This window comes from Paenibacillus sp. D9, from assembly GCF_001188365.1.
Classification (GTDB): domain Bacteria; phylum Bacillota; class Bacilli; order Paenibacillales; family Paenibacillaceae; genus Paenibacillus_O; species Paenibacillus_O humicus.
The window spans coordinates 3,421,705-3,478,709 of the sequence record NZ_JZEJ01000001.1 but is presented as its reverse complement, the minus strand read 5'-3'; the positions used below and the strand labels follow the sequence as shown (position 1 = coordinate 3,478,709).

The 57,005-nt window shown below is 60.9% G+C and carries 53 protein-coding genes (1 of these 53 running past the window's edge); 28 read left to right on the top strand and 25 right to left on the bottom strand.

What is annotated here, in order from left to right:
- A protein-coding gene (locus tag VE23_RS15630; RefSeq protein ID WP_021879021.1) for a TetR/AcrR family transcriptional regulator crosses the window boundary here: on the top strand, positions 1-36 show its 3' end. It extends 552 nt beyond the left edge of the window; the window shows 36 of its 588 coding nt (coding positions 553-588); the start codon falls outside the window, past its left edge; the stop codon is at positions 34-36.
- 48 nt (positions 37-84) lie between these two features.
- Positions 85-744: a VC0807 family protein gene (locus tag VE23_RS15625; protein WP_049868483.1), complete on the top strand. Its 660-nt coding sequence runs from the start codon at positions 85-87 to the stop codon at positions 742-744.
- An 83-nt stretch (positions 745-827) separates the two neighbouring features.
- Here the strand turns inward: VE23_RS15625 and VE23_RS15620 are convergent, their stop codons facing one another.
- Positions 828-1,448, bottom strand: coding sequence for a DedA family protein (locus VE23_RS15620; RefSeq protein ID WP_049868482.1), 621 nt, complete (start codon positions 1,446-1,448; stop codon positions 828-830).
- A 394-nt stretch (positions 1,449-1,842) separates the two neighbouring features.
- Positions 1,843-3,303, bottom strand: coding sequence for a catalase (locus VE23_RS15615; protein ID WP_048745242.1), 1,461 nt, complete (start codon positions 3,301-3,303; stop codon positions 1,843-1,845).
- Between the two features lie 224 nt (positions 3,304-3,527).
- Here VE23_RS15615 and VE23_RS15610 point away from each other — a divergent pair, with 224 nt between their 5' ends.
- From VE23_RS15610 to VE23_RS15590, 5 genes are all read left to right on the top strand, one after another.
- The gene (locus VE23_RS15610; protein WP_049868481.1) at positions 3,528-4,835 is read left to right on the top strand and encodes an MFS transporter; all 1,308 of its coding nucleotides are present in this window, start codon (positions 3,528-3,530) and stop codon (positions 4,833-4,835) included.
- The gene (locus VE23_RS15605; protein WP_021879026.1) at positions 4,810-5,724 is read left to right on the top strand and encodes a polysaccharide deacetylase family protein; all 915 of its coding nucleotides are present in this window, start codon (positions 4,810-4,812) and stop codon (positions 5,722-5,724) included. The genes VE23_RS15610 and VE23_RS15605 overlap by 26 nt, the downstream gene beginning before the upstream one ends.
- Positions 5,725-5,891: 167 nt before the next feature.
- A complete protein-coding gene (locus VE23_RS15600) occupies positions 5,892-7,487 on the top strand; it encodes an HD domain-containing phosphohydrolase (protein ID WP_083436308.1) in 1,596 nt (531 codons plus the stop codon).
- Between the two features lie 197 nt (positions 7,488-7,684).
- Complete coding sequence (locus tag VE23_RS15595) at positions 7,685-8,800, top strand: hypothetical protein (RefSeq protein ID WP_049868480.1); 1,116 nt, start codon at positions 7,685-7,687, stop codon at positions 8,798-8,800.
- 9 nt (positions 8,801-8,809) lie between these two features.
- Entirely contained in the window at positions 8,810-9,919 is a 1,110-nt protein-coding gene (locus tag VE23_RS15590; RefSeq protein ID WP_048745228.1) for a DNA alkylation repair protein, read from the top strand.
- Positions 9,920-10,127: 208 nt separating this feature from the next.
- Here VE23_RS15590 and VE23_RS15585 read toward each other — a convergent pair whose 3' ends face one another.
- The 10 genes from VE23_RS15585 to VE23_RS15540 all read right to left on the bottom strand — a co-directional run bounded on the left by VE23_RS15585 (position 10,128) and on the right by VE23_RS15540 (position 20,464).
- Positions 10,128-11,402, bottom strand: coding sequence for an MFS transporter (locus tag VE23_RS15585; RefSeq protein WP_049868479.1), 1,275 nt, complete (start codon positions 11,400-11,402; stop codon positions 10,128-10,130).
- 95 nt (positions 11,403-11,497) lie between these two features.
- Positions 11,498-11,947 (bottom strand): MarR family winged helix-turn-helix transcriptional regulator, encoded by a 450-nt coding sequence (locus tag VE23_RS15580; protein ID WP_049868478.1) that lies wholly within the window; start codon positions 11,945-11,947, stop codon positions 11,498-11,500.
- Between the two features lie 154 nt (positions 11,948-12,101).
- Entirely contained in the window at positions 12,102-13,034 is a 933-nt protein-coding gene (locus VE23_RS15575) for a methylenetetrahydrofolate reductase (RefSeq protein WP_049868477.1), read from the bottom strand.
- A 161-nt stretch (positions 13,035-13,195) separates the two neighbouring features.
- Complete coding sequence (locus tag VE23_RS15570) at positions 13,196-14,560, bottom strand: lytic polysaccharide monooxygenase (protein WP_049868476.1); 1,365 nt, start codon at positions 14,558-14,560, stop codon at positions 13,196-13,198.
- Between the two features lie 365 nt (positions 14,561-14,925).
- Complete coding sequence (locus VE23_RS15565; protein WP_049868475.1) at positions 14,926-15,432, bottom strand: DinB family protein; 507 nt, start codon at positions 15,430-15,432, stop codon at positions 14,926-14,928.
- A gap of 120 nt (positions 15,433-15,552) precedes the next feature.
- Positions 15,553-17,034 (bottom strand): alpha-amylase, encoded by a 1,482-nt coding sequence (locus VE23_RS15560; protein WP_021879036.1) that lies wholly within the window; start codon positions 17,032-17,034, stop codon positions 15,553-15,555.
- Positions 17,035-17,246: 212 nt separating this feature from the next.
- On the bottom strand, positions 17,247-17,906 hold the full coding sequence (locus VE23_RS15555; RefSeq protein WP_232316971.1) for a TetR/AcrR family transcriptional regulator: 660 nt from the start codon (positions 17,904-17,906) through the stop codon (positions 17,247-17,249).
- Between the two features lie 46 nt (positions 17,907-17,952).
- Complete coding sequence (locus VE23_RS15550; RefSeq protein WP_048745225.1) at positions 17,953-18,999, bottom strand: ABC transporter permease; 1,047 nt, start codon at positions 18,997-18,999, stop codon at positions 17,953-17,955.
- Positions 18,996-19,733, bottom strand: a complete 738-nt coding sequence (locus VE23_RS15545; RefSeq protein WP_048745224.1) for an ABC transporter ATP-binding protein — start codon at positions 19,731-19,733, stop codon at positions 18,996-18,998. Before VE23_RS15545 ends, VE23_RS15550 begins: the two co-directional genes overlap by 4 nt.
- Before the next feature lie 200 nt (positions 19,734-19,933).
- A complete protein-coding gene (locus VE23_RS15540; RefSeq protein ID WP_048745223.1) occupies positions 19,934-20,464 on the bottom strand; it encodes a cupin domain-containing protein in 531 nt (176 codons plus the stop codon).
- Positions 20,465-20,639: 175 nt separating this feature from the next.
- Between VE23_RS15540 and VE23_RS27750 the strand changes: the two genes are divergently transcribed.
- A complete protein-coding gene (locus tag VE23_RS27750) occupies positions 20,640-22,103 on the top strand; it encodes a GTPase (RefSeq protein WP_332310173.1) in 1,464 nt (487 codons plus the stop codon).
- 258 nt (positions 22,104-22,361) lie between these two features.
- Positions 22,362-23,297 carry a methyl-accepting chemotaxis protein gene (locus VE23_RS15530; protein WP_021881799.1) on the top strand — a complete coding sequence of 312 codons (936 nt, stop codon included), beginning with the start codon at positions 22,362-22,364 and terminating at the stop codon, positions 23,295-23,297.
- Positions 23,298-23,476: 179 nt separating this feature from the next.
- Here VE23_RS15530 and VE23_RS25955 read toward each other — a convergent pair whose 3' ends face one another.
- Positions 23,477-23,647 (bottom strand): DUF1540 domain-containing protein, encoded by a 171-nt coding sequence (locus tag VE23_RS25955; protein WP_083436304.1) that lies wholly within the window; start codon positions 23,645-23,647, stop codon positions 23,477-23,479.
- A 191-nt stretch (positions 23,648-23,838) separates the two neighbouring features.
- Between VE23_RS25955 and VE23_RS25950 the strand changes: the two genes are divergently transcribed.
- Complete coding sequence (locus VE23_RS25950) at positions 23,839-24,801, top strand: hypothetical protein (RefSeq protein ID WP_157053974.1); 963 nt, start codon at positions 23,839-23,841, stop codon at positions 24,799-24,801.
- Between the two features lie 255 nt (positions 24,802-25,056).
- Entirely contained in the window at positions 25,057-25,224 is a 168-nt protein-coding gene (locus VE23_RS15520) for a hypothetical protein (protein WP_021881801.1), read from the top strand.
- A gap of 55 nt (positions 25,225-25,279) precedes the next feature.
- On the opposite strand, the gene VE23_RS15515 is transcribed toward VE23_RS15520, so the two are convergent.
- From VE23_RS15515 to VE23_RS15505, 3 genes are all read right to left on the bottom strand, one after another.
- A complete protein-coding gene (locus VE23_RS15515) occupies positions 25,280-25,648 on the bottom strand; it encodes a hypothetical protein (protein ID WP_021881802.1) in 369 nt (122 codons plus the stop codon).
- 149 nt (positions 25,649-25,797) lie between these two features.
- Positions 25,798-27,384, bottom strand: a complete 1,587-nt coding sequence (locus tag VE23_RS15510) for a histidine kinase N-terminal 7TM domain-containing diguanylate cyclase (protein WP_069202607.1) — start codon at positions 27,382-27,384, stop codon at positions 25,798-25,800.
- A 206-nt stretch (positions 27,385-27,590) separates the two neighbouring features.
- The gene (locus VE23_RS15505) at positions 27,591-28,430 is read right to left on the bottom strand and encodes an alpha/beta fold hydrolase (RefSeq protein ID WP_021880471.1); all 840 of its coding nucleotides are present in this window, start codon (positions 28,428-28,430) and stop codon (positions 27,591-27,593) included.
- A gap of 243 nt (positions 28,431-28,673) precedes the next feature.
- On the opposite strand from VE23_RS15505, the gene VE23_RS15500 reads away from it, so the two are divergent.
- The 9 genes from VE23_RS15500 to VE23_RS15460 all read left to right on the top strand — a co-directional run bounded on the left by VE23_RS15500 (position 28,674) and on the right by VE23_RS15460 (position 41,620).
- A complete protein-coding gene (locus VE23_RS15500) occupies positions 28,674-31,601 on the top strand; it encodes an ATP-dependent DNA helicase (RefSeq protein ID WP_232316970.1) in 2,928 nt (975 codons plus the stop codon).
- 616 nt (positions 31,602-32,217) lie between these two features.
- Positions 32,218-33,756 (top strand): phytoene desaturase family protein, encoded by a 1,539-nt coding sequence (locus VE23_RS15495; protein WP_069202482.1) that lies wholly within the window; start codon positions 32,218-32,220, stop codon positions 33,754-33,756.
- Entirely contained in the window at positions 33,753-35,210 is a 1,458-nt protein-coding gene (locus tag VE23_RS15490) for a phytoene desaturase family protein (protein WP_021880467.1), read from the top strand. Before VE23_RS15495 ends, VE23_RS15490 begins: the two co-directional genes overlap by 4 nt.
- A complete protein-coding gene (locus VE23_RS15485; RefSeq protein ID WP_069202481.1) occupies positions 35,204-36,133 on the top strand; it encodes a phytoene/squalene synthase family protein in 930 nt (309 codons plus the stop codon). The genes VE23_RS15490 and VE23_RS15485 overlap by 7 nt, the downstream gene beginning before the upstream one ends.
- A complete protein-coding gene (locus VE23_RS15480) occupies positions 36,130-37,095 on the top strand; it encodes a carotenoid biosynthesis protein (RefSeq protein ID WP_232316969.1) in 966 nt (321 codons plus the stop codon). The genes VE23_RS15485 and VE23_RS15480 overlap by 4 nt, the downstream gene beginning before the upstream one ends.
- The gene (locus tag VE23_RS15475; protein ID WP_049868470.1) at positions 37,079-37,849 is read left to right on the top strand and encodes a lysophospholipid acyltransferase family protein; all 771 of its coding nucleotides are present in this window, start codon (positions 37,079-37,081) and stop codon (positions 37,847-37,849) included. Before VE23_RS15480 ends, VE23_RS15475 begins: the two co-directional genes overlap by 17 nt.
- Positions 37,825-39,057 (top strand): glycosyltransferase, encoded by a 1,233-nt coding sequence (locus tag VE23_RS15470; RefSeq protein WP_049868469.1) that lies wholly within the window; start codon positions 37,825-37,827, stop codon positions 39,055-39,057. Before VE23_RS15475 ends, VE23_RS15470 begins: the two co-directional genes overlap by 25 nt.
- Entirely contained in the window at positions 39,054-40,577 is a 1,524-nt protein-coding gene (locus VE23_RS15465) for a phytoene desaturase family protein (RefSeq protein ID WP_048745234.1), read from the top strand. The genes VE23_RS15470 and VE23_RS15465 overlap by 4 nt, the downstream gene beginning before the upstream one ends.
- A 272-nt stretch (positions 40,578-40,849) precedes the next feature.
- A complete protein-coding gene (locus VE23_RS15460) occupies positions 40,850-41,620 on the top strand; it encodes a sporulation protein (protein ID WP_049868468.1) in 771 nt (256 codons plus the stop codon).
- A 186-nt stretch (positions 41,621-41,806) separates the two neighbouring features.
- Here VE23_RS15460 and dat read toward each other — a convergent pair whose 3' ends face one another.
- Positions 41,807-42,661: a D-amino-acid transaminase gene (gene dat, locus VE23_RS15455; protein ID WP_049868467.1), complete on the bottom strand. Its 855-nt coding sequence runs from the start codon at positions 42,659-42,661 to the stop codon at positions 41,807-41,809.
- The gene (locus VE23_RS15450) at positions 42,658-43,284 is read right to left on the bottom strand and encodes a nucleotidyltransferase family protein (protein ID WP_049868466.1); all 627 of its coding nucleotides are present in this window, start codon (positions 43,282-43,284) and stop codon (positions 42,658-42,660) included. The genes dat and VE23_RS15450 overlap by 4 nt, the downstream gene beginning before the upstream one ends.
- Before the next feature lie 226 nt (positions 43,285-43,510).
- On the opposite strand from VE23_RS15450, the gene VE23_RS15445 reads away from it, so the two are divergent.
- Positions 43,511-44,170, top strand: coding sequence for an AAA family ATPase (locus VE23_RS15445; RefSeq protein ID WP_232316968.1), 660 nt, complete (start codon positions 43,511-43,513; stop codon positions 44,168-44,170).
- Positions 44,171-44,263: 93 nt separating this feature from the next.
- On the opposite strand, the gene VE23_RS15440 is transcribed toward VE23_RS15445, so the two are convergent.
- A complete protein-coding gene (locus VE23_RS15440) occupies positions 44,264-45,547 on the bottom strand; it encodes an NAD(P)/FAD-dependent oxidoreductase (RefSeq protein WP_049868465.1) in 1,284 nt (427 codons plus the stop codon).
- 567 nt (positions 45,548-46,114) lie between these two features.
- Here VE23_RS15440 and VE23_RS15435 point away from each other — a divergent pair.
- The 6 genes from VE23_RS15435 to VE23_RS15415 all read left to right on the top strand — a co-directional run bounded on the left by VE23_RS15435 (position 46,115) and on the right by VE23_RS15415 (position 52,088).
- On the top strand, positions 46,115-47,317 hold the full coding sequence (locus VE23_RS15435; RefSeq protein ID WP_049868464.1) for a ParM/StbA family protein: 1,203 nt from the start codon (positions 46,115-46,117) through the stop codon (positions 47,315-47,317).
- A gap of 28 nt (positions 47,318-47,345) precedes the next feature.
- The gene (locus VE23_RS25945; protein ID WP_084781525.1) at positions 47,346-47,810 is read left to right on the top strand and encodes a hypothetical protein; all 465 of its coding nucleotides are present in this window, start codon (positions 47,346-47,348) and stop codon (positions 47,808-47,810) included.
- Positions 47,811-48,383: 573 nt separating this feature from the next.
- Entirely contained in the window at positions 48,384-48,824 is a 441-nt protein-coding gene (locus tag VE23_RS15425; RefSeq protein WP_048747568.1) for a DUF1641 domain-containing protein, read from the top strand.
- A 51-nt stretch (positions 48,825-48,875) separates the two neighbouring features.
- On the top strand, positions 48,876-50,054 hold the full coding sequence (locus VE23_RS15420; RefSeq protein WP_048747571.1) for an NAD(P)/FAD-dependent oxidoreductase: 1,179 nt from the start codon (positions 48,876-48,878) through the stop codon (positions 50,052-50,054).
- 235 nt (positions 50,055-50,289) lie between these two features.
- Entirely contained in the window at positions 50,290-50,463 is a 174-nt protein-coding gene (locus VE23_RS25480) for a CsbD family protein (protein WP_069202479.1), read from the top strand.
- Between the two features lie 338 nt (positions 50,464-50,801).
- Positions 50,802-52,088: an MFS transporter gene (locus tag VE23_RS15415; protein WP_049868463.1), complete on the top strand. Its 1,287-nt coding sequence runs from the start codon at positions 50,802-50,804 to the stop codon at positions 52,086-52,088.
- A 1,452-nt stretch (positions 52,089-53,540) separates the two neighbouring features.
- On the opposite strand, the gene VE23_RS26575 is transcribed toward VE23_RS15415, so the two are convergent.
- The 5 genes from VE23_RS26575 to VE23_RS27085 form a co-directional block, all read right to left on the bottom strand.
- Positions 53,541-53,672 (bottom strand): hypothetical protein, encoded by a 132-nt coding sequence (locus tag VE23_RS26575; RefSeq protein ID WP_021881005.1) that lies wholly within the window; start codon positions 53,670-53,672, stop codon positions 53,541-53,543.
- A 110-nt stretch (positions 53,673-53,782) separates the two neighbouring features.
- Positions 53,783-53,914, bottom strand: coding sequence for a YjcZ family sporulation protein (locus VE23_RS27400; RefSeq protein ID WP_217900070.1), 132 nt, complete (start codon positions 53,912-53,914; stop codon positions 53,783-53,785).
- A 179-nt stretch (positions 53,915-54,093) separates the two neighbouring features.
- A complete protein-coding gene (locus VE23_RS25940) occupies positions 54,094-54,219 on the bottom strand; it encodes a sporulation protein YjcZ (protein ID WP_021881004.1) in 126 nt (41 codons plus the stop codon).
- A gap of 182 nt (positions 54,220-54,401) precedes the next feature.
- Positions 54,402-54,533, bottom strand: a complete 132-nt coding sequence (locus tag VE23_RS27090; RefSeq protein WP_021881003.1) for a hypothetical protein — start codon at positions 54,531-54,533, stop codon at positions 54,402-54,404.
- A 197-nt stretch (positions 54,534-54,730) separates the two neighbouring features.
- A complete protein-coding gene (locus tag VE23_RS27085) occupies positions 54,731-54,871 on the bottom strand; it encodes a hypothetical protein (RefSeq protein WP_021881002.1) in 141 nt (46 codons plus the stop codon).
- A gap of 190 nt (positions 54,872-55,061) precedes the next feature.
- Here VE23_RS27085 and VE23_RS15410 point away from each other — a divergent pair, with 190 nt between their 5' ends.
- Positions 55,062-56,198 carry a Leu/Phe/Val dehydrogenase gene (locus tag VE23_RS15410; protein ID WP_049868462.1) on the top strand — a complete coding sequence of 379 codons (1,137 nt, stop codon included), beginning with the start codon at positions 55,062-55,064 and terminating at the stop codon, positions 56,196-56,198.
- Between the two features lie 62 nt (positions 56,199-56,260).
- On the opposite strand, the gene VE23_RS15405 is transcribed toward VE23_RS15410, so the two are convergent.
- On the bottom strand, positions 56,261-56,737 hold the full coding sequence (locus VE23_RS15405; protein ID WP_048747574.1) for an Lrp/AsnC family transcriptional regulator: 477 nt from the start codon (positions 56,735-56,737) through the stop codon (positions 56,261-56,263).
- Positions 56,738-57,005 lie beyond the last annotated feature (268 nt).

Sequence of the window (57,005 nt, the reverse complement as noted above, 5' to 3'; positions counted from 1 at the left end):
GACATCTTTTCGCTGATCTCAAAGGCGCTTCGCTGATTCATCATGCAGCTTAAGTTCATTCGACAACGGGAGTGGATGGATTGGATGGCGGGTTCGAGAGTCAGGGCTCTGCGCCGGATTCCTGCCGGAGCGGCGGCGACGATCTTAATGAATGCGGTTTTGCCTTTTATGGCGTATCGTATCCTGAGCGAGGGCATGACCGGGCTGCAGGCGCTGCTGATCGCGACCTGCCTCCCGCTGCTGGAGCAGCTGTGGCATTTGACGCGGCGCAGAAAGCCGGACGCATTCGGCCTGCTTATGGCCGGGCTCTTCGTGCTGGGAGCGGGAGCGGCGCTGGCCGGAGGCGGCGAGCGGGCCGTGCTGCTGCGCGAGTCGCTGGTCACGGGAGCTGCCGGAGCCGCTTTCCTGCTGTCTCTGGCAGGACGGCGTCCGCTCGTCTACCGGCTGGCGGCGAGGTTCGTGCCGGCGGAGGATGCCGCAGCGATGGAGCAGAGATGGGAGCTTGCGGAATACCGCCGGGCCTCGCGGGTGTCGACCGTGTTCTGGGGAGGGCTGCTGCTGTCGGAAAGCCTGCTGAGGACAGGGCTGGTTTTCGTTCTGAGCGTCGAGACTTTTTTGGCCGTATCCGGCCTGCTCCTATATGGCGGGCTTGGACTTGGAGCCTTATGGAGTATGGCATACCGCCGGCGTACGCTGAGACGAATCGGCGCGGAGAGAGCCGGGCTGAAGGCTTCGGAAGCATGATGGAGTTAGCAGGACGAGGACTTGACGGCAAAAAAGCAGGAGGGGGCGAGGCCCCTCCTGCTTTTTTTGGCGATGCAGCGTCGTCAGCGGCGGCTCCTGCTCCTGCTCCGGCTGCGGTAGAACAAATAGACGGCTGCGGCGGCGCCTGCGGCGAGCAGTCCATAAACGACGTTGGAGAAGACGTCCATGAACCCGACGACCGATTCCCAGGAAGCTCCGACGGATGCGCCGACGCTTACAAGCACGATATTCCAGATGAGCGAGCCGATCGTCGTATACAGCAGGAACAGGGGCAGATTCATGCCCGACATGCCGGCCGGAATCGAGATCAGGCTGCGCACGAGCGGCACGAGCCGGCAGAGCAGCACCGCCCATGGGCCATAGCGGTCGAACCAGCGGTCGGCCTTGCGCACATCCTCCGGCTTGAGGCGCAGCCAGCGGCCGTACCGTTCGACGATCCGCTCCAGCCGCTCGGCATGGAGCCAGGCGCCGATTCCGTATAGGATCAGCGCTCCGGAGACGGAGCCGATCGTGGCGGCGATGACCACCCCTGTCACGGTGAGGCTGGGCTGTGTCGTCATGAATCCTCCGAACGTAAGAATGACCTCGGAGGGAATCGGAGGGAACAGGTTCTCGAGGGCGATCAGCAGCGCGACGCCGGCGTAGCCGAACTTGTCCATGACCTCCGTAATCCAGGCTTCCAAAAAAGCGCACTTCCTTTCGGGAGTCCCGCCTCGGGCGGCGGACATTGGTTTCCCCTTATACGCTTGATGCCGCCGCTTGGATTCAGAAGATGCTTCCATGGCGGCCGCTCGTCTCAGCCCCGCTCGATCGATGAACAACATCGAATGTTGCTGGAGGATGCTTCAAGCTGTCGCAAGCAAGCCGGTTCCATACTGCATGAGGCTCAAATGTCGGGCTTCCATTCTGCACTCCAGAAGAACGGATTCCTCTTGTTCATCGAAAAAAAGGGCAGCCGCCAGTCCTGTTCAAGACTGGCGGCTGCCCTTTATACCGTTCCGAGGGGTTGGGGAAATAGGCTATCTATGTCCAAGGCGCTGTCTCCCGCCGGGTGGCGGAGGGAGACAGGAGGCCGAATCAGCCCAGATGCTGGAGATAAGGAGTGAGATCGACGCCCAGCTCCGCGGACAGCCGCTTGCCGAGCTCGGCATCGGCGCGGAAGAAGTTGCAGATCGCGCGCAGCTGTGTGGACGCCTCGACGGAGGCGAGATCGGCGGACAGGTTGCGGACAAGCGCATCCTGCTCGGCCGGGGAGTAGCGGCGGAACACTTGGCCGGCCTGGCCGAAGTCGTTGGTCTTGGCGATGCGCTGGCGTCCTGCGGCAGCTCCGGCTTCGAGAGGAGCGGCAGCTTCGGCATAGGCCGGATCCGGCTGAGGCGCGTCGAGGTGGCGGCTCGGCTCATAATTGACGGAGCCGCTGAACTTGCCGTGCTGCATGGCGCCGTCACGCTGGTTGTTGCTCACCTGGGCGAACGGGCAGTTGACCGGCAGCTGCAAGTAGTTCGGTCCGATCCGGTAACGCTGCGTATCGGAGTAGGAGAAGAGGCGTCCTTGGAGCAGTTTGTCCTCGGACGGCTCGATGCCCGGGACGACGACGCCGGGATTGAAGCCGACCTGCTCCGTTTCGGCAAAGACGTTGTCGGGATTGCGGTTCAGCTCCATCGTGCCGACATGCACGTAAGGGATATCCTCCTCGAACCAATCCTTGGTCGGATCGAGCGGATCGAAGTCGAAGGAATCGAGATCGGCCGGATCGAGGATCTGGACGAACAGATCCCATTCCGGGAAGTCGCCGCGGTTAATGGCGTCGATAAGGTCGCGCGTGGCGTGGTTGAAGTCGCGGCCCTGAATCTCCGACGCCTGCTCGGCGCTGAGGCTGCGCACGCCTTGCTTCGGCACCCACCGCAGCTTGGTGTACACGCGGTTGCCATGCTCGTTCACCCATTTGAACGCATGGACGCTGGAGCCGCGCATCTCGCGGTAGTTCGCGGGAATGCCTTCGTCGGAGAACAAATGCACCAGCATGTTGGTGGACTCGGGAGTCAGCGACATGAAATCCCAGTAGCGGTCGGCTGTCTGCAGGTTCGTGCTTGGATCCGGCTTCAGGGAGTGGACCATGTCCGGGAACTTCATCGCGTCGCGGATGAAGAAGACCGGCAGGTTGTTGCCGACAAAATCGTAGTTCCCCTCCGTCGTATAGAACTTGACGGCGAAGCCGCGAGGATCGCGCAGCGTCTCGGGGGAATGCTGGCCGTGGATGACGGTGGAGAAGCGGACGAAGACCGGCGTCTCGGTTCCGGCATCCTGCAGGAACGCCGCCTTGGTCCAGCGCTTCATGCTGGCCGCCGTGCGGAATACGCCATGCGCGCCTGCGCCGCGGGCATGGACGACGCGCTCAGGCACGCGTTCCCGGTCGAAATGGGCCAGCTTCTCCAGCAGCTGGTAATCCTCCAGCAGCGTCGGGCCGTTCTGTCCGGCAGTTCTGGAATTCTGGTTGTCTCCGATCGGGACACCCTGGTTCGTCGTAAGTCTGTTCATCGCAAGCTCCCCTTCCTTCGGCTCGAATTTTTCGGCATAAGCGCCCATGTATGAGTTCATTCTGTTGCCATAAACTTTATACGTTTCTAATTTGATAGTCAATACTTTTTTATAATGATTATAATAAACTTATGGAAGGATTTTTCTGGAAGACCGTGAAGTAATATAGAGCATCGGGAGCCGCTGCGGAGCTGCCGCAATTCCATCAGCCGGGAGTGTGAATCATGTCGTCCAAACGCGTGAATTCCACCTTTATGTACGCGCTAGGAATGTTCGCCATCATGGTGCCCAGCCAGGCTTTCACGTCGTTCTACAGTTATTACTACGTGGAGAAGCTGGGGCTCGGCATCGGTCTTGCGACGCTGGCCCGATCGGTCTATCTCGTATGGGATGCGGTCAACCAGCCGCTTCTCGGCTACTGGTCCGACCGGACCCGGTCTCCCCGAGGCCGGCGCAAGCCCTGGCTCTATGGAGGACTCCCCGCATTCGCCATCCTGTTCGTGCTGATGTTCTCCGTCCCGCCCGGGCTGTCCGGAGCCTCGGCTGCCGGAGAGCTGTTCTGGTGGTTTCTGATCGTGCTGATTTTGTTCGAGAGCGCTTCATCCGTCCTTTGGGTCAATTACGGCTCCCTCCTTCCCGAGCTGTTCGCCGGAGCCGCGCTCCGGGCCAAAGCCTCCGCCGTCCAGCAGAGCTTCCAGATGCTGGCCATCCTGATCGGCACGGCGGCCACGCCGCTGCTGTTCAAAGCGGTCGGCTTCAGCGGCATGTCTGTCGCATACGCCGCTCTCTTCCTTCTATGCATGCTCGTCTTTCTGAAGCATCTGCAGGAGAGCCCCGCAGCCCGCGTCCCGTCTCCGCTGCCGCTGCGGCAAGCTTTCCGCGAAACGCTGCGCAACCGCAATTTCTGGATTTTCCATCTGGCGAATTCGTTCGCCCAAACGGTGAACGGGCTGCTCAGCTCCATGATTCCGTTTTATGCCAAGTATGCCCTGCATATTCCGGAGAGCCAGGTTTCCATTCTGCTTGCCTCCGTATTCGTTTCCGTCATTCCGCTGGTCGCGGTCTGGTATCTCATTGCCCGGCGTCTCGGCGGCTTGCGCAGCTGGCGGCTGTCGCTTGCCGTGTACGGAGTCACGGCGATTCCGCTCTGGTTCGCGGGAAGCCTGGGGACGGGGATCGCGGCGGGAATCTCGATCGGCTTCGGTCTGGCCGGATTTCTGGTGACTCCGGCGGTGCTGAACGGGCATATCATCGATCAGGATGCGGAGCGCACCGGGCGGCGGCGGGAGGGGGTCTATACCGCAGTCGGAGGGTTCATCAACCGTTCCAGCGGGCTCATATCCGCTGTGGCTTTCTGGATTGTAGGCCGCATGTTCGGCTATGTCAGCGGCCATGACCCGGGACCGGATCCGGAGCAGGCCTTCCGCTGGCTGATCAGTCTCGTGCCGTTCGGCCTCATGGCCGTATCGCTGGCGATATCATTGCTGTACCGGGAGGAGAAGCGGCATGGGGAGCAAAAAGCTGATTCTTAACTGCGACGACTTCGGCCAAAGCCGGGCCGCCAACGAAGCGATCATTTGCCTGCTGGAGGAGAAGCTTGTCTCTTCGGCCACAATCATGGCGCCTGCCCCTGCATTTTCCGAGGCGGCGGCATGGTGCAGGCGGACCGGCGCCGTCAATATCGGGGCCCATCTGACCTTCACGAGCGAATTTCCCGGGTACAGATGGGGCAGCCTCACCGGAGGCAGGTCTCTGCAGGACGCGGAAGGGTACTTGCATCTCACCGTGGAGGCGTTCGAACGCCGCGTCGATGCGCGCGAGCTTCGCACGGAGATGAGGGCGCAGTTCGATGCGATCCGGGAGGCGGGCATCCCGGTCTCCCATGCGGACAATCACATGGGCAGTCTGTTCGGCCTCGCTACGGGCAGAAGCTTTCTCCCGATGGCGCTGCGGGAATGCTCGCGGAGAAGGCTGCCGTACCGGTTGTTCCGCCGGATCTGGGAGCGGGATCAGTTCCTGGCTTCGATACCGGGAGCCCAAGGAATATTGGATAAGGTCCTCGTGCTGGCGGATGCCTTGAATGTTCCCGTTCCCGACTATCTGGTCAGCCATTCCTATCATGCGGAGCCCGGAGAGACGTACGATTCCTTCAAGGAGATGATGATTCGCAAGCTGTACGCCCTGCCGGAAGGCATTGTCGAGACGTATATCCATCCCGCCGTGCCCGATCCGGCGATGGCCGCCATCATACCTTCCTGGGAAAAACGGGAGTGGGAATTCCTGCTTCCGCAGGACGCCGACTTCCGTTATGCGATCCGGGATGCCGGCATCGAGCTGACGACTTATGCGGAAGTCGACCGGGTGCAGCGTCAGCCGAGGCTGCGCTCCTGGTGCCGTCTTTGGCGCTTATTAGGAAAATAAGCAAGAAAAGGCTATTATTCGACAAACAATCATTAATTTCGCCAAAATCTAACAAAATACAACTCTACGGGCGATAATAAGGAGAGCAATAGGTCCGGCACTGAGGCTGGGACCCTCTTCGCTCATGTAAGGTGCTCCGAGGCAAGGCGCACGGAATCGAGGTCTTCATGTTGTCCAGCAGCTACCGTCATTTTCAACGGAATCTTATCCGCAATTATTGGGCTGGCTCTCTCCTGGCCGTTTTGGGTGTAGGAGGAGCTGTCATATGGATTACGCTCGGCGTCGAGGGCGAGCAGCTGGCCGTTGTGACCGCCGTGCTGCTCGTATCCTTGCTGATCATGGGATCGTTGGAGGGACTTGTGTTCCGCAGCCATCTGAAGCCGATCCGCAAGCTGTTCATGGCGGATCAGTTCAGTGAAACGGAGATCCGCGCAGCTTATCTGAGAGCCCACCGCCTGCCGATGCTCGCCGTGTTGCGAATCATAGGGCCGCATTTGTTCGGCTTCATAGTACCCGCTCTCATCTTGGCCTCCATCAGCGTGGAATTCGGCTGGCTTACCCTCAAGCCCTACTTCCTGAGCATTGCCGCGATCGCTTCGTTTCTCGTCGCCTGCCTGCATGCGCTCGTGGAATTTTTCCTGACGGTCCAAGCGGTAAGGCCGGTGCTTGTGCAAATCCGCGACTGTGCCGTCAAGGCGGGAATCAGCGGCCTGTCGCTTGAAGGCAAGGTGCTGGTGCCGATCCAGCAGAAATTCCAACTGAGCGTATTCGTCATCGGAACGCTGCCCGTCATCCTGTTCCTGCTCTCCACGCAGATCCGCCAGACTGTCCACGGCAGCGGCCATCACAATCAGGATTGGGGCTGGTCGGGATTCGTCCTGATCGTCAGCCTGGGCTTCGCTTCCTTTGCCGCCTGGCTGCTCGGTCGCAACATCAAGCAGCCGATCGAGGAGCTGTACGGGACGATGCAGCAGGTCCGCCGAGGCGATCTGGGCGCTACCGTTCCGGATCTGTACTCGGATGAATTCTCCCGGCTCGTCGACGGGTTCAACGATATGATCCGCAGCCTGGAGGAGCGCGCCAAGATGAACGAGCAGCTGCTGCAGAGCTACTTCTCGACGCTTGCCGCCGCGCTCGATGCCCGTGATACCTATACGGCGGGCCATTCCGACCGGGTGGCGGGGTACGCGCTCATGATCGGACGCTCCGCCGGCCTGAATGCATGGACGCTAGATGCGCTGCACAAGACCGCTCTCCTGCATGATATCGGCAAGATCGGGGTCCGGGACAGCGTGCTGCTCAAGGAAGGCCGCCTGACCGACGAGGAGTTCGACCAGATCAAGCTCCATACCGTAATGGGCGAGAACATCCTGAGGCAGATCGAGCCTGCCGAGGCGATGGCCGCCTTCCTGCCCGGCGTCCGATCCCATCATGAACGCTATGACGGCCAAGGGTACCCGGACGGCCTGAGCGGGATGGATATTCCGATGATGGGCAGAATCATCGCCGTGGCCGACGCCTTCGATGCGATGACTTCCGACCGCCCTTACAGGCGCGGGATGCCGATCGACCGTGCGCTCCGGATTCTGGAGGAAGGCAGCGGCACCCAGTGGGACCCGGAGTATGCCAAGCTGTTCATCGATGCGATGGGCGGAGTGGGTCAATCCGGCACGTCCGATTCGGATTCTTCCGCTCGCGCAGGCGGGCTTTTGCCCGGCGGGAAAATGGAAGAACGGGGACTGGGGAAGCGGAAGAGCTCCTGACGGAGCAAGGTTTTCGGCAATCGGCCGGGCGGGCAGCCCGGTTTTTTTGCATTTCCGCTCTACTAGCCGGATTTCGGCGTCTAACGCTTGAGGCGAGGCTGCGTTGATGAATTTTTTGTTTCCTGACAACAAGCTGTCAGCATTGCATGGGTATAATGGGAAGAAGATCGGCATGAGGAAAAGCGGGGAGAAGAAAAATGGCGGGAATGGACCATGCCGGATGGGAACGGTATCGCGGCAGCAGCCCGCTGCAGAGAGCGGATTGCGGCGGAGAAGGCAGCAGCCGATGGAGCTGGCCCGCTCAAGGCTCGGCCATGGCTGAGCTCGGCGGTTATGGGCTGCAAGGGCTGGATCGCCTGCGCCGCCCGGATGCGTTCGTCCGTGCGGCGGAAGTGATGGCGTCGTTGCCGGAGCGGGACCGGTACGAGCGCGGCGAGCTGCTTGTCCCCGGCTTGCTGCTGAAGAGCTCGGGGAGACTGCAGGAATATTACGCTCCCCATAATGAAATCGCAAGCAGCCGGGCGAAAGTTCTGATTGCCGGACTCACTCCCGGCTGGAGGCAGATGGAGATCTCGCTTCGGACGATGCGCCGCGCCTTGCTCGATGGCCGGGATGCCCCCGGGGCTTGTCTGATGGCCAAGCGGGAAGCGAGATTCGCCGGATCGATGCGGCGCGACTTGCTGGCCATGCTGGAGCGGCTCGGCCTTCCCGGCAAGCTGGCGGAATGGGAAGCGGCGGAGAGCGCGGCTCGTGAACCGGCTGGCAAGCATTCGCCAGCCTCCGACGGGCTTGCTGGTTCTCCGGCCGGCCTTGACGGGCATGAGGCTGCGGATGGAATGAAGGAGCAGAATTCTGCCGCGCAGGCACACCTGCATTTCTCGGCAGGGGAGCCGTTTGCCCTGCTGGATCACCGCTTGGTCCATACGACATCGGTGCTGCCTTGTCCGGTATTCATGGACGGGGCGAATTACTCGGGCCATCGTCCGCCGCTGAGACGAAGCCCGCTGCTGGCCGAGATCATGATTGGCCATATGGGGACCGAGCTGAGCTCGATGCACAAGCCTCTGATCATTCCCCTCGGCCGCGCCGTCGAGGAGGCGCTGCGGCTGCTTGCCGCAGACGGATGGCTTTCCGAAGCTCAAGTGCTCTGGGGCTTTCCGCATCCGTCGGGCGCCAATGGCAGCCGCCATTCGCAGTTTGAAGCCGCACTGCCCGGCATGCTGGAGCGCATGCGGGATTTCAAGCCGGATTTTGCCTATCAGTCTCCTGCAATGGGAGCTGAGCGGTCTTTATTAAACCTAGAGGAGTTGTGAAGCCGAACGATGGAGCCGCTGCGCAATTTGTACACCGATGAGAAGCTTGAAGCCGTCGCGGATACGCTCCGCAAGCTGGAGCCGGCCTTTCCGGCGGGACGGTTCATGGACCTGGTTCACCGCGACCCCTGGGGGGAGGCTCCGTTCAAGGAAAGGATGAGGCTCGTCACGCTCGCGCTGCGGGACACGCTGCCGGAATCGTACGAAATGGCTCTGCATCTCTTATGTCAGGCGGCGAAAGAGTTCCGTGGCGTCGAATATATCTTCTTTCCCGATTTCATCGAGCTTAGAGGCATGGAGAAGCCGGAGCATGAGCCGGCCTCCCTCGCGGCATTGGCCGAGATCAGCCGGTATTCGACATCGGAATTCGCGATTCGTCCGTTCCTGCAACGCCGCCCGGAGGCCGTCATGGAGCGGCTCGCGCTCTGGTCCAAAAGCCCCGACGAGCATGTCAGGAGGCTCGCAAGCGAAGGCTGCCGCCCGCGGCTTCCTTGGGGGACGAGGCTGCCCGTGTTCGTCCGGAATCCCGAGCCTGTGCTCAGCCTGCTGGAGACAATGCTGGACGATGCCAGCGAATATGTCAGGCGCAGCGTTGCCAACAATCTCAACGATATCGCCAAAGACCACCCGCAGCGGGTGCTGGAGCTGGCTGTCCGCGAGATCGGAAGCTCGGCCCGGACGGACTGGATCCTGAAGCACGGCTGCCGCACCTTGCTCAAGCAGGGATTGCCGGAGGCGCTGGCGCTGTTCGGCTATCCGGCCGCGGCCGATGCCGGCGTGGAGCGGTTCCGCATCCTGACGCCGTCGGTAGAGTTCGGGGGCGAGCTTGAATTTTCCTTTGAAGTGCACAATCGGGGAGAATATTCCGTGCCGCTGCGGATCGAATATGAGATCGGCTTCGTCAAGGCAAGCGGCAGCCTCTCGGGCAAGCGGTTCAAGCTGTCGGAGCGCAGCTACCCGCCGGGAATTTCCGCCGTCGCCCGGCATCATGCCTTGAAGCCGATCACGACCCGCCGCTACTACCCGGGCGTCCATGCCCTGAAGGTGCTGGTCAACGGCGTCGAGCTCGCGGCCGGACCGTTCGAGCTGACGATGCCGGCGGCAGAAGCGCGCGCATAATCCGAAAGCCCGGCTATGGATGAAGGTCATCCGCAGCCGGGCTTTCTTGCCGTGATCCCACTATGCAGGCTCCCGCCTTGGAGCCAGAGGCCGGGGAGCCGGTCGCCGGCCGTCCGCAAGGCCGACTATAGGGAGGCGGAGGCTCAGGAATAAGGACCAGAGGCGAGGAGCAGGCTGGGGCCGTGCTTTAATCTCTTTTCAAGCCTATTCAAGCCCCCAGGCTGCCGCTAACCGTTCCGGCGGCCCGGATACGGACGGCCATGAGAGCCGCGAACAGGCAGGCGAAGCCAGCCATCGCGAATGCGACGGTATAGCTGCCCATGAAATCCCGGATCAGGCCGGCGCCATAAGCGGCCGTTGAAGCGCCGATCTGGTGGAAGACGACGATCCAGCCGAAGATCATGCCGGATCTCTCTTTGCCGAACGCCTCCGCGGCCAGCTTGACGGTGGGAGGGACCGTGGCGATCCAGTCCAGTCCGTAGAAGACGGAAAAGATCAGCAGGTTGACGGGGCTTGCATGGAGGGCGTATGGCAGGAAGAGCAGGGACAGTCCGCGCAGCCCGTAGTACCAGAACAGCAGCCGGCGGCTGTCGAACCGGTCGGACAGCCAGCCCGACAAGGTCGTCCCGACGAGGTCGAACATGCCCATGAGCGCCAGCAGCCCGGCGGCCGTCACGGCGGCGATGCCGGCATCGCCGCAGGCGGGAATGAGGTGGGTGCCGATCAGGCCGTTGGTCGAGAACCCGCAGAAGAAAAAGGTGCCGGAGAGCAGCCAGAACACCGGCGTCCGGGCCGCATCGCGCAGCGCCTGCAGCGGGCCGAGGAACACATTGCCGCGGAACGGTTCTGGCGGCGATGTGTCGTCGGATCCGTAAGGGGCGAGACCAGCCTGATGAGGATGGTCTTTCATGAACAGGGCGACGAGCAGCAGGACGGCAATGACCGCCGCGACCGCCGCAAGCACCGCCGTTCTCCATCCGGAGCCGACGGTGATCTTCGCCAGCAGCGGCAGGAACAGCAGCTGGCCGGTGGCGGCGCTGGCGGTCAGCATGCCGACGACGAGTCCGCGGCGCTTGACGAACCACCGGCTGGCGACGGTCACCCCGAGCACATTGGCCATCATGCCGGTGCTGAGGCCGGACAGGACGCCCCACAGCAGCTCGAATTGCCATAGGCGGGTGATGAACGGAGTCAGAGCCAGGCTTGCGGCGAGAGCGGCCAGAGAGAGCACAACGACACGCTTGATGCCGAATCGGAGCAGGAGGGCGGCCGAGAAGGGGCCGGCCAGTCCGTAGAGCAGGATTCCGATGGAGACGACGCCCGAGATGCTGCCCCTGCTCCAGCCGAATTCGTTCTGGAAGGGGAGCATGAACAGGCTCGGCATGGAGCGGACGCCTGCGGACACAAGCAGCGTGACGAATGTGACGGCCAGCACGAACCAGCCGTAATGGAGCGGCTTTGCTTGCGGAGGATTGAGGTTCAAGAATCAGACCGCCTTTAATTTTAGTTGTACATACAATATATGAAAACGAATCTCCGCAAGTCTTGCAGCTTGGCGAAGTCCGGATTTAAGGGCGGTTATTCCAGCGTTCCGCTGGCGGTCTTCAAATCTTCCGACAGCTTGCGGGCCATCTCGGGTCCGAGCAGCTCCTCGTAGCGGACGCGAAGGCTGCGGGAAGCCTCGACGATCGTATCGCCAAGCTCCAGTCCTTTGGGCGTCGGATAGACGCGGACGGTTTTGCCGTCGACACGGCGCTCGGCAAGCCGCCGAATCTCCAGCTTGTCGATGAAGCGGGTCAGAGTGGAGGGCGCGATGGAGAGCTTGGAGGCCAGCTCCTTCTGCGAGATGCCCGGCGATCCATTGACGAGGCGGATGACATAGCCGTACATGGGCGTCAGTCCGGTCGGCGCAAATTCCTCCTCCGCCATTCGGGTGATGGCGCGTCCGAGACGGTTGGCGGTGAAGAACAGGCATGTATCCAGGAAGCCGTCATCCGGTCCCTGTTGAGCTTGAGGATTGGTATCCATGGATCAACCATCTCCTTTCAATTTTGTATGTACAACGAATATAATGGGGTAGGGCTTCGCTGTCAATGGGCGCGGACGGCACAATGAAAAAAAGAGCGCCGAGGCGCTCTTCGTCCTGCAAACCCGCCAGCTGCCTTCTGCCTGAGGCAGGGCTTCAGCGTCTCATATCGGATTTGATGTCCTTCACCAGCTGAATGGAAGCTTCGATCTCGACCTTGCGGGTCGATACGCTCTCGATGCTGCAGCCGATCGGGATGCCCTTCTCCAGGCCGAACTGATACAGCTCGCGGAAGGTCTCCCGCGAGAGCTGGACCGATTTGTCCAGAATATCGTGGGAATGAATCAGCTCGTTCTCGAGCCACTTGGGGATGCTGATGCCGAGCCACTTCATGAACTCCAGCGTTTTCGCGGAGCCGCATGGCGCCAGATTGAACAGAATCGGCGCCATGCCGATGCCGTTGTCGCGGCAGTGGTAGTAGTAGTCGGACAGAAAGCTTTTGGACGCCTCCACGTCGTAGGTCGCCTGGGAGATGAAGAAGGCGCAGCCGGACTCCTGCTTGTGGAGCGCGCGCAGATGCTCGTCTCCCTTGCCCCGGTGCCGTTCCGGGATGACGACGCCGCCGAGCATCAGCTTCTCGTTCAAGCTGGTGCCCAGACGATAGGCTTCGGGCAGCTTGACCTGCACCTGCTGCCTGCTCGACGAGGCGCCGACGAACACCGAATAACGCTGCTCGTCGCGGTTCTGGTGAATCCATTCCTCCAGCTCGCTTCGGCTCCCGCCGGCGACGCAGTGGTAGATGACAGCCGGAAGGCCGAGCTCCTGCTGGAGATAGTCCCGATAATAGGCGGTCGGATCAAGCGAGGCCAGATAGGGGAAGGGCCGGTCCTTGTCGGTGCGCTGGGCTTCGTCCTGGACGTCGTACAGCACGAGGCCGTCGAGGCCGATGCCCTGCAGACGCTCGATCTGCTTGTCGGCGATTTCCCTCACCTTCTCCGCCGGATGCGTATTTTTGGGCGGGGTCATGCCGTAGGTGATGATGCCGCTCTGCCGGCTCAGCAGCTTGTCCTTAAGGGTGGGGGTACTCATGAAGGGCCTCCTTGTGCCGCGCTTGCTAGTCTTTTACCTAGTTTAGCACTTCGAATACCTGTCTTGATATTCCTTTTCCGAATAGCTGGTTATAGGCCGAAAAAGCCCCTGCCGGAGGCAGGGGCTCTTCGCTATTCTCCTTTTTTGGATCGGAAGCCTCGTCAGGTTTGCAGCAGCCACAGGGCCGGCGTCGATGGCGGCTCCCAACCTGTCAGGGAGGTGTGGTTCTGGCGGCAGGAATACGTCTTGCCGCCGTAAGTGACGAGATCGCCTATTTTATAGGCGACGCCAGCGGCCCAGGCTTGAGGGCCGGTCGGCGGCGTCGTGGAGTCGGAAGTCTTGCCGGCAACGGTCGCCGACGGGCTGACGTTGCCGGCCGCATCGACAGCCTGCACGCTCAGAGTGTAGGAGGTGCCGGCGCTGAGGCCGCTCACCTTGTACTCGAGCGTCGTACCGGAGACGGTGGCGACCAGGGTGGAGCCGTTGTAGATGCGGTAGCCGGTGACGCCTACGTTATCCGTCGAAGCGCTCCACATGAGCGAGATGCTGGAGGCGTCGAAGGTATGGATATGAAGGCCGCCAGGCACGGTCGGAGCCGTCGTGTCCGGCGTGGAGCCCGTCGGCGTCGTGACGTTCAGGGGGGCGCTGGAAGCGCTGGCGTTGCCTGCGGCGTCAACGGCCTGGACCGTGAAGCTGTAGGCGGTGCCGGCCGTCAGGCCGGTTGCCGTGTAGGTCGTCGTGGAGCCGGACACGGTGGCCAGCAGCGTCGTGCCGCGATAGACTTTGTAGCCGGTAACGCCGACATTGTCGGAGGAGGAGTTCCAGGCGAGGCCTACGCTGGTGGAAGATACCGTCGTGGAGCGCAGGTTGCCCGGGACAGATGGAGCTGTCGTGTCGGCCGGCGTGCCGCCGCCGTTCGTCAGGTTGACGTCGATGGCTTGGTAGAAGGCGTTGCCGGTGTCCGCGATTTCCCAGACGCCGAGGATGACGTAGTAGCCGCTGCGGTCGGTCGGCACGCTGCAAGTATGCGTGACGGTGGCTTCAGGCTGCTTGCCTGTATCCTTGATGTAGCAGAACTGCTCCAGATCCGCTCGGGCGATCGCCTTGTTCGGATCCCAGCCTTTTTTGGTGATGTAGTATTTCCATTCGGCCGTGGCATGGCGGGCCGTCAGCTTCCACGTGAACGTGTTCGTGCCGCCGCTCAGGTTGACTTTGCTCCAGCGCGTCGCGGATTGCACATTCATCTCCGGGAAGGCGCCTGCGCCCGTAATTTGGCCGTCGGCCGGGCCGCCTGTCGGGAAGTTGCCTTTGGCCTCAAGACTCTGAGGCTCGTACTGAATCGCGCCGCAGCCGGTGTTGACGCCGGTGCTGCACAGCTTGGAGCGGCTGGACGGGGAATCGATATAGCCATGCGCGGAGGCGCTTCCAGCAAAGGCTTTGGCGCAGGCGAGGGCCAGCAGCATCAACGCGAAAGCGGCTGCCAGCTTCCAGATGAACATGCGGCTGTCATTCATTCGTACACTCATTAATCATGCCTCCTGTAAGATGGATAAATGAAGTTCCTTCTGTCTGATCCGTGGCGGGAACGGGGTTCCTCCGGGTCGGCGACAGGCCTCCTTTGCGATAGAGTGGGAGACATTGGAAGGTCTCTTGCTACCACAATAAGGCATTTAACGTGAAAGCAATAGGGGGAAAAATATTCCTAGCAGGGGGTAAATAATGCTTTATCCAGACGAAGCGAAAGGAAATGCCGCCTTTGCCGCTCTTTTCGGCGGGAGGCGGTTTTTTGCTTCGGCGAATGCCATAGGAGCATGCGCGCAAAAAAGACCGTATCCGCCTTAGGCGGGATACGGTCTATCTAATACCAGCAAGCTTCGGCAAGTGATGTCGGTCAGCTTCCGCTCTTCAGGTCTGCGGCAACCTCCCGGATCTGATCCAGGTGGCGCGCTTCATGGAGCGGAATCAGCTCCACCCATTGCTTGGCGCTCATCGGCCCGAACGCAGGGTGGTCGAAGCCGTGGCTGTCCATGGCGTCGGTGCCTATCGACGAAGCCAGAGCTTCGAGCGTGCGCTGCCGCGCGCCATGGAGAGCCTCCAGCGCATCTGCGAGCGTATGGTAGCGCCCGGAAGGCTCGGCCTGGCTTGGAGCTTGAAGCTTGCGGGAGCGGTCCTTGACGAGCTCCAGCGGGGCAGGGCGGAGATCGGCGCGTTCCGGGGCCAGCAGCGAGGCCTCGATGCCCTTGACGATGCGCGCCTCCAGCAGCGACAGATGCTCGAGGATCTCCATGACGGACCAGCCGCCTCCCGCGGGCTTCTGCGTCAGCAGATCAACGGGTATGGCATGGACCTCTTCCACAAGCTCCGAACGGGTCATTTCCAGGGAGTCGATTACATTCATGGTCACAGCTCTCCTTTTTTGGGGGACAGGCTGCAGGCTCAGGCTTTGAGACGCTGCTCCTGCTCTTCTTCTTCTTTGCAGGCAAGCCGGTCTGCAAATGGAAATGATCTGCGGGGCGTCCTATTCGCCGCCCTCAGGCTCTACGTCGAACTCGGGCAGCGCCCATACCGAGACGCTGCCGCCATTTACCGGGAAATCAGCGAATCCGTCCTCGCCGATGACGATCCGCTCCGCGCGGGTATTGGTAAGATCGACCCACACCTGGCCGGAGCGTTCCTCGCCGACGAACATCCGCTTGGAGCATTCCTCCTTGTTGCAGACCACGACCGCGCATCCGGAGCGCTCGAATTCCTGCACGCCCCTGCGCACCCATCCGATCACATTCGGATCGTCGAAGTAGTCGTCCTGATCGCCGTAAGCGCGGTGATAGCGGGCGTACAGCAGCGGGTCGATGGCCATCTTCTTGCCTTCCACCGGAGCCTCTCCGCCGATGCCGTAATAATCTCCGTAGAAAACGACCGGATAGCCGTCCTTGCGGAGCAGGATAAGCGCATATGCGCTCTGCTTGAACCAGTCGTCCACCCACGATTCCAGCGCTTCCCCCGGCTGGGTGTCATGGTTGTCGACGAGCGTCACCGCCTCCAGAGGGCGTTCCTTGACGATGGAGCCGTCGAAGATCGTGCGCAGGTCGAAGCCTTGACCGGCCTGGGCCGCTTCCTTGAACCGGTAATGAAGGGGGGCGTCGAACAGGTCGACGCTGCTCTCCACCGCATCCAGATAAGCGAAGCAGTCCTCCGGAATGCTGTTCCAGAACTCGCCCACAATGTAGAACGGACCGTCCTGATCTTCCCGGACGGCATGGGCGAAATCACGGATGAACGTATGGTCGATATGCTTGATCGCGTCCAGCCGGAAGCCGTCCACGCCCGTTTCCTTGACCAGCCATTTGCCCCATTTGATCATTTCTTCCCTGACCTCAGGGTTGTTGTAGTCGATGTTGGCGAACATCAGGTAGTCGTAGTTGCCGAACTGGTCGTCGACATTCTCGTTCCAGTCCTTGTTCTCGCCGAGGATGCGGTATACGCCGGTCTCGTCCCGCTTGGCGTCGAAGTCGGTTCCATTGAAATGGTTGAAGTTCCAGGTGAAGTCCGAGTACTTGCCGCCGCGTCCGGGGAACGTGAATCTCGTCCATCCCTCGATGTTACGGGCATCGGATATCTCCTCCTGGCGGTTGTCGCCTTCGACTTCGACCACCTTGAACTTCTCCTTCTCGTCCGCGCCGGCCTTATGGTTCATGACGAGATCCGCATAGACGGCGATGCCTTCCAGCTTGCAGGCCTGAATAGCTTCGAGCAGCTCCGCCTTCGTCCCGTATTTCGTGCGGACAGCGCCCTTCTGGTCGAATTCGCCCAGATCGTACAGGTCGTAGATGCTGTAGCCGTTGTCCTCCGGAGAGGAGGCTTTGGTGGCGGGAGGGATCCAGACGGCATCAATGCCGGCTGCCTTAAGCTCGGCGGACCTTTCCTTGAGCCGCTGCCAATGGCGGCCGTCGGCGGGTACATGCCATTCAAAAAACTGCATCATCGTATGGTTGCGCTCCATCGTGCGGAAATCACCCTTCTGCTTGTCGTTTCCGCATCATTAACCTTCGGAGGCGGCCGGTTAATCAAGGCAGCGGAGCCTCGCCAAAAAGCCCGCCTCGGGCGGGCGGGCATAATCAGTCGGAAGCCGGGCTGACGGGGACCCCGCCTCGATCTCGAAGGCTTCCCGCCTGAGGGGTGAAGCGCCGCTTCCTTCCCCTCTGGACGGACTTGTCAGGGTGCGAGCCCCTTCGCCAGAAACGCGATCGTCGCTTCGAGCTCGGCCGTCTCGTCCCAGCCGTCGGCGTTCTGATCGGCGGCGACCAGATGGGCGAGGATATAGCCCATGATGCCGGAGGCGGTAAGCCGGAGAACGGTCAAGGGCGGCAGCGGGGCGAGGCTGCCCTCGTCCTGGAACTTCCGAATGACCGACAGCAGCTGGGGAAGGACGAGCGGCATCAGCGTTTCCCTGGCCTGCTGCTGAAGCTCGGGGTGGAAGGGCAGCTCCTGGAGCAGCACCTTGAACAGCCGCTTGTTCTGGGAAATGAACTGCAGCCGGTTCGTAGCCATGGCCCGGAGGAACTCCTCGTAGGCGCCGTAGCGGGCATGGAGCACGTCCTTGAATTCCCGCAGCAGAAAGGGGGCCAGCAGCTTGATGATCGCCGGCTTCGCAATCGTCAGCAGCAGGTCCTTCTTCGTCTTGTAGTGGCGGAATATCGTTCCTTCGGCAACGCCCGCCCTGGAGGCGATCTCGCTCGTGGAGGAGGAGGCATACCCTTTCTCGGCGAACAGATCCGCTGCGGCGGCGATGATGCGCGCCTGCTTGTCGGTCATCTTGCCTTCGCCGCCCTGCAGCAGCTCCTCCAGCCATGGTTCTCTCTCATCGTTCATCATTGCCAACTCCTTATGGCGTCCATCGTAACACAGCCGGCAGGCTCGTTTAAATGGAGCGCTGCTTCTTGAGCGCCAGCACATTGAGCAGGGCGAACAACAGGGAGAAGCCGAACAGCACGGCGAGATCAGGCCATATGGAGGCAAGCCCTTCTCCCCTCAGCATGACGCCCTTCAGCGCGTCGGCGCCGTAATAGAGGGGCATGACAAGGCGGATATGCCTCAGCCATTCATTCATGGCATCGAGGTTGAAGAGGCCGGAGAAGAACACTTGCGGCACGATGACGAGGGGGATGAATTGAATGATCTGGAACTCGTTGCCCGCATAAGTGGAGAGGAGCGTGCCGAGAGTGAGCGCCGTCAGCGCCAGCAGCAGGTTCACGAGCATGAGCAGCCAGAAGGAGCCCTCCATATACAAGCCAAGCACCGACGTGGAGTACCAGGCGATGAGGGCGGCTTGAAGCAGAGTGAACAAGCCGAATCCGCCCAGATAGCCGGCGACGACTTCCCATCTGCGGATCGGCGCGGCCAGCAGCCGCTCCAGCGTCCCGGTCGTCCGCTCGCGCAGGAAGGAAACGCCGGCCAGCAGGAAGACGAAGAAGAACCCGAACAGGCCGACGAGCACGGGGCCGAAGGCGTCGAAGGAGCTTAGGCTTGCGGAGCCGTGCAGGTAGTCCACCTGCAGCTTGCCGTCCATGCTCCCGGATGCCGCGGCGCCGGGGGAAAGAGCTTGTTGGAGAAGCCCGAGCGACGCCTTGGATACGGCAGGATCGGTTCCCTCCAGCGCGATGCGCGGCGCGGCGCCTCCCAGATCCAGCAGAGCGTCGATATCCCCATGCTCCAGAGCGGTCTCTCCCGACTTGGAGTCTCCATAGCCGCGGATGGTCGCACCGGCCTGACGAAGCTGTTGGGACACGGTCTCCTGCGAAGTCCCCGGGACGGTGACGAGGCCGATGGAAGGGGCCGGGGAGGCGCCGCCGAAGACGAAATGCATGAGCGTCAGCACGAGCAGCGGCGCCAGGAACAGCAGCGCGAGCGTGCGCTTGTCGCGCAGGAACTGGCGGATGATGCGGTAGGCGAGAGCACGCGTCCTCATGCGGTGACACCCTCTCCCATGGCGATGAACGCCTGCTCGATGCTGGAGGCGCCGCTGCGCTCCATCAGCTCGCGCGGAGATCCGGCGGCGGTCAGCTCGCCGCTGCGGATGAAGGCGATGGAGTCGCATTTCTCGGCTTCGTCCATGACGTGAGTCGTCATCAGAATCGTCGTACCGCCGTCGCGCAGCTGCAGCAGCTCCCGCCAGATGGATTGGCGCAGCACGGGGTCGATGCCGACCGTCGGCTCGTCGAGCAGCAGCAGCTCCGGCTCGTGCAGCAGCGAGATGGCCAGCGACAGCCGCCGCTTCATGCCTCCGGAATAGGCTGCGACGCTCTTGTGGAGATGATCGTCCAGGGCGACGAGCGCCATTACGGCGGCGATCCTTTCCTGCAATCGGCTTCCGCGCAGCCCGTAGAGCTTCCCGAAGAAGACCAGATTGTCCTTGGCGGTCAGATCGGCATAGAGAGCGTCCGACTGCGCCATATACCCGATGCGCTGCAGCACGGGCAAGGCTGGCATGCTCCGGCCAAGAACGGTCACTTCGCCTTCATCGGCCTTGTCGATGCCGGCCAGCAGCTTGACAAGCGTTGTCTTCCCGGAGCCCGACGGGCCGAGCAGGCCGGTCAGCCGGCCGCGAGGAATCTGCAGGCTGAGGTTCCTCAGCACTTCACGATTGCCCAGGCGGCGGGTAATCTGCCGCAGGTCGGCGGCTGGAAGCGTTGGATGATCCATGGAGGCTTCATCTCCTTCAAAAAAGTGATTACTCACTTCTATTTTAAGCCGAAAAAAGGAAATAAAGAAGGGTTATCTTTCGATACCTATTCCATGCCTGACTTATGCTTCTCCTGCGCAGGTATGGAAAGGGGCCGGCTCCATCGTTGCTTTCGCCGGAGCAGCCGGCTCCAATGTTGCGGCCAAGTCCGCCGTATTCTCTATTTGAACCCTTCGGTTTGGTCCCACAGCGTCAGAAGCGGTCCTTCCCTTCCGAAGACGGGATCGGAGACGGGCATCGGCACGAGCCGGATCTCCTCCAGAACGCGCGGACGCTCGCCGGGCTTGCCTGTGCGGATGTTGTAATCCATGCCTCCGGGATAACCGCCGGAGACAAGGAAATCGGCGCTCGCCTGAAGCTTCTTGTGTCCGGTTCCTGCCGGCAGGACGATCACGTCGCCTGCCTGAACCTCGACGATCTCTCCTTGCTCTCCTCCCAGCTGGAGCTTGGCGCTGCCGCGCACGACGCCGAGCGCCTCATGGGCATTGCTGTGGTAGTGATGATAGGAAAAGACTCCGTTCGTCCACGTATTTCCCCATCCGTTGGAGGCGAAGAGCGGCTCCATCCGTCCCGGCCCGGAGACGGCCGAAGGATAGAGAAGGACGGGAAGGCTGTGATGGTTGGGAATGCTGCCGTCATCGCGGAATGAAAATGTTCGGACGGAAGGGCGATGCTCGGGAACGGGTTTCATAGCGGACCTCCTTGGTTTTACGGTTATGAGGCTATCATACCCGCGGCGCGGTGCGGGCAACCTTTTCTTCCGCTGCGCGGCGCTTCGCCAGAGATTCACGCCGGGCCTTTTCGAGGTAAGAGAGAGAAAGACTTCATGACGGTCGAATACGGAAGAGCCGAAGGGAGAACTGGGAATGGAAGAGCGGGTATATGGACACGACGAGGGACGGGAATTGCCGGAAGCGGATCGCGTTCGGAAAATGGCCGAGGAGGCCATGCAAGGCGAGGCGGATGCCATGATCGAAGCGGGGCGTGCGGCGGCGGCCGGATTGCCTGCCGGAGCGGCTTCATCCGAAGCCTCAGGCGCCCCCGCATCGCTGACGGATGGCATCGCATCGTACGAGGCGGCGTTCCCGGATGGCTCCGAGGACGGGGCAAGCGCGGCGGCGCCCTCGGGAGGGGATGCCGCGGATGCTTATGCCGCCGCTGCCGAGCTGGATCAGGCGTCGAGCCAGCAGAGCGCCGGCGCTCTGCTGGTCCACCCGGCTGAAGGAGGCTCCATGTGTGCGCTTGCAGCCGGCATGGATGATTCCCGCCCGGACTCCAGCCTGCTCTCGCCTCCTCTCGGGGAACGCTTGAATGAGCTTCTGCCCGCAGCTTCCGGCTGGGAAGTCGAATGGAGACGAGCCGCGGAGGCGCAGTACGAGCAGCATATGGCCGAGATCGGCAGGGAGCTCGACCAGGATATTCTGATCGCGCTCGTCGGCGACGTGAACGCCGGCAAATCCTCGACCCTCAACCGCATTGTCGGCGAGACGGTGGCGGCAGTCGGGGCGGAGCCTGGAGAAACGGCCGATATCCGCCCGTACCTGTTCAAGGAGCGGATCTTCTTTGTCGATACGCCGGGCTTGAACGACGTGCGGGTGGAGAATTCGCAGCAGACGATGGATTATTACCGTCAGGCGGACATCATCCTGTTCTTCCTGAATGCAGCCGGAACGGTATATTCGGAGGCGGAGAAGCGCTCCTTCGAGGCGATCCGGGACACGAATCCGAATATTCTGATCGTGCTCAACAAGATCGATGCGGCGGACGAGGTCGACCGCATCACGGCAAGGGTGAAGCAGGAGACCGGAGGCAAGTACGATGTCGTTCCCGTCTCCTCCCGCACCGGCGAGAATATCGAAGCGCTGAGGGCCGCCATTCTGGAGCTGCTCCGAAAAAAGTCCAAGGATCTGCTGTTCGCGAAAAATCTCAAGGAGAAATCGGCGGCGGCTAACAAGTGGATCCTCGGAGCGGCCGCCTCCGCATCGGCCATCGGAGCGGCTCCGATTCCCGGTGCGGATATCGTGCCGATCACGGCGGTGCAGATCGGACTGCTGACGAGGCTGGCCGTCTTGTACGGCAAGCCGATCAGCAAGGAGACGGCGCGCGAGCTCGTCGTCGCCACTGTGGTCGGCAATATCGGCAAAAGCGTATTCAGGCAAGTGCTGAAGCTGTTTCCCGGAGCGGGGTCCGTAGCCGGAGCTTCGGTGGCGGGAGCGATGACGCTGGCGCTCGGCTACGCGGTCAAGTATGCCTACGAGAACAATATGGATATCAATACCGCTACGATCGGCAAGCTGTACGGCATGTTCCGCAAGCAAGCAAAAGGGTAAGGAGGCTTTGGGAAATCGGGGCCTTGCATTGGGAAAAGGGATCGACGGGCCTGCCGGAGCCATGCTGCCGGCGGGCTTTTTTGTGCGCGGAGATCCGTTCGGGGGAGCGGTTTCTGAGCATGATGGCGATGAAGGTCGTATTCCCGCCGAAAAATAGTTTTCTCAATGGTGAACAGAAACGGTTCAAGCCGCCGAATGAAGGGTAATGAACGTCCATATGCCTGCCGACATCTAGATTCCTAAACCAGCCGCGGGGAAGTGTCATCTTTGAGTACAATAGCCCACCTAACACCTGAGAGCACGCAAGTGCTGGAGGGGAATTCCGTCCTGGCTGCGCTTGAGCAGGCTTTGGCGATGATCGAGTTCGATGCCCAAGGAAATGTGCTCTGGGCCAATGAAAACTTTGCCGCGGCAATGGGATACCGGAAGGACGAGCTGCCGGGCCTGCATCACAGGGAGTTTTGCACGGCTGAATTTGCAGCCAGCGAGGCCTATCTGAAGCTATGGGAAGAATTGAGGAAAGGCCGCAAATTCCAGGAGAAGATTCTGCGTCTGGCCAAGGACGGGAGGAAGCTGTGGCTGGAAGCGACCTATATGCCGATTATCGGAGCCGACGGCGGCGTGAAGGCCGTCTTGAAGGTGGCGACCGATATTACGGAACGCGAAGCCGCAGCCGCGGGCGTGAGGGAGAAGCTGACGGGAATGGCGGAGGAGCTGCGGGAGCGGACAGAAGTCGGCATCGGGCGCAATGAGCGCATTGCGGCGACGTTCGAGGAACTGGTCGAAGACAGCGAGTCGAAGCTCGGCTTTCTTCTGGATCTGGAGCAGCAGGCCGAAGCGGTCGGCGGCATCGTCCAGATCATCGGAGAGATTTCGTCCCAGACGCATCTGCTCGGCCTGAACGCGGCGATCGAAGCTGCGCATGCCGGGGAGCATGGACGGGGGTTCAATGTCGTGGCGACGGAAGTGAGAAAGCTCGCCCAGAGAGTGCAGACCTCCGCCAAGGAGATCGAGGAGACGGTCGAGGCCATATCCGGAAAGATCGGCCGGCTCAGCCAAGACACCCGCAGGTCGCAGTCCGCGATGCGGGACAGCCGAGCCCGGATCCGGGAGGCCGTAGCGGAGTTCCATTCGATCGGAGATGCTGCGGAGCAGCTGGAAGTCGAAGCCCAGGCTTTGAACCGGCTCCTCTGAGCGGCTGTCTGGATCTGCAGAAATAAATGCCGCGACAAAAAGGCGCCTAGGCGCCTTTTTGTCGTTTGGCAGACCGACAGGCTTTCGACCGCCGCCGGCTCGGCCGGCACCGTTCCAACTGCCGGCAGTTGAGCGCATGACGCCTGCACGCCGCTTCGGAAGAGCGGAGAAGAAGGAAATCAGGCGGTAGCTTCCTGCTGTCTGGGCTCGAACGTACGGCAGCCCGCTTCCTCGGCCTTGCGGTCCGTCCGCTCGCCGGACAGCGCCACTGTGATCGCTGCCGCCGCGCAGACGTTGTTGAGAGACCAGTTCTTGCAGCTGCTGACCTCGCATGTTACTTCGCATGCCATTGCATTCACCTCCGTCTCGATGCTGCTGGATACCTGTCCCTAATAGGGTATGCGGGCCGCTGAACCGGCATGACTCGCATGAATGCGGAGCGGACTTTGATTCTCTTGCAACCTTCCCGTGTATATACCGTCTGAAAGGGTAAGCAGGGTGCGCACCTGAAGCAAAAGCGGAATGATCAGGGAGGAACAACATGATGAACAAGACTTGGAAACGAACCGCAGGCTCTCTTTTGGCTTTGACGATGGCTCTCTCCGGAGGCGGCGCTGTATTTGCCCTCGAAGGCCAGCCGGCACCCGCAGCAGGCGAAGCGGCCATAACCGCCGTTCCCGGAAATGCGGCAGCGATCAAGAAGATGTACAACGAATATATCAGGCTGGCATCCAGCTCCAAAACGCTGGGCCAGGCCGTTGCCTATTTGAACAAGCATATTGGCGAAGCCGACAAATGGACGGCCTCCATGATGGTGCTGCGTCTGGAGAATGCGCAGACTGCCGGGCTGGAATCGCTGCAGGACCGCATCGCCGCGAGCTCCGTGCAGAAGTCGATCGACGCGGCTTGGCGCAAGGGAAGCAGCGGCTCGATCGATTCGCTGATCAAAAACGCGGCCGACGAGAAGACGAAGAAGCTGCTCGGCGAAGCCCGCAGCCAAGGCTACCGCATCTCCACGGCGGAAGGAATGTACTTCCCCGAAATCGATTATGTGTCCTATGAAGCCTACAAATCCCATGTCGGGGCCGATATCGCCGCATATATCGCGATGATGTCCCTCGAGACGTCGAAGCCGACGCTTAGAGATGCGGCGATCATCATCGGCTGGGGAGAGCTGCTGCAGCGCAACCTGGCCCAGGAGAAATTCCTGCGCAGCTATCCGTCATCGAACCGCAAGGCCAAGGTGGAGTCCATGTACCACCTGACCAAGTGGAACGTCTTTTATGGCAGCAACAACACGCCTTTGTTCGATTACGAGAGCAAAGTCATCGATGCCAAGGCGGTTGAAGCCTACAAGAAAGCCGTGGCGGACGGAGATGTCTCCAAGAGCCCGCTGCTGCTCAAGCTGTCCAACTTCCTCAAAGTCTCCGACCGCAATGGCGGCAAGCTGACCGATGAGCTGAGTCTCTGGAGAAGCAAGCAAATTCCGATGCAGTACAACTGAGTGCTCGACAGCCGGCCGGATTTTCCGGGCCGGCTTTTTTATGGCCGGCGGCTCCTCCGCCCCGTGCCCAGGCTCGCGGCGAGCGATGTCGCCGCCCCGTCCAGCCGTGAAGTCCTCTTGCGCCGATGATTCCGGTATGGGCTTGCCATCGTTCGGGAACGCTCTTTGAACAGCGAGACAGGGAAGGCGTTTCTAAATCCGGGAAACCGTTGAAGGAAGAACATGAGGCTTACTATGCGGGAAAGGGATGAGGACATGGAATCATTCGCAGAGAAGGACAAGTCGGTGCGCGAGGAAGTCGAGAGCGAGGAGGCCGAAGTCGGCAAGGGAGGCGCCGAAGTGCCGAGCGAGAAGGTCGAGCAGCAGGACGATCCCGAGCCGGAAGGCGGCAAGGCAAGCGGCCAATCCGGGCTGAACGCCTAAAACAAATGCAAAAGGGTATCCGGCCGGCTGCGGCTGGATACCCTTTTTTTATCTCCTACCCTTTCAGGCTGCTCCTGCCTGGCTGCCGGCTAACTTCCTCTGCGCTCTGGCGGAGGCGGGCGGCCAGACGCGAGCGTTCCTTGCGGAGCTTCCAGGCCGCTTCCCACAGCCGGGCGCGAATCTCGTCGTTCTCCGCTTCCTTCAGGCGGCCGTATAGGCCTTCCAGCCTGCGGTTGATTTCCTCGAATTCGCTCCAGAGCTTCGAACGGGCCTCATCCCGGAGCAGCTGCTCCTGGAAGCTTTCTTTGTCCTGCAGCTGCTGCAGCAGCTCGCGCCGCCATGGATCGTCGCCGATCCGCACCGCGTAATTGTACAGATCCAGCTGGTCATCCATCCACTGAGCATACTTTTGCGCATTCGTCATCGGCTTCTCTCCTGTTCTCCAAACCCATTTATACCGACTATTATACTCGGTTATAAAGAGAGCGCAACCCTTCCCTCCGAAAGGCAAGATTGGAGGAGCGTCATGCCGGCGGCAGCCCGAAAGGAGATTCGGCTTCGGGACAGGGAGCTTCATGAAGACGGAGCGGAGATGACGCGGTTCCTTCCTTGCTCTTTGGCTGCATAAAGAGCTTGGTCGGCGGAGCGGAACAACGCCCGGTAGCCATCCTGCACGGGCAGCGCCGCCCTGCCGAAGCCGGCGACGCCGAAGCTTGCCCGGATGCCGAGCGGACGTCCGTCCGGGTCGAGGGCAGGAGTGCTCTCCAGCGCCATGCGGATGGATTCCGCCAGCTTTTCGGCCGTGAAGCTGTCGATGCCGGGCAGCAGCAGCACGAATTCTTCGCCGCCGTAGCGCGCGAACAGGACGTCTGGGCCGAGCAGAGAGCTGCATACGGAGACGGCGTGCAGCAAGGCGGAATCGCCGGCTTCATGACCGAGCGTGTCGTTGATGCCTTTGAAGTGGTCGATGTCGAACAGAATCATCGAGACGGGAAGTCCGTCGCCGAAGCAGCGGCCAAGCGCTTCCTCCGCTTCGCGCATGAAGGCGCCGCGGTTGAGAATTCCCGTCAGCGGGTCGCGGGAGGCCAGCCGCTTGAGCTCCTCCTGCAGGCTTCGCCTCTCCGTAATGTCGCTCAGCACAAGCAGGCAGCCGCCGGCTTGTCCCCCGCCTCTCGAGATGGGAGCGGCGTAGACCTCGCACCAGCGAGGCTCTTCGCCCGGCAGCGGAGGGCTAGCGAACGAATAAGGCTTGCCCGGCTGCTCCCAGGCGCTGCGGAAGGCGGCGGCGGCTCCGTCCGGAAGCTCGAGGCTGCCCAGGCTCTGCCCCAGGGCGGAGCGCGCCAGCGCGGGCAGCAGAACGCGGGCGGAACGGTTGCTGTCGAGCAGGCGCCAGGAAGCGTCCAGCACGAGCACGCCTTCTCCCATGCTCTCCATGACGTTTTCCCGCGCGACGGGAAGCAGGGCCATTTTGTCCGTGGACAGGAAGGCATAGACGAACAGAAGGCTCGTGAAGCAGAGCACGACCGGCACGGGATCGACTCCGTTCGGACTGAAGCCCAGCAAGTAGAGGAGCGAGGCTGTAATCGGAAGCAGGATTCCCGCGAACAAAGCGATCAGCTGGCGGCGATAAGCTTTGTTCCCGGGACGGAGCAGCGCCTGGAACATGAGGCAGAGAGCCGCGAAAAGGGTGCCGAAGGTGTAGCAGCCATGGACCACGTACCATTCGCCCATCGTGAAATCCATCGTCGGCGTGGACGGACCCCTATGGAAGTAGATGTCCTGGTAGAAAAGATGATGATGGCTGTTGGTCAGAACAAGGAGAAAGGTAATGGAGGGGATGACGAACAGAAGCCAGCGTCCCCAAGCGGGAATCAGGTCGGCCTTGCCGAGAAAGTGGAGCGCGAGCAGCAAGGTGAGCACCGCGGAGAAAGGCATCCCGGCATACTGGACGGTCGTCCAGAGCATCATGCCGTCAAGAGTCTCGGACGTCTTCTCCAATGCGGCTCCGAACGTATAGAAGGAATTGGCCAGCGCCATCAGGATGAAGACGAGCTTGCCCGAGAACAAAGCCCTGCTCATCAGGGCATAGAGGGCGACAAAAACGTTCAGGACGCCGGCCAGAGCCGTCAGAACGATATAGGTAGAGGTAAAGGCTGTCACGTCATACATCCCGTTCCAGTGGAATCTAGTTTCCTCAGCGTAGCACAGCCGCAGGCTCGATGGAACAGCGAATGTGACGATAAGCCGCAATATTTATGGAGAAGGAAAGGAAAAAGCCCCGGAAAGGGGCTTTTCATCTCCGCAGGCGCATGGAATTCGCGCTTCCTCTCCGACAGCCGGGAAGGAAAAGGGGCGGAGCGCCAAGGCTAGAGTACGCGTCCCGCCGCTGCCGCGCCGCTGCCGGCTCTCAGCAGATCCAGCAAAGACTCGTTGAACAGGGCCGGCTCATCGTAGAGCATCGCATGGCCGCTTTCCTCGAAGCGGATCATGGTGGAGCCGTGGATGCGCGCCTTGGTCTCCTCGGCCAGCTCGAACGGGCAGATCTCGTCCTTGACTCCCTGGAAGATCGATGTCGGCACGCTGATGTTCGAGAGATCATGCCGCAGGTCTTCGTCGCGGAGCGATTCCATCGCCCGGATCGTGCCATGCGCGGTCGCCTCCAGGCAAAGCATCGACATATAGGCCTCGAATGAAGGCGAAGGCTTCTTGAGCGTGAACTTGGCGCCGAAGTCGCTGATCATCGCCGGGCGGTCCCGGTAAGTGTCGTCGATCATCTCGTCGACCTTCTCCGGCGGCGTCCCATAAGGGAAACTCTCGGATTGCGTGAAGCGCGGCGCGGCGGCGCCAGCCAGAACGAGGCGCTCTACGCCGTGCTGCCGGTGGCGGCTCATGTACCGTACGGCAATAGCTCCGCCCATGGAGAATCCAAGCAGGGTGAAGGACGAGAGGCCGAGCTTGTCCACGACGGCCTTCACGTCGTCCGCCATGCGGTCATAATCATAGCCTTCCCATGGAGAGTCGGATTTGCCGAAGCCGCGGAAGTCGATGCCGATGTAGCGGTATCCGTTTTTCGGCAGAAGCACGGATTGGGTTTCGAACATGCGCTGGCTGGCCGGCCAGCCGTGCAGGAACACGACCGGATGTCCTTGGCCGAGATCCTCGACGTACAGGCGGACGTTCGGCTCAACTTCGATATAGGTTCCCATGGATAAAACCTCCTTGAACTCTTTTTGTTTCCGTTGGGTTGTTTTCGCAGGTTCTGGAAGGAAAAGAAGAAAGCAAGCATGTCCCCTCTTACCCGGCACGGCGCATGGCGACGCGCCGGTTTCGGTTCCCGGCGGGAGGTCGAGCCCGCCTGAACGGCGGAGGCAAGTCCGGAGCGGGCGTCGATTCGGGACGGGCCGGCGGGATCGTGCAAAGTGCCGGTCCATGCTACAATGGAGGAACGAGTGTTCGCAGAAGGAGACGGAAAGGGGACGGCGCGGATGGAACGGCTTGGAGCGGAGGAAAGCGGAACGGAGCAAGCCCGCCGAACGGATGGGAGCGGACCGAAGCAGGCTGCGGCAGAGCCGGCAGGATCGGAAGCTGCAGATGCGGCAGAAGCGCCGGAAGCGCCGGTGAAACCGGAAGCGGTTGTAGCGGCGGAAGAGATGGACAAGCCGGAAGCTTTGGGGAGACTTGAAGCAGCCGAAGCGCCGGAAGCGATGAGCACGCCGGCAGCGACGGATATATCGGAAGCGCCGGAAGCGTGGAGACAACCGGAAGCTGCAGAAACCGCGCCGGCGGTTCGAATCGCGGTAAGGGCGCTGGCCGAATATGCATGCCGCAGCGGCAGCATCGAGACTGGCTTCCGCAGCCTGACCTCCTTGACGGAAGGGACGCGGATCCACAAAGCGGTGCAGGCCGAATATGGAGAAGGCAGCGAGCGCGAGGTGTTTCTTCGCATGGAGCTGGCCCTGGGCGGCGTGGAATGGACCGTGGAGGGGCGCTGCGACGGCTTGCTCGCCGCAGAAGGCGGTCCCGTCATCGACGAGATCAAGTCTACTTCCGGGAGGCTGGAGGATCTGGGAGGGGAAGGCCACCGGGTCCACTGGATGCAAGCCCGGGGCTACGCTTATATCTATGCCATGCAGCAAGGCCTGGAACGGATGGATGTTCAGCTCACCTATGTGCAGGCCGACTCGGGAGCGGTATTCCGGATCCGGCGGAGCTTCGGGCTGAACGAGCTGCGGGAGGGAATGTTCTGGATGCTGGAGCAGTACGCTCCCTTCGCCCGGATGCTGCGCCGGCATCGTCTGGAGCGGAATGCCAGCCTGGAGCGGCTGGAGTTCCCGTTCCAGGGCTTCCGTCCCGGCCAGCGCAAGCTGTCCGCCGCCGTCTACAAGACGCTGGAGGATAAGGGCGGGCTTTTCGCCAAAGCCCCTACCGGCATCGGCAAGACGATGTCGGTGCTCTGGCCCGCTGTGCGCGCCCTCGGAACGGGCGCGGCTTCACGGCTGTTCTATTTGACGGCGCGCACGACGACGCGGACTGCCGCCGAGGATGCGGTCCGCCGCATGGAAGAGCAGGGGTTGAAGCTCCATGCCGTCACGCTGACGGCAAAGGAGAAGATCTGCCTGCAGGAGACCGTCAGCTGCCGCAAGGAGGACTGCCCGTTCGCGGACGGATACTACGACCGGATCAACGGCGCGGTGCTGGATCTGATGGAGCATGAGACGCTGATGACGCGCGAGGTCATCGAGCGGTACGCGCTCAAGCACCGGGTGTGCCCGTTCGAATTTTCCCTTGAGGCGGCCTATGCCTCCGATGCCGTCATCTGCGACTACAACTACATCTATGATCCCAAGGTTTCGCTGAAGCGGTTTTTGGCCGAGCAGGCCAAGGGGACCGCGCTGCTCGTCGACGAGGCCCATAATCTGCCCGACCGCGCCCGCTCCATGTACAGCGCGGAGCTGGACAAGGCGCCTTTCCTGGCGCTGCAGCGTGCCTACAAGGGTTTGTCCGCCGGGCTGTCCGCCGCTGCCAAGGGCGTCAACGCGGCGTTCATCGCTCTGCGCAAGGAAGCGGAGGCTGGAGCTGCAGCGGGAGAGGGCGGGCTGCGTCCGGCAGGTCCCGGCGCTTATGTGTCGGAAGCTCCTCCGCAGCAGCTGCTGGAGTCGGTCCATGCGTTCATCGCGCAGGCGGAGCCGCATCTGGCGGCAGGCGGGGATGAGGGCGGAGCGGAGACCGCGGCGCTGCTGCTTGAAGCCTACTGGGCAGCCAAGGCGTTCGCAGCTGCCGGGGAGTGGATGGACGAGCGGTTCGTTGCGATGGCCGAGCTGGCAAGGGGCGGCGTGAAGGCGAGAATCATGTGCCTCGATCCATCCCGTCTGCTGCAGCAGACGGGCAAGGCCTACGGAGGACGCGTGTTCTTCTCCGCGACTCTGTCGCCGCTGCCCTTCTATATGGATCAGCTAGGCGCCATGGAGGAGGATCGCTCCTTGACGCTGCCGTCCCCGTTCGGACGGGAGCAGCTTGAGGTCCGCCTCGTGCCGCTGTCCACGCGTTATGCCGACCGCGGCGCCACGCTTAAGCCGCTGGCCCGCCTGCTGCTTGAAGCGGTGCGGGAGAAGGGCGGCAACTGGCTCGCCTTCTTTCCCTCCTATGCTTATATGAACGCCTTATACGAACAGCTTCTGCTGGAATTGAATCCCGGCAGCGCCGCCGCGCTGCCGGATGGTGCGGAAGCGGGTGAAGCTGGCGCCGATTCCGTGAAGGCTTCCGGAACCAACCCGGCGGAAGGTTCGGGCGAGCAAGAGGAAGCGAGTGGGGGCAAGAATCCGAGCGGGCAAGAGGAAGCAAGCGGGGACAAAGGGGCGGTCCTGCATGCGGAAGGCGAGGCTGCCGATGCCCGAGAGCCTGCGGAAGAAGCGCTGTTCCCTGCGCGGGCGGGAAGCGGGGGCAAGGAGCGCGGTTTGCGGCTGCGCCTTCAGAGGCCCGACATGGACGAGGAGGCGAGGGACCGCTTTCTCGCCGCTTACCAGCCTCCGGAGCCCGGGGGCGATGCCCTGCTCGGCATGGCCGTCATGGGCGGCATCTTCTCCGAGGGCGTGGATCTCGCCGGCGAACGGCTGGAAGGAGTCGCGGTCATCGGCGTCGGGCTTCCCCAGCTCGGTCCCGAACGCGACCTGCTTGCCGCTTACGAGAAGAAGCAAGGAAGGAGCGGCTTCGATTACGCTTATGTCTATCCCGGCATCAGCAAGGTTCTGCAGGCCGGCGGGCGCCTCATCCGCTCCGAGAGCGACACCGGCGTCCTGCTGCTCGTGGACGACCGCTATATGCAGCCCCGCTATCAGCGGCTGCTGCCGGAAGAATGGCGAAGGGAAGGGGAGGCGTAAGGCACGACGGGCGAGCGGGCCGAATCGAGGCGTTTCTCTCCCTCCTCTCGGAGAAAGCCGTCTTTTCCGGCAGACCGGTCCGTTCATCCCGTTGCCGTGGCCTTGTGTCCGGGGCTTTCGCTGGCCAAGAAAGCGCGCATTTGCTGATGAAAAGAGGGCAGAGCCCGCGGCAGAGAGGGTACTCTGCTTGCGGGTTCTTACTTTTTGTGGAAGTATGGAGGGTAGAATTGCTTGCCGCTCTTTGTGAACTCACTTGCTTGTTCGGCCTCGCTTCCGGGAGCTCAGATCCATTCTCGCGCTTGAGAGCATGAGCATGATCAGCGTCCGGAAATCATTCAGCTGCGCCTCGAGTTGCCCCCGCTCATTCTGCGGCTGCCCCGTTGTCATATCCCCGATTCCGTCCTTCCGTTCTCAATCGCATCTCCGGCTCATATCCTGCAAGTACAAGCTTTAAAAACTTATCTTCATGCCCGCCTGCGGACAAGCAGGAAAATCCGGATGGAAAGAGAAATAGTCCTGATTGATAATTATACCGTTGGGTTAATTAATGGGTATGGTTAAGCTTTCCTTTATGTCTATTTTCAGGGCCAGATCGGATAATGGGAGCGGTGATGGGATGGTTGTGGGAAAAAGGGCTGTCATAATCGGCGCCGGACCGGGCGGGCTGGCGGCAGCGATGCTGCTGGCCTCCCAAGGTGTGGACGTGACTGTCGTGGAGAAGCAGCCCTATGTAGGAGGGAGAACCTCGGGCCTGCGTCTGGGAGCGTACAGCTTCGACCGCGGTCCGACGTTCCTCATGATGCTTCCCGTCATGGAGGAGCTGTTCCAGCGCAGCGGGCGCAGGCTGCAGGATTATGTGGAGCTGAAGCGGGTCGATCCTCTGTATACGTTGAAATTCGGAGAGAAGGAATTCTCTCCCGGAGGCAGCCACGAGGAAACGGCGGCCCATGTCGAGGAGCTGTTCCCGGGCAATGGGGGGAACTACCTCCGGTTCATGGAGCGCGAGCGCAAAAAGCTTGCCGGTCTCATGCCGCTGCTGCGGCAGCCGTTCTCGCGGCGGTCCGACTATCTGTCGGGACGGATGCTGCGCGCGCTCCCGAAGATGGATGTCCTGGACACCGTCCACAGCCGATTGTCCAAGTATTTTACGGATGAGCGGCTGCGCTGGGCGTTCTCTTTCCAGTCCAAATACCTCGGCATGTCGCCTTGGGAATGTCCCGGAGCCTTCACGATGCTGAGCTTCCTGGAGCATGAATACGGACTCTATCATCCGGTCGGAGGCTTGAACCGCATCTGCGAGGCGATGGCGGAGGTGACGCGGGAGCATGGAGGCGTCATCCGAACCGGGATCGGGGCCGAACGGGTGCTGCTGAGCGCTGGCCGCGCAGCCGGAGTCCGCCTGGAGGACGGTACGGTCGTCGAAGCGGACGACGTCGTCATCGGCGCCGATTACGGGCATGCCGTCAGCACGCTGTTCGAGCCCGGGGAGCTTCGCCGCCATGCGCCGGCCCGGCTGGAGAAGAAGAAGCTGAGCCTCTCCACATTCATGCTGTATCTGGGCATCGGGGCTCCGCTGCAGCTTCCCCACCACAAGATCGTGTTCGCCGAAGATTACCGCCTCAATGTGGATGACATGACCAAGCGGCTGCGGCTGTCGGAGAACCCGTCCGTCTATATCCATAATCCGTCGCGGCTGGATCCAACCTTGGCCCCGGAAGGGAAATCGGCCGTGTATCTGCTGATGCCGGTGCCTAATAACCGGTCGGGAATCGACTGGGAGCGGGAAGCCCCCGGCATCCGCAGAAGGATGCTGGACGTTCTCGCCCGGGAGAGCGGCCTTGCGGAGGTCGACAGCCTGATCGAGGAGGAGCGGATGCATACGCCTGCGGACTGGGAGCGGGAATCGTTCGTCTACCGGGGAGCGACCTTCAATCTCGCCCACAGCCTGGATCAGATGATGTATATGCGGCCGCATAACAAGTTCCAGGATGCGGAGCATTGCTTCCTCGTCGGCGGAGGCACCCATCCCGGCAGCGGGCTGCCGACGATCATGCAGTCGGCGATGATCAGCTCGGAGCTTCTGCTGAGGCAATATGAACGGCAGGCGCGGACGGATGCCCATGCGCCGCTGCAGGCGAGGAGGGCGGGACGATGAGGATCGCCGTCATCGGTGCCGGAGTCGGCGGGCTGGTCTCGGCGCTGCTGCTGCGCCGGCAGGGACATGACATCGACGTCTACGAGAAGGAGGCGGCGCCGGGAGGACGGCTGGCCTACGAATCGGACGAGTCGGGCATGTACCGGATCGACCGGGGGCCGACGATCGTCCTGCTGCCGGAGCTGCTGAGGGAGATTCTCTCCGAAGCCGGAGTGCCGGACGATGCCGTGCAGCTGCTTCGCTGCGATCCGCTGTACGACTTCTACTACCCGGACGGAACGCGCTGGACCAAGTGGCAGGATCGAAGCCTGCAAGAGGCCAATCTGGAGAGAGCGTATTCCGGCGGAGGGGCTGACTTCCGGCGGTACATGGAGGATATGGAGGAGCTGTTCGAATACGGCTTCGACGCATTTCTATCCCGTTCGTTCCCCGGCATCCGTTCCTTCCTGACGCCTGCCAACCTGAAATTCCTGCTTCGCTCGAGAGCCTACCGGGCTATCGATCCTTGGGCGGGCTCCTACTTCCGCAGCCGCCGGATCCGCGAGGCGTACTCTCTGCAGTCGCTGTACATAGGAGGATCGCCGCAGGAGGCCCCGGCTCTGTACGGCTTGATTCCCTACAGCGAGCACAAGCACGGCATCTGGTATTTGAAAGGCGGGTACGCCGGATTGGCGCCTGTGCTTGAGCAGGCCTGCGCCGACCAGGGCATTCTCATCCGCTGCTCGGCTCCGGTGGACAAGGTTGTCGTATCGGGCGGACGCTGCACGGGCATCCGGACCGGCGGGGAGGAGCTCGCCTATGATGCGGTCGTGTTCAATGGAGACTATCCGGCGCTGGCCGGGCTGCTGGAAGGATGGCGCGGCAAGCCGCGCCGCTTCCGCCCATCCTCCGGCTGCCTGCTCATCTATGCCGGGACGGCAAGGCGATGGGACCATGCCGGCGTTCATCAGTTCTTCCTGGGCGAGCGCCACGGAGACCATATGAAGGATGTGTTCCGGCGCGGACGCTTGTCCGAGGAGCCCTCCTTCTACATGTTCAACCCTGCCGCCATCGACCCGGATGCCGCTCCCGATGGGCATAGCGCGCTGTACTTCCTCGTCCCCGTGCCGGCCGACGAGGCTCTGGATTGGGACGGTGCGGGCGAGGCGCTGGCGGGACGCGTGCTGGAGCGGGCCGAGAGGCTGCTGCTCCCCGGCTTGCGGGAAAGCATCCGCTGGCGCCGCATCCGGACGCCGCGCGATGCCGCCCGCGACGGCCTTTACCGGGGAGGCAGCTTCGGCATCGCTCCGGTGCTGACTCAGTCCGGCAGCTTCCGTCCTCAGGTCAAGCCGCTTCCGGTGGAGGGGCTGTATGCGGTCGGAGCTTCGGTCCATCCCGGCGGCGGCATTCCGATCGTCATGCAAGGCGCGCGCCTGCTCGCCCAACAAATCGCAAAGGAGCTGGAACCATGTTGAATCCGCGGCTGGCCGCCTCATGCGAGGAGGTCATGAAAAGAAGCTCAGCCAGCTTTTACGAAGCCTTCCGCCTGCTGTCCTCGCCCCGTCGCGAGGCTGTTTTCGTCATCTATGCCTTCTGCCGGATGATCGACGATTCCGTAGACGAGCCGGACAAGGCCGATTACAGTCTGGACGAGCTGGAGGCGCTGTTCGGCAATCTCGACGAAGCGGAAGGCCACTTCATCTGGCCCTCCCTGCGCTGGCTGATGGCCAGCTTCCCGCTCGCGAAGGAGCCGTTCCTGACCCAGATGAGCGGACAGCGGCTGGACCGTGTCCAGACCCATTACGACTCGCTGGATCAGCTGGAGGATTACTGCTACCGAGTCGCCGGCTCCGTCGGCGAGATGCTGCTTCCCGTCCTGCACGAAAGCCCGGACAGGGACATCGTCGAGGCGGGGATCTGGCTCGGCAAAGGCATGCAGATCGTCAACATCATCCGGGACGTCGGAGAAGACCGCGGTCTTGGAAGGCGGTACATCCCGCTTGAGCTGATGAGGCGCTGCGGGTATTCGGAGGAAATGTTCGAGGCCGGAGAGGTGGACGCGGCGTTCCGCCGGCTGCTCGGCGAGCTTGCCGGGACGGCCCGGGAGTGGTTCGGGCGCGGCCTCGCCCATCTGTCCTCGTATCCCCAGGAAAGCGCGTTCGCTATCCGCCTCGCCGCGCATTACTATTTTGCCATTCTGCACGCGGTGGAAGAGAACGGATACGATGTGTACGGCAAGCGGGCGTATGTGAGCGACGAGGCCAAAAAGACGATTTTCCGGGCGGTGATGGCCGATATGGCCGAGGCGGAGCGGGAAGCCGCCGATCCGGGAGAAGGGTTTACGGCGGAGGAGGAAGCCGGAATGCAGCCCTCGTCTCCGGAGAGGCTGGCTCAATGAGCCGCCCCGCGCAGGAGGAGACATTTCCCGTCCATCCTTCCAGAAGCACGGAACGGGAGGGGCACATGGACAGCGGCCTTCAGAATCTCCAGGAACGGCCTGGCAGCCAGAAACGGCAAGAAAGGCAGAAACGGCAAGCGAGAGAAGAGGGGCAAGGGCGGGCATCGGGAAAAGGGCAGCGGGCCGCTCTTCGGCGGCTTGCATCCGCATATCCCGTTACCGCTCTGTTCGCCGTCTGGTACTCCGTCGGCTTCCTGCTGATGGTGTTCTCCGAGGTGCCGAAGCCGCTTGAGTTCTCCAATGGAGTGTTTCTGGTCCTCTACGCGCTCTGTCTGTGCGAGCTGGCCGCGAACGGAATAGGCGCAGTTCCGAAGCATCGGGATGAAGCTCTCTCCCGGCCGGTCGGCTGGAGCCGTCTCGCTCTGTCCGCCGCCGGCATTGCGGCAGGCACCTTCGCGGTGGAGTATGCAGGCGTGCATACCGGATTTCCCTTCGGCTCCTACCGCTACGAAAATACGCTGGGATCGCTGCTCGGCGGCGTTCCGTGGACGATGGGGCTGGCATGGGTCGGAGTCATTCTGAACGGCGCCCTCCTGTCGGGCTCGCGGGGCAGGCTTGTCCGCGCCCTGGAGACGGGCGCATGGGTCGTGCTGCTCGATCTGGTGCTGGATCCTGTCGCGGAGGCGCGGGGGTTCTGGCACTGGCAGGACGGCGGAGCCTACTACGGCATCCCGGCCGCCAATTTTGCCGGCTGGTTCGTCGTCGGGGCGCTCCTGTCCCTGCTGCTGCCTTCCGGCAATGTGCTTGCTTCAGCCCGTTTTGCCGCGCTGCGGGTCATGCAGGGAATGCTGCTGCTGTTCGGGCTGCTAGCGGCCAAGGCAGGCATGATGCCTGTATTTCTGCTGTCGCTGTTGGTCATGGCGGCCGCCGAAGGGAGGGTCCGCTTTGATTCAGGCCGATAAGAAGACATGGTTCCGGCGGCTGTTTTTCCGCTATCAGCAGCACTACCTGTTCCCGAGATATCTGCACGGCCTGTATGTATCGGGAGACATGGAAGGAGACCGGGAAGGAACAGGCGCCGGTGTTCCCGTGCTCTATGTTTGCAACCATGTGTCCTGGTGGGACGGGCTTGTGCTGTTCCAGCTGACGGAGCAGCTGTCCCGGCTGGACCATTACATCATGATGGATGAGCAAGGCCTCAGGAACTATCCTTTCTTCCGGAAGATCGGGGCGTTCTCGGTCAACCGCGGCCGGCCGCGGGACATGCTGGAATCGATGAGCTATGCGGAAAGCCTTCTGCAGGCGGGAGCGCCGGTTTGGGTCTTTCCGCAGGGAGCCATCATGTCTCCGGATGCGGACATTCGGGCCGCAAGCGGAATCGGCCATCTGATGCGCCGGGCCGGGCGGGCCGAGCTCAGGCCGGTCACGCTGCGCTATTTGCTCGGCGATCACCAGAAGCCCCTTGCGGCTGTCCGCTTCGGCGAGCCCGTGAGGCGGGATTGGAGCCGCATGGACCGCAGCGAGGCCGCGTTCGAGGTCGAAGTCATGCTCCGGGAGCAGGCGGCCGAGCAGCGGAGGATTCTTGCGGAATGCCCGCTGCCCGGGACCGGGAACGGATATGAGGCGGTCTGGGAAGGCGGCAGGAGAACAACAGCGGACCGGTACCGGAAGCTCAAGAAGGGGGTCCGGCCATGGCAGCCATTCTCGCGGCATTGACGGGCGCGCTCGCAGTCCAGCTGCTGTTCGTGCTGTGGAACCGCCGTTACCTTGTGGAGCTTGGCGAGCCAAGCAGGCACAGGGGAGGCCGGAACAAGAAGGAAGCCGAGAGCCGGGTCGGAAGCGCCAGAGCCAGAGCCAGAGCGGACATTCCTCTAGAGGGTTACAAAGTAATGCCGAGTGATATCTCTATTCTCGTGCCGGCCCGCAATGAAGAAAGGAATATCGGAGATTGCCTGCAGTCGCTGCTGGCGCTGCGCGGGCGGCCGCATGAAATTCTGGTGCTTGACGACCATTCCGAGGATGGGACGGCGAGCATCGTGAGCAGGATTGCCGGCGATCCGGAGTCAGGGGTGAAGCTGCTGCAGGGCGGACCGCTGCCTGAAGGCTGGATGGGCAAGTCCCATGCCTGTTCCCAGCTGGCGGAGGCCGCTTCAGGCCGATGGCTGCTGTTCGTGGACGCCGATGTCCGGCTTGGTCCGGACGCGCTGGAGGCAGCCGCGGCGGAAGCCTCGCTTCAGCGGAGCGGACTCGTCAGCGGATTTCCCCGGCAGGAAACCGGAGGCTGGATGGAGCGGCTCGTCGTATCCATGATGATGTTCACGATATTGAGCCATCTGCCGCTGCGGCTCGTCTCCCGCTCGGACGATCCGCGCTTCGCCGCGGCCAACGGCGCCTTCATTTTCGTCGAAGCCCGGAGCTACGAGAGAATGGGCGGGCACGGGGCGGTCCGCGAGTCTCTATTGGACGATATGGATTTGATCCGCCAGGCGAAGCTCCGGGGCGAGCCGGTACGGCTCGCCCGGATCGACCGGGTAGCGTCCATGCGCATGTACCGCAGCCCGGGCGAAGTATGGAGCGGCTACCGCAAAAACCTGTTCCCCGGCCTCGGGAGAAGCCTTCCCTTGATGGGATTCGTATTCATCGTCTATGCCTTGCTCTATCTGGCGCCTCCTGCCGCTCTGCTGGGCGGACTGGCGGCATGGGCCGTCTCCGGGGCGGCTCCTCTCTGGCTGGGCTGGGCCGCGTCCGCGGCGGCGCTGGGCATGGCGGTGAAGACGGCGGCGGATCTATCCAGCGGACTTCCGGCCTGGTACGGCATGTTCGTGCCCGCCAGCATCTTGCTGACGATTTTCATCGGCCTGGATTCGGCGAGGGTCCATTATGCCGGAAGCGGCTACGAATGGAAAGGCAGGCGGTACGCATGAGCGGAAGCCGAAAAGCCGTTGTCGTGGGCGCCGGCCTGGGAGGGCTCAGCTGCGCAATCCATCTGGCCCTGCAGGGATGGAACGTGACAGTCGTCGAAAAGGAGCCCCGCCCCGGCGGCAAGCTGCAGCGCGTGGAGGAAGCCGGCTACCGGTTCGACAACGGCCCGAGCACGATGACGATGCAGCCGGTCTTCGACTCGGTGTTCGAGGCGGCCGGACGGCGCAGAGAGGATTATGTCGAGTTCTATCCGCTCGATCCCGTCGCGCGCAATGCCTTCCACGATGGGACGGTGGTGGATGTCACCGGCGACATCGGTCACATGGAGGAGCAGATTGCCCGCTACAGTCCGGAGGACGCGCTGAAATACCGGCCGTTCATGAAGGAAAGCGCCCGCTTGTATGAGCTGGCTTCCAAAGAGTTTCTCAGCCGCCTCGTGCTGGATTGGCGGGACAAGCTGCAGCCTTCGCTGCTCGCCGGCTTTGGGCGGATTCGTCCGTTCACCCCGATGAGCCGGACGATCCGGACCTATTTCCGCCATCCTCATACATTGGCGATGTTCGGTCGTTATGCCACCTATGTCGGCGCATCCCCGCAGCGCGCTCCGTCCATCTTCAATATGATGGCTCATGTCGAAGCCGGCCAAGGGGTGTTCGGAGTCAAGGGAGGCACGTACTCCATTGTAGAGGCTTTCGCGAAGCTGGCCGGAGAACTGGGGGTCGTCATCGCGGCCGGCGACGCGGCCAAGGAGATTCTTATTGCCGGAGGGAAAGCGGCGGGCGTAGAAACCGAAGGCGGCAACTTGTGGGAGGCCGACGCCGTCGTGGTCAACGCCGATGCGCTGGCGGCCGTGCCCCGCCTGATTCCGGACCATCCGGGAGCTTCACGGATGACCTCCAGGCTGCATAAGCTGGAGCCTTCCGTCAGCGGCTTCGTTCTGCTGGCCGGGGCGGAGAGCGACTACCCTCAGCTCCTGCATCACAATGTCTTCTTCCCCGAGCGGTACCATCTTGAATTCGACGACCTGTTCCGCAAAGGAATTCTGCCGGAGAAGCCGGCCGTCTACGTCTGCCGTTCCGGCGGAGGGGCGGTTAGGGCGGGTGCGGGCGAAATCCCGAGGTCCAGCCTGTTCGTGCTGGTCAACGCTCCCGCGCAGCGCGACGGCTATTCCGTGGAGAACAGGAAGGAAGAATATGCCGCACGCATCCTGGGCTTGCTGGAGGACCGCGGCCTGCGCGGCATCGGAGCGGCTGTCCGGCGGGAAGGAGGCTTGCTTCGGATTCAGACGCCGGATGATCTGGAGCGCCGGACCGGAGCCTGGAGGGGGAGCATCTATGGCATGTCTTCCAACGGCTTCCGCCAGTCCTTCTTCCGCTACCCGAGCAAGGATTCCCGCCTTGGCGGATTGTGGTATGTCGGAGGCTCCACCCATCCGGGCGGAGGCACCCCGATCGTGACGATCGGCGGGCGGCTGGTGGCGGAGCGCATCGCCAAAGAAGGAGTAAGAACGGGATGGGCATGATGCGGGTCTCGAGACAGACACATCGGGATGGGCAAGAACATGATGATGATTCCAGTACCGCAGCAAGCATGCGGCAGGACCCGGGGGAGCGCGCTTCCGCCGGTTCCTTTGCATGCATGCCGGAGCCCGCGGCAAGCCGGCTGCCGATCTGAAACCTGGAACGGCATGAGCCGTACTACCTGTCAATCCATGATCTGACGGCAGCCACACCGCCAGCTGTTCCCGGTGCAGCCGAGAGATCCTGGGAATACAGATGCAGGAGCGTGGCAGGGATGTCTTTTTTCAAGAATATGATGGCTTCAATCGGGATCGGGTCGGCCAAGGTCGATACGGTTCTGGAAGTATCCTACAGCGGCATTCGTCCAGGGGATGAGATCAACGGACGGGTCATCGTGACGGGAGGGGCGGTACCCCAGCAGATCAACGGCATCGAGCTGCTGCTCATGACCTCCTTCATCAAGGAAGTGAATGACCAGAAGGTCCGGGAAAACGCAGCGATCGCCAGGCTGCCCCTGCGCACGGCATTCGAGGTCAAAGCCGGGGGCAAGGAAGAGATTCCGTTCCGCTGGCAGCTGCCGGTGACGGCGCCGATCACCGCCGGCGGCACGCAGATCTGGCTGAAGACCGCGCTGGATATCGCGAGCTCTCTCGACGCATCGGACGAGGATTACATCAAGGTGCTCCCCCATCCTTTGGTGGGCGAGGTGCTGGAAGCGTTGTCCTCGCTCGGATTCCACACCCGCGAGGTCGAATGCAAATATGCCCCCCACAGTCGGTATGGGACGACTCTGCTGCAGGAATTCGAGCTGGTTCCGGGCAGAGCGTCGGGCTTCGGCAAACTCGACGAGCTGGAGATCGTCTTCATCCCTTCGGCTGCGTACGTGGATGTGCTGATGGAGGTCGACCGCCGTTCGGGCGGCTTTGCCGAGTGGCTCGGTACGGATGAATCCCGTATTTCCTTCCGTCTATACGAGGCGGATATCCAGCGCGGCAGGACTGCCCTGGCCGAGAATCTGTCCTCCCGCATCCGCAGCTGCATGTAAGAGCTGTCCGGACGGCATCCTTCGTCTGCTGAGGCTGTCTCCCTGAATATTCATCCGGATTTCCTTTGGCAAGCAATCAACCGGTCGAGGGAGAGCGGAATAGCAATAAATATAGCATGGAATAAGAAGAGAAGGCCGTCCTCCGCATGCTGGAGGGACGGCCTTCTTTTCTGCGGACAATCAGGATCAGACCGAAGCCGGCAGCGAGGTCTTCTCCAGGAACAGGCGATGCAGCTCGCGGACCGTCCCGCCCGGCGCGCCGGAGCCGATCGGCCCCTGGCCGTGGAGCTGCACAACCGGAATGATTTCGATGCCGGTGCTGGTCAGGAACGCTTCATCGGCATCCAGCAGCTCGGCCGGCGTGAACGCCTCCTCGATGAACGGGATGCCGGCTTCCAGCGCGATGCGGCGGACCGCTTCGCGCCTGATGCCGGGCAGGATCCGATTGGACAGCGGCGCGGTGCGGATGGCGCCGTCCTTGACGAGGTACATGTTGGAGCTGGAGCCTTCGGTGATGTATCCGTCCTCCCGAATCAGCACGGCCTCGAAGCAGCCCGCATCGACGGCCGCCTGCTTGGCCAGCACGTTGGGGAGCAGATTGAGCGACTTGATATGGCAGTTCATCCAGCGCTCGTCGGGATGCAGCAGGACGGATGCGCCCTGCTTGCGCAGCTCGGGATCCACTTTCCTGGAAGGCTTCACCGTCATGGACAGAGAGGCAGGCGCATCCGGGAACGGATGATTGCGGGGGGCGATGCCCCTCGTCAGCTGCATGTAAATATCGGCATGGCGCAGCCCGCTCCTCTCCAGCAGCTCGCTCATGACGGCCAGCAGCTCGGCGCGGGAGATGCCGGGGTTCAATCGGATCAGCTCCGCGCTGCGGTAGAACCGGTCGAGATGCTCCTCCAGCATGAAGCCCTTTCCGTCGTAGAAGCGCATGTACTCGTAGACGCCGTCGCCGAATTGATGGCCGCGCTCCTCTACCGGAACGACCGCCTCCTCCAGCGGGACGAACCGGCCGTTGAAATAAGCCAGACTCATGTCAACTCCTCCTTCTTGTCCTTGTCCGAAATCAGCTGCAGCCGGGGCCATTTGGCCAGCCACTGCTTGGAGCGCGTCCTGCGCAGGAACAGCCCGGCATCTGTCAGCCGGGGCCCTGGCCGCAGCCGGAGGCCGAACAAATCCTCCAGGCCATGCGGGGCGAGTACGGCTATGGCGCCGTCCTCCCTCATCGCAGCGGCGACGGCCGTTGCCGTCTCCGGCCAGCAGCTCATGGCATCGGCGACATCGCCATAAGGCGGGAGTCCGCTGACGACATGCATGCGCGCCTGGTTTTTGCAGGACCAGCGCAGCTCCGGGCAGCCTGCGCCCAGCCTGTGCTCCCATGCCTTTTCTTCCGCTTCGTCCGGATGCTCCTGATCATAATAGATGACGTCCGCATCTTCAAGCGGCGTGCGTTCCCGGTAGTCATGCAGGCGGTCCCAGACCAGATTGCGGACATAACCGGCGGCCAGCCAGGCTCCTGGCGGGCCGTGATCTCTCAAATGACTGAGATGACCGGGAGCCTGCGGATCGGACAGGAGTAAGGCAACGAGCCGTTGTTCAAGCTGCTGCTTGCGTTCGGCTCCATCTGTCCGCTGGAAGCTCCCTTGGATGTCGTTCATGCCCGACCTCCCTTCTTTCAGGTGTAATGCCCATAGAGAAGCAGGCGTATTCTCATAGAGATGCTTACCGGAAGCTTCGTACCCGGATCTTGCCTTCCCAGGGATCCGCACTTACCTCTGAGAGGGCGTCGTCTTCCGCCTCCTGCCGGCAACTTAAGAGGGGCCTCCTTCGTCTTATTGCTTCAAGACTATCATAAATGGAGATTAAAGGAAGGGCTGAAATGAAGTGAATGAACCGGGAGAAAGGAAGGCTGTCCATAACGGGTTCCGCGGCTGCCGGATCGTCTGGATCAACGGGGCTTTCGGATCCGGCAAGACGCAGACCGCCTGGGAGCTGCACCGCAGGCTTCCGGGCTCCTATGTCTTCGATCCGGAGAATGCCGGCTACTACATCAGGGCGAACATGCCCGATTCCTTGCAAAAGGGGGATTTTCAGGAGTTCCCGCTGTGGAGGCGGTTCAATTACGACATGCTGTCCTATCTGGCCGACCTTCACGACGGCGTGCTGCTCGTGCCGATGACCGTGACGGACCCGCTCAAATTCGCGGAGATTGCGGGACGGCTGCGCAGCGACGGGAGGGATCTGCGCCACTATGCGCTGCTCGCTTCCGAAGGAGAGCTGCTTCGCCGGCTGCGATCCCGGGGAGAAGGCCGCCGTTCCTGGGCTGCGGCTCAGATCGGACGCTGCGTCCGCGAGCTGAAGCAGGATGCTTTCGCCGAGCAGCTCGATACGGAGCCTTGGAGCGTCGCCGAGACGGCGGAGAGGATCGCGGCGCTCGCCGGTCTCGAGCTGCTTCCGCGCAGCGGCGGGGCTTCCGGGGCTTGGAGCCGGCTGCTGACACAGCTGCGCCATGTCCGATGGCAGAAGGGGATCGGCAAGAAATAACCGCCTGGCCTCGCCCGATCAGTGCGGAGAGCCGGGAGCGGCATGCGTCAAAAAGGACTGCAGCCCCGATTGGGCCGCAGTCCTTGGCTTCCTTTAGGCGAGCAGCGAGCGTCCGCGCTTGCCGCTGGCATCGTCTTGGCGGATGATGCGGCGCGGATTCAGCATGTCTGCCAGCGGATGCTTCTCTCCGGAAAGGGCGGCCAGCAGCATCGAGGCCGCCAGCGCACTGTAGACGGTGCCGTTGCCGCCGCAGCCCATCGAGTGGAAGATGCCGGGCTGCTCCTTGTCTTCCCCGATGAACGGAAGATCGTCCGCCGACTCGCCGAATGTGCCGCACCAGGCGTATTCCGCTTCGAATTCGGCGTCCGGGAAATAGCGCTTGAGATCGGAGAGCAGCATGTCGGAGCGGTCGCGCAGGAACGTCTCATCCCCGGCGGGGTCAGGACGGTCCTCGTCGAGCCCTCCGGCTACGATCCTTCCGTCCGGCGTCGTCCGGAAGTAGAAGTAAGGCCGGGCCGTTTCCCACACCATGCTGTCTTCCGGCCAGCCTGACGGCACGCTGCCCGGCCGGGTAGCCAGGGCGTAGGTCCGGCGCAGGATCGGCTTCAGCTCCGAGGCTGCGCTGATGCCCGGGATATAACCGGTCGCCACGACGATATGGCTGGCCGACACCTCTCCATCCCCCGCGCTGATGACCCAGCTGCCGCCGCGCCGGCGCACCTCGCGGACAGGAGATTCCTCGAAGATGGGGACGCCATTATCCGACGCCATCCGCAGCAGCGCCCTCGCGAGCCGGGGCGGATTGGCCAGAGCGTCGCCGTAAGTCGTCATGCTGGCCGGAAAAGCCTCCGCAACGCTGGAAGGCATGGCGGCGGAAGCGCCCCAGGCTACGGGGAAGCCGTTCTTCTCCAGCATCCGGAACTCCCGCACCAGCTTGGCTTCATCCGCTTCCGATGATGCGGCGTAGAGGCTCGAAGCCGGCCGGAATCCGTCGTTCCATTGGCCTGCGGCGGCGGCCAGCCGGCCGAGCGAGCCTACCGCGCCCCGGCACTGCTCATAGAACCGGACCGCCGCCTGGCCGCCATACCGGTCCGCCAGCTCGCTCATCATGATATCGTTGGAGAACTGAAGCAGCCCGGTGCTCGCGGCGGTGCTCGCCGCGGCGGCGCGCTTGCCCTCCAGAATGACGGCAGGGATGCCGGCTTCCGCAAGGGAAGCCCCGATGATTGCCCCGGTCATTCCGCCGCCGATGACGGCGACCCGGGTAACGAGCTTTTCCGACAAAGCAGGGTACTGTCCCAGCTCATCCCGCCGATCCAGCGTCGAAGGCCAGTAAAGAGTACCGTCATGTAGCTTGCGCGCAGGCTGCTTGTTCATCTGTATTTCCTCCCGTGAGGCTTAGTTAGTATTGGCTTAACCTGCCCCGAGAGGAGTTGAACCAGGGATTTGATACGCGGAGGCGCCGGCGGCTCCGCGCTTTCGGGAAACGAGGATATTCCCGTGCCAGGGCCATCGTTCCCCTTACTTCGACAGAGCAGGTAGGTTATACTTGGTAAGCCTGGATAAGGACGTGCTTCGAGCGGGCGGCTGCCGGAAGGGATGCCGGAAATTGGCGGACGAGAGCAAGGAGAGCGCTGACGGCTAGCTGTCTGGCTTTCTTAACGTCTTCACCCCGAGCGGGGCCAAGGGGAGCCTCCCGGAGCCTGGCAGGCGAAAAAACGGTAATTGTTGGGCGACGGAAGGAAATGCTCTACGGCGCGTCGAACTATATTACTGGGTATCACCATCACCAGCCGCAATTGTTTTTGGCAATTCTTCGTAATTTTGATTTGGAGCATCGGCGTCAATCAGCCTCGGAGTGGCGGGAATCCTGCGTATTGGTGAAGGAATCATTCCATGCTAGCACAGCCTCCGCGGCATGCGGAGAGCGAAGGAGGAGACAAGATGAAGGTACATTTTCAAGTAGGCAACGACAACGGCAACAGCGAGCATGACCTGTTCGTCGACGGCAAAATGATCCGCCAGCCGAACGTGTGCTGCCGGGTGGACAAGCTTCCGTGGAGCGACGAGCTCCCGCCCGAGAGCTTCATCCGCAACCTGCAGGACCAATTGATCGTCACCATCGATTCGCCCGCGGCGCGCCCCGGTATGTACTATATCGGCAAGTTCGCCCTGATGAGCGGCGAGCTGCTGGAGAACCTGCAGATCGGCATCGACAACAAGAGCGACATGGATCTGCCGATCATCAACACTTTGGCGCAGGTAGCGGCCGTAGCGGTTCAGCGTGCCTATGACGAGGCGAAGGGCGTTCCGACGGAGCCTGTAGAGGCGACGGTCGACATGGCTACGGCTCTGCCGGTCACCCAGCATACCGACGAGACGGCGGCCAAGTTCGAAGCGAAGTTCATGGAAGGGACCCATCGCGTTACCGTTCACCTGAACAAGGTCCGCGTTCCGGTATCCATCGACTTCGAATACGTCAAGGCGATTCCTGAAGCGACGCCGGTCGTGTTCGCCCTGCAGAAGGACCGCGAAGGCAACTGGCGCTCCGGCGATATTTTCCAGGAATTCGTGGACCGGTACGAGCTCGGAGCGAAGTTCACGGGGGCTTATTTCAAGGACAAGAGAGTCCTTCATACGGATATCGGCGACGGATCGACGGAATATCCGATTACCGAGGGCAACAAGTTCCTGCGCCAATTCGTGCACGGCAGCCATCATGGCGCCGGCTATGCGATCGAGGAAGCGCTGGACGACTTCAACCGCCTCGTGCATCTGCCGGACAGCCCGCGCCAGTTCTTCAGCGACGTCATCAAGAATCCGGCCCACAAGTACCATAGCCGGGCGATCCAGACGCTGCGCCGTCCGCTCGAAGGACAAGCCCGCCACATCGTGCAGAACATCCGCAAGCAGCTGACCAAGGCGCGCAACGAGATCGACGTCATCTGCGTGTACGGCGGCGGCAGCGTCCTGATGAAGCCGATTCTGCAGCCGATGCTCGAGGAGCTGTGCGAGGAGCGCGAGATCAAGCTTCTGTACATACCGGCCGAGCATGCCGTAACGATGAATGCCGAGGGACTGGACGCCTTCGTGCGCGGCAAGATCTTCGAAGCGCTCAAGTCGAAAGGGCCTAAGCAGCCGGCATAGGCGAGAAGGGTACAGGGGGTGAAGCCGGGTGAAGAAGATCAAGCAGCCCGGAGAGAATATCAGCCTGAAAACGAAAAAGAACGAATCCCCCGATGTGATGGACTGGATCAACGGCCAGTCCAATCTGATGGATTCAATCCGTTATCTGGTTGAAAACGAGATCCGCGAGCATGGCGTGCGGAATCTGCAGCTGCTCATTCCGTCCGAGAGGGGAACCCTCGTGGCCGGAAGCGGGTCGCGCATCGCCACGGCGCCTCCAGCGCCGGCGGTCGTGCCGGCGGAAGCCGAAGCGGCGCGGCGCGAGAGCGCAGCGGCTGCCGAAGCCGAAGCGCCGGCTGCCGGAGAGCTTCCGGCAACGAAGGCGGAGGAGCCGGCAGCCGTCGGCTCGGCTCCGCAGCCGGAGCCGAGCCCGGCCGAGCCGGAGCCCGCCGCCGGGCAAGCCGCGGCGGCGGAAGACGATATCGACGACGACGATATCGACAGCTGGATGTAAGCAGGTCCCCGGGGAGCTTCCGTCAGCGGAGCGGCTCCGGGGATTTTTTTTGCCCATCGGAATGATTTCCTTAGGGACTGGATTCCCGGATTTCTTCCTGTTGGTTCCGCAATCCGCGGATGGATGAGGCACAACGAAGGCCTTTGTTGGTAATTCAGACATGAATAGGCAATATTGCGCCATAATAAAAGCGTACCCGTAATTTTCTTTTGCAGTTGCAGCGGTTAAGTTGTAAACTATCGGTAGAAGTTCCGTGCCGACCGCCTGGCCGACAACGATAAGGTAGTCTTTGACTCACTCGACGTTTTCTCGGTGCCCAGGCTGGAAGCGGCCGTTTTTTTGCGTAAGCATGAAGGTCTGATGGTCTGGACTGATATGTGAATTTTGGTACAAACTCAGTCCGGCCACAACGGCATGATTCCGCATTGAGGCTGCTCCCATTCGCTGTGCGCATGATGACAACGTCCCCGCCCTCGGCCGCGACCCTGCGGAAGTTGACAGCAGCGGACGCAAGAAATCGCGGACAACCGAGGGACGGAACCGCATTTCCAGAGCAAAGGAGGAAGTAATTCCATGTCCGAAAACCAACCAACTCAAGCGGTGGCGACTCAAGAGCCATCCGCGGCGGTACAGCAGCGCGATATTCTCGACCAGCTCATGAAGCCGGAAGTTCAGGAGTCCCTTACGGTACTTGTGGATAATCTTCCGAAGCTGGCCGAAATCGTCACGCTCATGACCAAATCCTACGATGTAGCCAAGTCGCTCGCGACGGACAAAGTGCTTATCAACGACTTCGGAGGCGGTCTCGGCGAGATGGTGAAGCCGATCGTCGACAAGACCAAGACCGTCGCCCAAGCGGCTATCGAAGCCGGTGACCAAGTCAGCCACGAGTCTTCCAGCGTAGGCCTCTTCGGCCTGCTGCGCATGCTGAAGGACCCGAACGTCCAGCGCACGCTGCGTTTCACGCAGGCATTCCTGGACAATCTCGGCGAAAAGCAGAAGAACCAAAACTAACCCGCGCACTCCCCGCGGGGAGGCTGCATAGAACGTGAACGGAGGATGAACATGGCGAAGCATATTCTTATCCTGGGCGGCGGCTACGGCGGCCTGCTGGCCGCTACGACGGCACGCACGCACTTTACGCCGCAGGAAGCCCAGATTACCGTTGTCAACCGGATCAACGCGCACCAAATCATCACCGAGCTGCACCGTCTTGCCGTCGGCAACCTGTCCGAAGGCAATGTGGCGCTTCCGCTGGACAAGCTGCTGCGCGGCAAAGACATCGACCTGAAAATCGGCGAAGTCGCTGAAATCAAGCCGGACGAGAAGCAAGTGAAGCTGTCTACCGGCACGACTCTGTCCTACGATGCGCTTGTTGTCGCACTGGGCAGCGAGACGGCATTCTTCGGCATTCCAGGCCTGCAGGAGCACAGCTTCACGCTGAAATCCGTTGCAGACGCGAACAAGCTGAAAGCCCATGTCGAAGCATCCGTGGCGAAGTACAAGCAGTCCGGCAACAAAGCCGACCTGACCTTTGTCGTCGGCGGCGGCGGTCTGACGGGCATCGAGCTTGTGGGCGAATTCGCCGACATGCTGCCCGGCCTCGTGAAAAAACACGGCATCAGCTATGACGAAGTTTCCCTGTACTGCGTCGAGGCTGCTCCTACGATCCTGCCTGGCTTCCCGGCCGAGCTGGTCGAGCGCGCGACGACTTCCCTCGAGAAGCGCGGCGTCGTGTTCAAAACCGGCCTGCCGATTACGGAAATGAAAGGCACGACCGTATCCTTGAAGGACGGCAGCACGATCGAATCGAGCACGGTCATCTGGACGGGCGGCGTGCAAGGCACGGCTGTCGTGGCCAACTCCGGCATCGAAGTCAACCGCGGCCGCGCCACGGTTACGGAAGGCCTGCAGTCCACCTCGCATCCGGATGTATTCATCGCCGGAGACAGCGCTGTAGTCATGGGTCCGGAAGGACGCCCGTTCCCTCCTACGGCTCAGCTGGCTTGGCAGATGGGCGAGCTCATCGGCGCCAACATCTACGCTTACTTCAATGGCCACCAGCTGGACTCGTTCTCCCCGGTCTTCTCCGGTACGCTCGGTTCGCTCGGCCGCAAGGATGCGATCGGCACAATCGGCGGCAACCAGACCCGCCTCAAAGGCTTGCCGGCAACGCTGATGAAGGAAGCTTCCAACATCCGCTACCTGTCGCACATCAACGGCCTGTTCTCCCTGGCTTACTAATTCGTCCTCATCCGGGACCGACCCGGATGCGGACGCATGGAAGAACCGCATGGATACCCTCCATGCGGTTTTTTTTCATTCCAGGGAAGGAAAATGCCGAACGCATGCGCCTAATCGAGAAGAGGGCGGGCTGCAGCCGTCTTCCAAGCCGTCTTGGATTTTATCTCCGTTTAACCTGGGCTCATGGCGGGTAAGGAGGACTATACCCGCTACAACAGGAAAAGGAGCGATAACCATGGCAGAAGGACTTAGCGACAAAGTGAAGGGCGCAGTCAACAAGGTGAAAGGCGAAGCCAAGGACCAATGGGGCAACGCTACCGACAACCACAAGCTTCAAGTGGAAGGGAAGCTGGATAAAGCCAAGGGCGAAGTCCAGGAAAAGGTCGGAGAGTTCAAAGACCGGCATTGAAGATGAAGCGAGCAAAGACTCTTGTCTCCTAACGGGGCAGGGGTCTTTTTTTTGCATGAAGACAACCTTTCTTGCCTGTAATCTGCCGTTAGGCTTGGAATCGGGCATGGGGCCGAGGTGGAATTGAGGACCGCTCGAGAGGTGCTTCCGGATTTCTTGAATGATACTAGAGAGCCAGCCAATGAGGGACCGTCGCCTGGGAGATCCGGAGGAGGAGCGGGCGCTCCGTCCGCAGGAGGAGGCGCAGTTCCATCCCGCGCCGCTGGGAGGCGCAGCCGCCGGGTTCTATAATGAGGTCAACAGTCAACTAAATAATGGAATCGAAAGGATGACCGACCTTGAAGGAATTGATTCGCAATGGGGTGTTCATGCGCCTGTTTCTCGCTACGGTCTGCTCTCAGCTGGCCTCTACGATCGGAGCGATGGCGTTCGCCTTTTATATGCTCGATCGTTTTTCCTCCCAGCCTGCTTATGCTTCCATCGCTGAAATGCTCTACTCCGCGCCGACCGTATTCGTTTTTCTGTTTATCGGAGTGCTCGCAGACCGCTTTGACCGCAAGAAGATCGCAGAGAATACCGGATGGATCCGCACCGGGTTGTCGCTCTGCATGCTGGGGGCTTTGGCTGCGGGGGTCTGGCTGCCGGTCATCTTTCTGATCCTATTCGTTCGGGCTGGGGTGACCAAGTTCTACGCCCCTGCCGAAACAGCGATGATCCAAGGCATCCTGAAGGAAGATCAGTACGTGAAGGCCTCGGGACTGAACCAATCCGTATTCGGCGTGTTCATGCTTTTCGGAACGGGAATAGGAGCCTTTGTGTACCATACCGTCGGGATTAAGGGTGCGGTAATCATCGATACGGTCGGATTCCTGCTGACAGCTCTCCTTATCCGCTCGCTGAAGCTGCCTGTCGAGGTGACGCTGCCGAACGGCAAGCAGCCGCTCTCCTCGCTCAATATGAGATCGGTATGGGGTGACTTCAGCGTCGGCTTCCGGTATATTTTCAGCCGCAAGCTTCTGATTGCGCTGATATCCGGATTTGCTTTGTTCGGATTGATCAACGGCTCCTTCGCAATCCTGCCCATGCTGACGATGAAATACCATCTGGCCCCGGACAACTACCAGCTGTACGCCTCGCTGTTCTCCGTCTTTCTCGGCATCGGCTTCCTGGCAGGGAGCGCGCTGGGCTCCATGCTGATCGATAAATTCAAAATGCATCAAGTGCTCATCGCATGCGTTCTTGTATCCGGTCTGATCGCCTTGGTTCTGGGCTTTGTAGCTTCTCCCTGGATATACCTGATTCTAATACTAGTGATGGGAATCATCCTTGCCCCGCTGAACATCGTCATCGGCGGCTGGCTGCCCAAGCTCGTGGAGCCTTCCAAGATGGGGCGCGTGAGCGCCTGGATCGATCCTATCATGATGGCCGGACAGACGCTGATGCTCGGTCTCATCGCTTGGCTGTATCCCTCCCGCTTCACGCTGCTGGGGCTGTATCTGTTCATAGCCGTGCTGCTGCTGCTGACCTTCGTCATCTATATCTTCACGCTTCCCCGCTTTGTCCGCGAAGAAGAGGGAGCTGCCCGCATCGACAGGAAGGGAACGGCCGTTGAGACCGGACTCTAATCTTCGGGAGGGAGAGACGATTCAGCGGTTAAAGGGCAAATGGCAGTCTGGAAGGCTCTTGGATCCGTTCGTTGGAATACGGTTTGAAGGATAATGTTCGGAAATACTAGAGTCTCTCCCTCTTTTCATCCGCATTATTTGCCAATAAAACCTAAATGACCTTGTTTCCCCGTTCAATATCATCATCATCCGTTCTTTTGTGCGGTTTTTGTAGAATGATGGCTATTAAGCTTCAACGATCTTCAATGACTATGTGTATCGAGCGATTTGCTGAGAAACGCCGCCGGGTTGCAACGAACGCCCCCTTGTAGGCTTCTGTTTTATCTGATTTCTCAATGCCTTTGCTTTCGCTTTTGCTGGATTGGTTTTCGTTGAAATGGTCCCGTTCATTTGAACGGGTTTTTTTCGATTCCTGATGTTCATAAAGGGGAATGAATTATCTAAATTGAGTATGGCTAAATGAAGAAAATGATTGTGGATTCCATTAGATTCGGATTAATCGGTATTATAAAATTGCATGTAATGAACCTAGTCTATGGAACGGTCACTCTGGCATAGACTCCTTGAATTGTTTGCTTCCAGGGGATGTTAAGCAAGGGTTGCTGCCGCCTGAGCCGCCAAAGCGATGGGTTTGTGGTGGGAACGGGTAGAGTGTGGGAATGGATGGAATCACAGGGAATGGCTGAATTGGCCAGGGTGGTTTGAATGGTCGCAGCTACGGTTGCTGCTCACGATTGCAGGTCACGGTCGCAGGTACCGGTTGCAGGTCATGGTCGTTGCAGGTCTTCGTTGCAACGGTTGCAGGTCATGGCCGGCCGCGCATCACAGTCGTTGTTCATTGGTCGTTGGTCATCGGTCATTGACAATGGGCGACTGGTCACAAGCTGCTCAAATTGGGCGGACATTGTGTAGCCGACGCTCTCCCGCGGTGCGGATATTACCTCGCTGAGTTCCCTTGGGCTCTTATCTGGCCGGAAATACAATTGTTCGGGAGGGAGGCGCGATCAAGCAAAGGGAGTCCCGATGGAAGCAAATTGGGGTAGGTGAATCCGATTGAAGAGATGCTTTCAAAATAAAATTGTTCGTGATTAATCGATCCTCTCCCTCTTTTCAATCGAATATAGAGCCAATAAAGCCCAATTGGTTGATTTTTGCCGTTCATTGCAATCGATTTTTGTCTTTTCATGCGGTTTTTGTTGAATATCCTCTATTTTCAGCTGCCCTTATCGATTGCGGAATTAACGGCATTCAGATTCGTGTCTTCCTACTTGACTGGAACGATGCGCTGATGGGTTTCACGGTAAAAGTCATTCTTTATAATCGGAAATAGAATCGGATAAATTTAGATGAATCGGAAAGTTTAATTCATGCAAATCAAAACCCTTCCCGCATGACGGGAAGGGTTGGTTTTGTTTCGGGAGCATTGAATTTTTTGAAGGGGCTAGGGGGCGACTAGCACAGGAATGCGCGACTGATGATGACCAGCAGGATGAAGAGAACCAGAATGGCGCCGATGCTCGAGTAACCCCAGCCGCCGTAGCCTGCGCCTACGCCGCCAACTGCTCCGCCAACTCCATAAGACATGTGCAAATCCCCCTTTAGTGTTATAAGTTAATTTATGATTGTTGCTATCGTGATGTTCGGGCGGGAGGTACAATTGTGCAAGAGCCCAGCTGCACCTTCCTCATGCTATGCTAATAGAGGAAAGCCCGGCTGATGATAACCAGCAGAATGAAGAGAACAAGGATGGCTCCGGTGTTCGTCCACACACCACCGTATCCGACTCCTCCGCAGCCTGCTCCTACTCCGCCAACGCCGTATGACATTTGTCAAATCCCCTTTCGCTTGAGATAACACATCATACGCGGGGGCGGACCGTGATGTTTGGGCAGGAAGGTCAATCGAGGAGAAATGGGCATGCAGCAGAAAGGAGCCTTCGGCCGCTTTCATCCGAGCAGGGGAAAGCGCCGGATCGCGAGCGATCCGGCGCCAGCCGAGAAGTCGGTTAGACGAAGAAAATGCTGCTGATGATGACCAGCAGAATGAAGAGAACCAGAATGATTCCGGTGCTGCTGACACCGCCGCGAGCGGCTTCGACTTTTGTTTCTGCGCCTTCTACATATTCAGACATATCAAAACTCCTTTGTTGTGGAATGATACAATGTATGAGCTGCGGCAGCATGCCGATTGGACGGGAAGGACAAATGTGCGCTTGGCTACGTCGCGGTCGAAGCGCCTTCAAGCCGAATCGGATCGGCATGAAAAAGCCTCCTGAAGGCTGTCTTCAGGAGGCTTTTGGTTTTTACCCTCGAACTAGTACAGGAACGCGCGGCTGATGATTACGAGCAGAATGAAGAGAACCAGAATGGCGCCTGTGCTGGAATAGCCAAAGCCGCCGCGAGCGGCTTCGACTTTTGTTTCTGCGCCTTCAACGTTTTCGGACATTTCAACTCTCCTTTTCAATGGAATGATGCATCGTATGATTTTTCCTTGCATGCCGATTGGATGGGGAGGACAAATGTGCGCTCGGCCATTTTCAGTCGTTATCGGCCTCCGAAGGAAAGCTAAAACCTCCTGAAGGAAATCCTTCAGGAGGTCTCTGGTCCAAATTCAATAATACGTGAAACCTGCCCAGTCCTAGACTAGTACAGGAATGCGCGGCTGATGATAACCAGCAGGATGAAGAGAACCAGAATGGCGCCCGTGCTCGAGTAACCCCAGCCGCCGCCGTAGCCGCAGCCTGCGCCTACGCCGCCAACCGCTCCGCCAACTCCGTAAGACATGTGTCAAATCCCCTTTCTTGTGGTATGCCACATCATACGGCGAGCGCACCCGTGATGTTTGGGCGGGAGGTACAAATGTGCATATGCTGATTTTAGGGTGGTGCCCATGCGGTCCAGGCCTTGTCTGGGCATATTGGAATTGATCCTCGCATAGAAATGTAGTCCTTTCAGGGGCGAGGAGGAACATCGCATGACTATTTTCCGGGAAATAATCGGCGGCGGCTTTGAGCAGGTCGCTTTTTGCCATGATGCGGAGAGCGGTCTGAGAGCGATTGTCGCCATTCATAACACGGCAGCGGGACCTTCGCTTGGCGGATGCCGGTATATGACATACGCGGATGAGGAAGTCGCCCTGCAGGATGCGATGCGTCTCGCGCGGGGAATGACGTATAAAAACGCGGCCTACAACCTCCCTTACGGGGGAGGAAAGGCTGTCGTCTGGAGGGATCCCGCAGCTAGGATGGAGGAATGCGGACCGGAAGCGACACGGGCGCAGCGGAGGGCAGGGAGAAGCGGAACGGGGGAACTGCGGGGCGAAGAGTACGGGAGGCGGCGGCTGTTCCAGTCACTGGGACGGTTCATTGAAGGCTTGGGCGGCCGTTATATAACCGGGCTTGATCTGGGCACCTGCATCCAGGACATGGACGCGATTCAAACTCAGACTTCCTATGTAACGGATACATCGGGAAGCATCATGGCGCAGGATGATTTTACGGCCGAGATGACGGCATACGGCGTGTATCAGGGGATGAAGGCTGCCGTAGGTTATCGTCTTGGGCTGCCGTCGCTTTACGATCTCAAGGTGCTCGTTCAGGGACTTGGCAAAGTAGGCTTCCGGCTGTGCCGGTATTTATACGAGGATGGGGCCAGGCTGATCGTCTCCGACCTCAATGACTCCGCTGTTTTGGAGGCGGTGAGATACTACGGTGCAAGGCGGGTGAAGCCGGAGAACGTCTATAAGACGAAATGCGATGTATTCGCGCCTTGCGCCCTGGGCGGCATACTGAATGATGTGACCATCCCCCGGCTGCGCTGTTCGATTGTCGCCGGAGCAGCCAACAATCAGCTGTCCATGGAACGTCACGGGGAATTGATCGAGGAGAAGGGAATCCTCTATGTCCCGGATTACATCCTGAATGCCGGCGGAATCATCATCACCGCTGGAGAGCTGCAGGGATTGGGACGAGAGGAGCTTCAGGAAAGCGTGCAGGCCGTGGCTGAAACGGCAAAGGAGGTTTTCCATCTGGCGGAAAAATTCGGCATTCCTCCTTCCAAGGCGGCAAAACGGCTGGCGGAACAAAATCTGGAACGGTTGAAAAAACGATGAGCAGTAAAAAAGCCGGCTCGGACCGGAGATCCGGCAAGTCGGCTTTTGACGGGCAAGACCGTCTAGTATTTGTATTTCTTGATCAGGAGCTGGCTTTCGACGCCAGCGATGCCGGGCAGATTGTACAAGCGCTCCTGGAGAAAAGCTTCCATCTCCTGCATCGTGGCGAATACGGCGTGCATATGCAGTTTGCTCGGCCCGGTCATATGGTGAAGCGCGGTGACGGCAGGCTCGTCCGACAGCCGACGCGCTACTTCGCTGAGACGATGAGGTTCGACTTCAACATGAAAAAAGGCCGATACGTTCATGCCGATCTTCTCGGGATTGACCAAGACCGTGAATCTTTCCAGGGTGCCGTTCTCGATCAAGGCATTGACTCGTGCTTGGACGCCGACCCTGGAGATGCCTACTTCCTTGCTGATATCCGTATAAGACATCCGCGAGTTGAGGCGGAGCAGCTCGGTAATTCGGCGGTCCAGAGCATCCAGCTTGGTAGAGGGAATCGTATAGGAAGGCGGCCTGGGAGGTTGGGCGGACATTTCAATCGTCTCCTTTGGCAGGCTGATCATCGCTGGAACGGAAGTGCCTGGCATTTTTGCTAAAATCACTATATCGGGTTCGGATCGCCATTACAAGACATAAATCCATTATATGGAATTTTAAGAGCGGCATTAACGGAGCCGCCTGCGGGTTTCCATCGTCGGCAAGAGCGGCCTTTTCGTTGTCCGTCAGGCTTCTGCCGGGCCTTCCGAAGGCAAGTCCGCATACAATGCAGCAAGCGGATGGACCTTGAAGGAGGATGTGATT

Excerpts from the sequence above, each read along its gene's own strand:
- VE23_RS15565 (WP_049868475.1), bottom strand. The coding sequence starts at position 15,432 with ATGAATGTAATCGACTCCCTGGAAATGACCCGTTCGGAGCTTGTGGAA.
- VE23_RS26575 (WP_021881005.1), bottom strand. The coding sequence starts at position 53,672 with ATGTCTTATGGAGTTGGCGGAGCAGTTGGCGGCGTAGGCGCAGGCTAC.
- VE23_RS15425 (WP_048747568.1), top strand. The coding sequence starts at position 48,384 with ATGTCCGAAAACCAACCAACTCAAGCGGTGGCGACTCAAGAGCCATCC.
- VE23_RS15610 (WP_049868481.1), top strand. The coding sequence starts at position 3,528 with ATGTCGTCCAAACGCGTGAATTCCACCTTTATGTACGCGCTAGGAATG.
- VE23_RS15550 (WP_048745225.1), bottom strand. The coding sequence starts at position 18,999 with ATGAGGACGCGTGCTCTCGCCTACCGCATCATCCGCCAGTTCCTGCGC.
- VE23_RS15575 (WP_049868477.1), bottom strand. The coding sequence starts at position 13,034 with ATGAGTACCCCCACCCTTAAGGACAAGCTGCTGAGCCGGCAGAGCGGC.
- VE23_RS15545 (WP_048745224.1), bottom strand. The coding sequence starts at position 19,733 with ATGGATCATCCAACGCTTCCAGCCGCCGACCTGCGGCAGATTACCCGC.
- VE23_RS15480 (WP_232316969.1), top strand. The coding sequence starts at position 36,130 with ATGAGCCGCCCCGCGCAGGAGGAGACATTTCCCGTCCATCCTTCCAGA.
- VE23_RS15410 (WP_049868462.1), top strand. The coding sequence starts at position 55,062 with ATGACTATTTTCCGGGAAATAATCGGCGGCGGCTTTGAGCAGGTCGCT.
- VE23_RS15450 (WP_049868466.1), bottom strand. The coding sequence starts at position 43,284 with ATGAACGACATCCAAGGGAGCTTCCAGCGGACAGATGGAGCCGAACGC.
- VE23_RS15540 (WP_048745223.1), bottom strand. The coding sequence starts at position 20,464 with ATGAAACCCGTTCCCGAGCATCGCCCTTCCGTCCGAACATTTTCATTC.
- VE23_RS15605 (WP_021879026.1), top strand. The coding sequence starts at position 4,810 with ATGGGGAGCAAAAAGCTGATTCTTAACTGCGACGACTTCGGCCAAAGC.
- dat (WP_049868467.1), bottom strand. The coding sequence starts at position 42,661 with ATGAGTCTGGCTTATTTCAACGGCCGGTTCGTCCCGCTGGAGGAGGCG.
- VE23_RS15470 (WP_049868469.1), top strand. The coding sequence starts at position 37,825 with ATGGCAGCCATTCTCGCGGCATTGACGGGCGCGCTCGCAGTCCAGCTG.
- VE23_RS15495 (WP_069202482.1), top strand. The coding sequence starts at position 32,218 with ATGGTTGTGGGAAAAAGGGCTGTCATAATCGGCGCCGGACCGGGCGGG.
- VE23_RS15420 (WP_048747571.1), top strand. The coding sequence starts at position 48,876 with ATGGCGAAGCATATTCTTATCCTGGGCGGCGGCTACGGCGGCCTGCTG.
- VE23_RS25955 (WP_083436304.1), bottom strand. The coding sequence starts at position 23,647 with ATGGCATGCGAAGTAACATGCGAGGTCAGCAGCTGCAAGAACTGGTCT.
- VE23_RS15405 (WP_048747574.1), bottom strand. The coding sequence starts at position 56,737 with ATGTCCGCCCAACCTCCCAGGCCGCCTTCCTATACGATTCCCTCTACC.
- VE23_RS15465 (WP_048745234.1), top strand. The coding sequence starts at position 39,054 with ATGAGCGGAAGCCGAAAAGCCGTTGTCGTGGGCGCCGGCCTGGGAGGG.
- VE23_RS15570 (WP_049868476.1), bottom strand. The coding sequence starts at position 14,560 with ATGAGTGTACGAATGAATGACAGCCGCATGTTCATCTGGAAGCTGGCA.
- VE23_RS15485 (WP_069202481.1), top strand. The coding sequence starts at position 35,204 with ATGTTGAATCCGCGGCTGGCCGCCTCATGCGAGGAGGTCATGAAAAGA.
- VE23_RS25940 (WP_021881004.1), bottom strand. The coding sequence starts at position 54,219 with ATGTCTGAATATGTAGAAGGCGCAGAAACAAAAGTCGAAGCCGCTCGC.
- VE23_RS15560 (WP_021879036.1), bottom strand. The coding sequence starts at position 17,034 with ATGGAGCGCAACCATACGATGATGCAGTTTTTTGAATGGCATGTACCC.
- VE23_RS15595 (WP_049868480.1), top strand. The coding sequence starts at position 7,685 with ATGGCGGGAATGGACCATGCCGGATGGGAACGGTATCGCGGCAGCAGC.
- VE23_RS27400 (WP_217900070.1), bottom strand. The coding sequence starts at position 53,914 with ATGTCATACGGCGTTGGCGGAGTAGGAGCAGGCTGCGGAGGAGTCGGA.
- VE23_RS27750 (WP_332310173.1), top strand. The coding sequence starts at position 20,640 with ATGGAAGAGCGGGTATATGGACACGACGAGGGACGGGAATTGCCGGAA.
- VE23_RS15590 (WP_048745228.1), top strand. The coding sequence starts at position 8,810 with ATGGAGCCGCTGCGCAATTTGTACACCGATGAGAAGCTTGAAGCCGTC.
- VE23_RS15435 (WP_049868464.1), top strand. The coding sequence starts at position 46,115 with ATGAAGGTACATTTTCAAGTAGGCAACGACAACGGCAACAGCGAGCAT.
- VE23_RS15615 (WP_048745242.1), bottom strand. The coding sequence starts at position 3,303 with ATGAACAGACTTACGACGAACCAGGGTGTCCCGATCGGAGACAACCAG.
- VE23_RS15520 (WP_021881801.1), top strand. The coding sequence starts at position 25,057 with ATGGAATCATTCGCAGAGAAGGACAAGTCGGTGCGCGAGGAAGTCGAG.
- VE23_RS15505 (WP_021880471.1), bottom strand. The coding sequence starts at position 28,430 with ATGGGAACCTATATCGAAGTTGAGCCGAACGTCCGCCTGTACGTCGAG.
- VE23_RS15490 (WP_021880467.1), top strand. The coding sequence starts at position 33,753 with ATGAGGATCGCCGTCATCGGTGCCGGAGTCGGCGGGCTGGTCTCGGCG.
- VE23_RS27090 (WP_021881003.1), bottom strand. The coding sequence starts at position 54,533 with ATGTCCGAAAACGTTGAAGGCGCAGAAACAAAAGTCGAAGCCGCTCGC.
- VE23_RS27085 (WP_021881002.1), bottom strand. The coding sequence starts at position 54,871 with ATGTCTTACGGAGTTGGCGGAGCGGTTGGCGGCGTAGGCGCAGGCTGC.
- VE23_RS15515 (WP_021881802.1), bottom strand. The coding sequence starts at position 25,648 with ATGACGAATGCGCAAAAGTATGCTCAGTGGATGGATGACCAGCTGGAT.
- VE23_RS25480 (WP_069202479.1), top strand. The coding sequence starts at position 50,290 with ATGGCAGAAGGACTTAGCGACAAAGTGAAGGGCGCAGTCAACAAGGTG.
- VE23_RS15460 (WP_049868468.1), top strand. The coding sequence starts at position 40,850 with ATGTCTTTTTTCAAGAATATGATGGCTTCAATCGGGATCGGGTCGGCC.
- VE23_RS15440 (WP_049868465.1), bottom strand. The coding sequence starts at position 45,547 with ATGAACAAGCAGCCTGCGCGCAAGCTACATGACGGTACTCTTTACTGG.
- VE23_RS15580 (WP_049868478.1), bottom strand. The coding sequence starts at position 11,947 with ATGGATACCAATCCTCAAGCTCAACAGGGACCGGATGACGGCTTCCTG.
- VE23_RS15625 (WP_049868483.1), top strand. The coding sequence starts at position 85 with ATGGCGGGTTCGAGAGTCAGGGCTCTGCGCCGGATTCCTGCCGGAGCG.
- VE23_RS15555 (WP_232316971.1), bottom strand. The coding sequence starts at position 17,906 with ATGATGAACGATGAGAGAGAACCATGGCTGGAGGAGCTGCTGCAGGGC.
- VE23_RS25950 (WP_157053974.1), top strand. The coding sequence starts at position 23,839 with ATGATGAACAAGACTTGGAAACGAACCGCAGGCTCTCTTTTGGCTTTG.
- VE23_RS15600 (WP_083436308.1), top strand. The coding sequence starts at position 5,892 with ATGTTGTCCAGCAGCTACCGTCATTTTCAACGGAATCTTATCCGCAAT.